The sequence below is a fragment of the Pseudonocardia sp. ICBG162 genome, assembly GCF_020496225.1.
In the GTDB taxonomy this organism is placed as follows: domain Bacteria; phylum Actinomycetota; class Actinomycetes; order Mycobacteriales; family Pseudonocardiaceae; genus Pseudonocardia; species Pseudonocardia alni.
The window spans coordinates 729,829-785,536 of record NZ_JAHLJD010000017.1; the positions used below are offsets into that span (position 1 = coordinate 729,829).

At 74.8% G+C, this 55,708-nt stretch carries 54 protein-coding genes (2 of these 54 running past the window's edge); 22 read left to right on the top strand and 32 right to left on the bottom strand.

Going from position 1 to position 55,708, the window contains the following annotated elements; genetic code table 11:
• A protein-coding gene (locus KPL60_RS17565) for a hypothetical protein (protein ID WP_226366493.1) crosses the window boundary here: on the top strand, window positions 1-696 show its 3' portion. It extends 192 nt beyond the left edge of the window; the window shows 696 of its 888 coding nt (coding positions 193-888); its start codon lies beyond the left edge, outside the window; it ends in the stop codon at window positions 694-696.
• Window position 697: 1 nt separating this feature from the next.
• On the opposite strand, the gene KPL60_RS17570 is transcribed toward KPL60_RS17565, so the two are convergent.
• The 4 genes from KPL60_RS17570 to KPL60_RS17585 form a co-directional block, all read right to left on the bottom strand.
• Entirely contained in the window at window positions 698-1,462 is a 765-nt protein-coding gene (locus KPL60_RS17570) for a MerR family transcriptional regulator (RefSeq protein ID WP_226366494.1), read from the bottom strand.
• Window positions 1,463-1,503: 41 nt separating this feature from the next.
• Window positions 1,504-2,772: a DUF222 domain-containing protein gene (locus KPL60_RS17575; protein ID WP_226366495.1), complete on the bottom strand. Its 1,269-nt coding sequence runs from the start codon at window positions 2,770-2,772 to the stop codon at window positions 1,504-1,506.
• Window positions 2,773-2,989: 217 nt separating this feature from the next.
• Complete coding sequence (locus tag KPL60_RS17580) at window positions 2,990-3,556, bottom strand: DUF305 domain-containing protein (RefSeq protein ID WP_226366496.1); 567 nt, start codon at window positions 3,554-3,556, stop codon at window positions 2,990-2,992.
• Window positions 3,557-3,619: 63 nt separating this feature from the next.
• Window positions 3,620-4,006: a DUF6153 family protein gene (locus tag KPL60_RS17585; RefSeq protein WP_226366497.1), complete on the bottom strand. Its 387-nt coding sequence runs from the start codon at window positions 4,004-4,006 to the stop codon at window positions 3,620-3,622.
• A 76-nt stretch (window positions 4,007-4,082) separates the two neighbouring features.
• On the opposite strand from KPL60_RS17585, the gene KPL60_RS17590 reads away from it, so the two are divergent.
• From KPL60_RS17590 to KPL60_RS17600, 3 genes are all read left to right on the top strand, one after another.
• A complete protein-coding gene (locus tag KPL60_RS17590; RefSeq protein WP_226350647.1) occupies window positions 4,083-4,364 on the top strand; it encodes a metal-sensitive transcriptional regulator in 282 nt (93 codons plus the stop codon).
• A 22-nt stretch (window positions 4,365-4,386) separates the two neighbouring features.
• Window positions 4,387-4,590 (top strand): heavy-metal-associated domain-containing protein, encoded by a 204-nt coding sequence (locus KPL60_RS17595; RefSeq protein WP_208821024.1) that lies wholly within the window; start codon window positions 4,387-4,389, stop codon window positions 4,588-4,590.
• 194 nt (window positions 4,591-4,784) lie between these two features.
• Window positions 4,785-6,977, top strand: coding sequence for a cation-translocating P-type ATPase (locus tag KPL60_RS17600; protein ID WP_226350646.1), 2,193 nt, complete (start codon window positions 4,785-4,787; stop codon window positions 6,975-6,977).
• Here the strand turns inward: KPL60_RS17600 and KPL60_RS17605 are convergent.
• Both KPL60_RS17605 and KPL60_RS17610 read right to left on the bottom strand, forming a co-directional pair.
• Window positions 6,934-7,734 carry a GAF and ANTAR domain-containing protein gene (locus KPL60_RS17605; RefSeq protein WP_226366498.1) on the bottom strand — a complete coding sequence of 267 codons (801 nt, stop codon included), beginning with the start codon at window positions 7,732-7,734 and terminating at the stop codon, window positions 6,934-6,936. The two genes, KPL60_RS17600 and KPL60_RS17605, sit on opposite strands and share 44 nt — an antisense overlap.
• 153 nt (window positions 7,735-7,887) lie before the next feature.
• The gene (locus tag KPL60_RS17610) at window positions 7,888-9,027 is read right to left on the bottom strand and encodes an FUSC family protein (RefSeq protein ID WP_226366499.1); all 1,140 of its coding nucleotides are present in this window, start codon (window positions 9,025-9,027) and stop codon (window positions 7,888-7,890) included.
• Between the two features lie 116 nt (window positions 9,028-9,143).
• Between KPL60_RS17610 and KPL60_RS17615 the strand changes: the two genes are divergently transcribed.
• The gene (locus KPL60_RS17615) at window positions 9,144-9,830 is read left to right on the top strand and encodes a gamma-glutamyl-gamma-aminobutyrate hydrolase family protein (RefSeq protein ID WP_226350445.1); all 687 of its coding nucleotides are present in this window, start codon (window positions 9,144-9,146) and stop codon (window positions 9,828-9,830) included.
• Here the strand turns inward: KPL60_RS17615 and KPL60_RS17620 are convergent.
• The 4 genes from KPL60_RS17620 to KPL60_RS17635 form a co-directional block, all read right to left on the bottom strand.
• A complete protein-coding gene (locus KPL60_RS17620; RefSeq protein ID WP_226366500.1) occupies window positions 9,802-11,916 on the bottom strand; it encodes a xanthine dehydrogenase family protein molybdopterin-binding subunit in 2,115 nt (704 codons plus the stop codon). The two genes, KPL60_RS17615 and KPL60_RS17620, sit on opposite strands and share 29 nt — an antisense overlap.
• A complete protein-coding gene (locus KPL60_RS17625) occupies window positions 11,913-12,929 on the bottom strand; it encodes a xanthine dehydrogenase family protein subunit M (protein WP_226366501.1) in 1,017 nt (338 codons plus the stop codon). Before KPL60_RS17625 ends, KPL60_RS17620 begins: the two co-directional genes overlap by 4 nt.
• Complete coding sequence (locus KPL60_RS17630; protein WP_062396781.1) at window positions 12,926-13,474, bottom strand: 2Fe-2S iron-sulfur cluster-binding protein; 549 nt, start codon at window positions 13,472-13,474, stop codon at window positions 12,926-12,928. The genes KPL60_RS17625 and KPL60_RS17630 overlap by 4 nt, the downstream gene beginning before the upstream one ends.
• A gap of 78 nt (window positions 13,475-13,552) precedes the next feature.
• A complete protein-coding gene (locus tag KPL60_RS17635; RefSeq protein ID WP_226350442.1) occupies window positions 13,553-14,119 on the bottom strand; it encodes a TetR/AcrR family transcriptional regulator in 567 nt (188 codons plus the stop codon).
• Between the two features lie 117 nt (window positions 14,120-14,236).
• On the opposite strand from KPL60_RS17635, the gene KPL60_RS17640 reads away from it, so the two are divergent.
• Window positions 14,237-15,061: an LLM class flavin-dependent oxidoreductase gene (locus KPL60_RS17640; protein ID WP_255656158.1), complete on the top strand. Its 825-nt coding sequence runs from the start codon at window positions 14,237-14,239 to the stop codon at window positions 15,059-15,061.
• A 30-nt stretch (window positions 15,062-15,091) separates the two neighbouring features.
• Window positions 15,092-16,345 carry an FAD-dependent monooxygenase gene (locus tag KPL60_RS17645; protein ID WP_226366502.1) on the top strand — a complete coding sequence of 418 codons (1,254 nt, stop codon included), beginning with the start codon at window positions 15,092-15,094 and terminating at the stop codon, window positions 16,343-16,345.
• Here the strand turns inward: KPL60_RS17645 and KPL60_RS17650 are convergent.
• Window positions 16,297-16,752, bottom strand: coding sequence for a MarR family winged helix-turn-helix transcriptional regulator (locus KPL60_RS17650; RefSeq protein ID WP_226350440.1), 456 nt, complete (start codon window positions 16,750-16,752; stop codon window positions 16,297-16,299). The two genes, KPL60_RS17645 and KPL60_RS17650, sit on opposite strands and share 49 nt — an antisense overlap.
• A 284-nt stretch (window positions 16,753-17,036) precedes the next feature.
• Here KPL60_RS17650 and KPL60_RS17655 point away from each other — a divergent pair, with 284 nt between their 5' ends.
• The 3 genes from KPL60_RS17655 to KPL60_RS17665 are packed head-to-tail and all read left to right on the top strand — an operon-like array spanning window position 17,037 to window position 20,595.
• Window positions 17,037-17,705, top strand: a complete 669-nt coding sequence (locus tag KPL60_RS17655; RefSeq protein ID WP_226366503.1) for an ABC transporter ATP-binding protein — start codon at window positions 17,037-17,039, stop codon at window positions 17,703-17,705.
• Window positions 17,702-18,922, top strand: coding sequence for an ABC transporter permease (locus KPL60_RS17660; RefSeq protein ID WP_161151480.1), 1,221 nt, complete (start codon window positions 17,702-17,704; stop codon window positions 18,920-18,922). The genes KPL60_RS17655 and KPL60_RS17660 overlap by 4 nt, the downstream gene beginning before the upstream one ends.
• Before the next feature lie 20 nt (window positions 18,923-18,942).
• A complete protein-coding gene (locus KPL60_RS17665; protein WP_226366504.1) occupies window positions 18,943-20,595 on the top strand; it encodes an HlyD family efflux transporter periplasmic adaptor subunit in 1,653 nt (550 codons plus the stop codon).
• Between the two features lie 14 nt (window positions 20,596-20,609).
• Here KPL60_RS17665 and KPL60_RS17670 read toward each other — a convergent pair whose 3' ends face one another.
• Window positions 20,610-21,590, bottom strand: a complete 981-nt coding sequence (locus KPL60_RS17670) for a helix-turn-helix domain-containing protein (protein WP_226366505.1) — start codon at window positions 21,588-21,590, stop codon at window positions 20,610-20,612.
• 335 nt (window positions 21,591-21,925) lie between these two features.
• Between KPL60_RS17670 and KPL60_RS17675 the strand changes: the two genes are divergently transcribed.
• Together KPL60_RS17675 and KPL60_RS17680 are read left to right on the top strand one after the other, a co-directional pair.
• Window positions 21,926-23,347, top strand: coding sequence for an APC family permease (locus KPL60_RS17675; RefSeq protein WP_226366506.1), 1,422 nt, complete (start codon window positions 21,926-21,928; stop codon window positions 23,345-23,347).
• 42 nt (window positions 23,348-23,389) lie between these two features.
• Window positions 23,390-25,033 (top strand): amidohydrolase, encoded by a 1,644-nt coding sequence (locus KPL60_RS17680; RefSeq protein WP_226366507.1) that lies wholly within the window; start codon window positions 23,390-23,392, stop codon window positions 25,031-25,033.
• A 10-nt stretch (window positions 25,034-25,043) separates the two neighbouring features.
• Here the strand turns inward: KPL60_RS17680 and KPL60_RS17685 are convergent, their stop codons facing one another.
• Genes KPL60_RS17685 through KPL60_RS17710 form a run of 6 tightly spaced genes read right to left on the bottom strand, consistent with a single transcriptional unit; the run spans window position 25,044 to window position 30,182 of the window.
• A complete protein-coding gene (locus KPL60_RS17685; protein WP_226366508.1) occupies window positions 25,044-25,994 on the bottom strand; it encodes a PDR/VanB family oxidoreductase in 951 nt (316 codons plus the stop codon).
• Between the two features lie 44 nt (window positions 25,995-26,038).
• Complete coding sequence (locus KPL60_RS17690; protein ID WP_308016773.1) at window positions 26,039-26,800, bottom strand: SDR family oxidoreductase; 762 nt, start codon at window positions 26,798-26,800, stop codon at window positions 26,039-26,041.
• Window positions 26,797-27,333 (bottom strand): aromatic-ring-hydroxylating dioxygenase subunit beta, encoded by a 537-nt coding sequence (locus KPL60_RS17695; protein ID WP_226366509.1) that lies wholly within the window; start codon window positions 27,331-27,333, stop codon window positions 26,797-26,799. The genes KPL60_RS17690 and KPL60_RS17695 overlap by 4 nt, the downstream gene beginning before the upstream one ends.
• Window positions 27,326-28,603, bottom strand: a complete 1,278-nt coding sequence (locus tag KPL60_RS17700) for a Rieske 2Fe-2S domain-containing protein (RefSeq protein ID WP_226366510.1) — start codon at window positions 28,601-28,603, stop codon at window positions 27,326-27,328. The genes KPL60_RS17695 and KPL60_RS17700 overlap by 8 nt, the downstream gene beginning before the upstream one ends.
• Window positions 28,600-28,995 carry a hypothetical protein gene (locus KPL60_RS17705; protein WP_226366511.1) on the bottom strand — a complete coding sequence of 132 codons (396 nt, stop codon included), beginning with the start codon at window positions 28,993-28,995 and terminating at the stop codon, window positions 28,600-28,602. The genes KPL60_RS17700 and KPL60_RS17705 overlap by 4 nt, the downstream gene beginning before the upstream one ends.
• A 29-nt stretch (window positions 28,996-29,024) precedes the next feature.
• Complete coding sequence (locus KPL60_RS17710; protein ID WP_226366512.1) at window positions 29,025-30,182, bottom strand: acyl-CoA dehydrogenase family protein; 1,158 nt, start codon at window positions 30,180-30,182, stop codon at window positions 29,025-29,027.
• Window positions 30,183-30,343: 161 nt separating this feature from the next.
• Here KPL60_RS17710 and KPL60_RS17715 point away from each other — a divergent pair, with 161 nt between their 5' ends.
• The 4 genes from KPL60_RS17715 to KPL60_RS17730 all read left to right on the top strand — a co-directional run bounded on the left by KPL60_RS17715 (window position 30,344) and on the right by KPL60_RS17730 (window position 33,992).
• On the top strand, window positions 30,344-31,891 hold the full coding sequence (locus tag KPL60_RS17715) for an ATP-binding protein (protein WP_226366513.1): 1,548 nt from the start codon (window positions 30,344-30,346) through the stop codon (window positions 31,889-31,891).
• A 121-nt stretch (window positions 31,892-32,012) separates the two neighbouring features.
• Complete coding sequence (locus tag KPL60_RS17720) at window positions 32,013-32,483, top strand: flavin reductase (protein WP_226366514.1); 471 nt, start codon at window positions 32,013-32,015, stop codon at window positions 32,481-32,483.
• Window positions 32,484-32,502: 19 nt separating this feature from the next.
• Window positions 32,503-32,769, top strand: a complete 267-nt coding sequence (locus KPL60_RS17725) for a hypothetical protein (RefSeq protein WP_226366515.1) — start codon at window positions 32,503-32,505, stop codon at window positions 32,767-32,769.
• Complete coding sequence (locus KPL60_RS17730; protein ID WP_226366516.1) at window positions 32,766-33,992, top strand: amidase; 1,227 nt, start codon at window positions 32,766-32,768, stop codon at window positions 33,990-33,992. The genes KPL60_RS17725 and KPL60_RS17730 overlap by 4 nt, the downstream gene beginning before the upstream one ends.
• On the opposite strand, the gene KPL60_RS17735 is transcribed toward KPL60_RS17730, so the two are convergent.
• The 5 genes from KPL60_RS17735 to KPL60_RS17755 are packed head-to-tail and all read right to left on the bottom strand — an operon-like array spanning window position 33,970 to window position 39,998.
• On the bottom strand, window positions 33,970-34,623 hold the full coding sequence (locus KPL60_RS17735; RefSeq protein WP_226366517.1) for a response regulator transcription factor: 654 nt from the start codon (window positions 34,621-34,623) through the stop codon (window positions 33,970-33,972). The two genes, KPL60_RS17730 and KPL60_RS17735, sit on opposite strands and share 23 nt — an antisense overlap.
• Entirely contained in the window at window positions 34,620-35,195 is a 576-nt protein-coding gene (locus KPL60_RS17740; protein WP_226366518.1) for a nuclear transport factor 2 family protein, read from the bottom strand. Before KPL60_RS17740 ends, KPL60_RS17735 begins: the two co-directional genes overlap by 4 nt.
• Window positions 35,196-35,206: 11 nt before the next feature.
• Complete coding sequence (locus tag KPL60_RS17745; RefSeq protein WP_226366519.1) at window positions 35,207-36,658, bottom strand: aldehyde dehydrogenase family protein; 1,452 nt, start codon at window positions 36,656-36,658, stop codon at window positions 35,207-35,209.
• Complete coding sequence (locus KPL60_RS17750; protein WP_226366520.1) at window positions 36,655-38,622, bottom strand: primary-amine oxidase; 1,968 nt, start codon at window positions 38,620-38,622, stop codon at window positions 36,655-36,657. Before KPL60_RS17750 ends, KPL60_RS17745 begins: the two co-directional genes overlap by 4 nt.
• 29 nt (window positions 38,623-38,651) lie before the next feature.
• Window positions 38,652-39,998 carry an MFS transporter gene (locus tag KPL60_RS17755; protein ID WP_226366521.1) on the bottom strand — a complete coding sequence of 449 codons (1,347 nt, stop codon included), beginning with the start codon at window positions 39,996-39,998 and terminating at the stop codon, window positions 38,652-38,654.
• A gap of 248 nt (window positions 39,999-40,246) precedes the next feature.
• Between KPL60_RS17755 and KPL60_RS17760 the strand changes: the two genes are divergently transcribed.
• Window positions 40,247-41,128, top strand: coding sequence for a dioxygenase (locus KPL60_RS17760; protein ID WP_226366522.1), 882 nt, complete (start codon window positions 40,247-40,249; stop codon window positions 41,126-41,128).
• Here the strand turns inward: KPL60_RS17760 and KPL60_RS17765 are convergent, their stop codons facing one another.
• Window positions 41,129-42,691, bottom strand: a complete 1,563-nt coding sequence (locus KPL60_RS17765; RefSeq protein ID WP_226366523.1) for an MFS transporter — start codon at window positions 42,689-42,691, stop codon at window positions 41,129-41,131. It lies immediately after the preceding gene.
• 78 nt (window positions 42,692-42,769) lie between these two features.
• On the opposite strand from KPL60_RS17765, the gene KPL60_RS17770 reads away from it, so the two are divergent.
• From KPL60_RS17770 to eutC, 5 genes are all read left to right on the top strand, one after another.
• Window positions 42,770-43,333, top strand: coding sequence for a TetR/AcrR family transcriptional regulator (locus KPL60_RS17770; RefSeq protein ID WP_226366524.1), 564 nt, complete (start codon window positions 42,770-42,772; stop codon window positions 43,331-43,333).
• Window positions 43,334-43,474: 141 nt separating this feature from the next.
• Window positions 43,475-43,681 carry a hypothetical protein gene (locus tag KPL60_RS17775; protein ID WP_226366525.1) on the top strand — a complete coding sequence of 69 codons (207 nt, stop codon included), beginning with the start codon at window positions 43,475-43,477 and terminating at the stop codon, window positions 43,679-43,681.
• Window positions 43,682-43,856: 175 nt separating this feature from the next.
• The gene (eat, locus tag KPL60_RS17780; protein ID WP_226350434.1) at window positions 43,857-45,251 is read left to right on the top strand and encodes an ethanolamine permease; all 1,395 of its coding nucleotides are present in this window, start codon (window positions 43,857-43,859) and stop codon (window positions 45,249-45,251) included.
• Window positions 45,248-46,624: an ethanolamine ammonia-lyase subunit EutB gene (locus KPL60_RS17785; protein WP_226350433.1), complete on the top strand. Its 1,377-nt coding sequence runs from the start codon at window positions 45,248-45,250 to the stop codon at window positions 46,622-46,624. Before eat ends, KPL60_RS17785 begins: the two co-directional genes overlap by 4 nt.
• On the top strand, window positions 46,621-47,358 hold the full coding sequence (eutC, locus tag KPL60_RS17790) for an ethanolamine ammonia-lyase subunit EutC (RefSeq protein WP_226366526.1): 738 nt from the start codon (window positions 46,621-46,623) through the stop codon (window positions 47,356-47,358). The genes KPL60_RS17785 and eutC overlap by 4 nt, the downstream gene beginning before the upstream one ends.
• On the opposite strand, the gene KPL60_RS17795 is transcribed toward eutC, so the two are convergent.
• From KPL60_RS17795 to aceA, 8 genes are all read right to left on the bottom strand, one after another.
• Window positions 47,315-48,124, bottom strand: a complete 810-nt coding sequence (locus tag KPL60_RS17795) for an enoyl-CoA hydratase (RefSeq protein WP_226366527.1) — start codon at window positions 48,122-48,124, stop codon at window positions 47,315-47,317. The genes eutC and KPL60_RS17795 overlap by 44 nt on opposite strands.
• Window positions 48,121-49,005 (bottom strand): 3-hydroxyisobutyrate dehydrogenase, encoded by an 885-nt coding sequence (gene mmsB / locus KPL60_RS17800; RefSeq protein ID WP_226366528.1) that lies wholly within the window; start codon window positions 49,003-49,005, stop codon window positions 48,121-48,123. The genes KPL60_RS17795 and mmsB overlap by 4 nt, the downstream gene beginning before the upstream one ends.
• Entirely contained in the window at window positions 49,002-50,081 is a 1,080-nt protein-coding gene (locus tag KPL60_RS17805) for an enoyl-CoA hydratase/isomerase family protein (RefSeq protein ID WP_226366529.1), read from the bottom strand. Before KPL60_RS17805 ends, mmsB begins: the two co-directional genes overlap by 4 nt.
• Window positions 50,078-51,235, bottom strand: a complete 1,158-nt coding sequence (locus tag KPL60_RS17810; protein ID WP_226350428.1) for an acyl-CoA dehydrogenase family protein — start codon at window positions 51,233-51,235, stop codon at window positions 50,078-50,080. Before KPL60_RS17810 ends, KPL60_RS17805 begins: the two co-directional genes overlap by 4 nt.
• Complete coding sequence (locus KPL60_RS17815) at window positions 51,232-52,734, bottom strand: CoA-acylating methylmalonate-semialdehyde dehydrogenase (RefSeq protein ID WP_226366530.1); 1,503 nt, start codon at window positions 52,732-52,734, stop codon at window positions 51,232-51,234. The genes KPL60_RS17810 and KPL60_RS17815 overlap by 4 nt, the downstream gene beginning before the upstream one ends.
• A 212-nt stretch (window positions 52,735-52,946) precedes the next feature.
• Window positions 52,947-54,080, bottom strand: coding sequence for a bifunctional 2-methylcitrate synthase/citrate synthase (locus KPL60_RS17820; RefSeq protein WP_226366531.1), 1,134 nt, complete (start codon window positions 54,078-54,080; stop codon window positions 52,947-52,949).
• The gene (locus KPL60_RS17825; RefSeq protein WP_226366532.1) at window positions 54,077-54,901 is read right to left on the bottom strand and encodes an isocitrate lyase/phosphoenolpyruvate mutase family protein; all 825 of its coding nucleotides are present in this window, start codon (window positions 54,899-54,901) and stop codon (window positions 54,077-54,079) included. Before KPL60_RS17825 ends, KPL60_RS17820 begins: the two co-directional genes overlap by 4 nt.
• Before the next feature lie 12 nt (window positions 54,902-54,913).
• A protein-coding gene (gene aceA, locus KPL60_RS17830) for an isocitrate lyase (RefSeq protein WP_226366533.1) crosses the window boundary here: on the bottom strand, window positions 54,914-55,708 show its 3' portion. Its footprint extends 510 nt past the window's final position; the window shows 795 of its 1,305 coding nt (coding positions 511-1,305); its start codon lies off the right edge, out of view; it ends in the stop codon at window positions 54,914-54,916.

Genomic DNA, 55,708 nt, shown 5'->3' on the forward strand with positions numbered 1-55,708 from the left:
GCCGCGCACGCCGCGACGGGCGGTGGGCTCCCCCGGGTCGACGACCTCGTTTTGCAGGCGTTCAGCACCCCGGCCGCGGACGCCTCGCTCACCGAGGCGGCGTTGGCCACGCCGTCGGCGCACGCCGGCGCGGCCCGGTCGCTGGCCGAGCCGCCGCCCCCGGTCGACGTCGACGCGATCGTCGGCGCCGCGGACGGTGCGGTCGGCTCCGCGGTGAAGGCCCGCGACGAGGCGCGCGAGCGCGCCCGCGCCGCCGCCCGCGAGGCCCGGGAGGCGGCCGCGCGCGCCGCCGACTCCGCGCGGTCCTCGGCCGGGACCTCCGGCGCCCCCTCGGGCGGCGGTCCGACCGGGTCCACCACGTGCGCCCTGGGCACCGCGGGCATGGAGGGCGTCGCCGCGAACGTGGCGACGGCCGGGGAGAAGCTGCGCTGCCTGTTCGGCGTCGACTCCGTGCTGGGCATCGGCAGCCGCGGGAACGCCTCCGACCACCCCAGCGGCAAGGCTCTGGACTTCATGGTCGACAAGGCGACGGGCGACCGGCTCGCCGCCTACGCCAAGCAGAACTGGGACGACCTCGGGATCTCCTACATCATCTGGCAGCAGCGCATCGACACCGGCAGCGGCTGGAAGGCCCAGGAGGACCGGGGCGGGGCGACGGCGAACCACATGGACCACGTGCACATCTCGTTCACCTGAGTCACGGCTGCTCCAGGCGCTCCGCCGCGTACACGGCGATCGCGTCGCGCAGGTAGCCGCTCAGCCCGGCGCCGTGCGCGTCGATCTGGCCGGCGAAGCGCGGGTCGTCGGCGTAGAGCTCGCCGAGCCCGGTGTAGGCCTCGCGAGCCGGCACCCAGAACCGGCTCACCCAGCGATGGTGGTCGGCGACGATCTCCTGCACCGACGGCGCGTCGACCGGGTCCCCGGCGGAGCGTGCCGTGGCGAGCCGGCGCAGGACCGACTCCCAGTCCGCGGTCAGCTCCGTTGCGTCGGCGCGTGTCCAGTCGGCGACGCGTTCCTGGACGGCGACGGCGTCGGCGCCCCAGCGGTCCCGGGCCTCGGCCCCGTGCGGGTCGTCCCGGAATGCCTCGAACATCTCCTCGGCGGTCATCTCGCCTCTCCCCTCTCGTTCTCCGATGGATCGTGCGACGGTGTCGGCGAGCCGGCGCAGGCGCGCGATCTCGTCGAGGAGCCGCCCGTGGTGGACACGCAAGGCGTCCACCTCCGCGGCGTCCGACCCGGTGTCGAGCACCGCGGCGATCTGCGGCAGGCCGAGTCCGAGCTCCCGTAGCAACAGCACGTGCTGCAGCCGACGCAGCTGCGTCCGGCCGTAGAGGCGCCGTCCGCCCGGGCCGGTCCCGGCCGGGGGCACGAGTCCGATGTGGTCGTAGTGGCGCAGGGTGCGTGAGCTGACCCCGGCCAGGCGGACCACGTCGTCGGTGCTCCAGCAGGGCTCGTCCGTCATGGGAGCGACGGTAGAAGTTGACGTAGCGTCAACCGCAAGTGTCAGTCCGGTCCGCGGTAGGTGTGCCCGGTCGGAGTGGTGGTGACGACGGCCCCGTCGGGGGCACGGGCCACGTGCCAGCCGGGTTGTTCACGGACGTGGTTGTGGAACTCGCAGACTCCGCGTCCGTTGTCCAGTTCGGTGTGTCCGCCGTCGGCGTCGCGCTGGATGTGGTCGACGTGGCGGACGGGAGCGTCGCAGTAGGGCTCGGTGCACCGGTTCTGCGCGCGGGCTTTCACGAGGGTGGCGAGGAGTCCGGTGAAGGTGCGCCTGCGGGAGTCGCCGCCGATGACGATGCCCTGGTCGGTGAGCAGTCTGCGCAGGGACTTGGCGCCCTCGGAGGTGGCGAGCAGGTCGGCCGGAACGGGCCCCAGGCCGGGGATCTCCGCGGGCAGCGGGGACCTTGGGTCGAGCAGGGCCTGGACCGGGACGGTGACCTGCACTTCCAGGTTCACCGCCGTCGCGGTGGCCTGCCCGGTGACCCGCTCCACGAGGGTGTCGGCCAGAACCTGCCCACGGGTACGGGTCAGCGGCGCCGGGTCGACCTGAACCTCGACGAACGCCCTCTGGAGCGCGGCGAGGCAGGCGGCGCCCTGTTCGACCGGGACGTAGGCGGTCAGGTAGCTCATCGCATCCGGCGCGGGCCGCAGAGTGACCCGGCGCTCGGCCTTGGCGGCGTGGACCCGGGCGCGGAACCGGTCGGGGGCGATCTCGGCGACCAGACGCCGGGTCATCGCCCGCAGCCGGCCGATGCCGTACCGGGTCAGGTCCCGGTTGGTGGCAAGCCGGGCGTCGACCCGCGCCCGCTGAGCTGTGTTGAGGTCGCGGCACTCGACGGCGATCGCCGTGACCTTGGCGGCGTTGAGCTGACCGGCCTCGTGGAGACACCGCACGTCGTCGAACCCGGAATGCAGGTCGCGGGCGTTGGCGACGCGGGTGCGGGCCTCGGTGGTGGAGACCCGGCAGGCGAGCTGGATCTGGGCGACGACGCTGCGGTGGAGCTTGTCGAAGTCGCTCCGGTCATCGACACGCCGGTTCTCGACATGGGCCTGGGCGAAGCCCCGGATCCGGTCCGCCTGAAGGGCGGCCAGGGAGGCCTGGAGGGTCTCGATCTCCTGGATCTGGTCGATCAACTCCGACTCGGACCACGCGCAGGTGTCGGCGCCGAGGGCTTGTTCGACGTGGAACCGGAGCAGGGTGAGGTCACCGGAGGGGAACCCGTCGCCGTGCACGCCGGTGGCGTGGGCGGGTGGTTCCTGGGTGGCGGTCACACCATCGAGAGTACTCGAACGTGTGTTCGATCGCTAGTTTACGTTCGCTATTGCGAATCGCTGAGCTGGGACAACGGTGGGCCGTACGGACGAGGCTCGGGGAGCGCGGCGAGCGCGGCGCGGCGCCGCCCGGACGACGGCGGGGCGCGGTCGACCGAACCGACCCCGCCCCGCCGATGCAGCCCACGGCCCGAGCCGTGCGGCGGCCGTGCCCACCTCAGCCCAGCAGCGCCCGCATCTCCGCGATCTCCGCCTGCTGCGCGTCGACGATCCGCTGCGCCAGCTCCCGGGCCCGCGGGTCCACCCCGGCGTCGAGCTCCGCGCGGGCCATGGTCACCGCCCCCTCGTGGTGGGCGATCATCATCTCGAGGAACGACCGGTCGAACGCGGCGCCGGACGCGCGTCCCAGACCGGCCATCTGCTCGTCGGACATCATCCCGGCCATCCCGGCCATCCCGGCCATGTCGCCGTGACCGCCGTGGTCGTCCGCGGCGGGCGCGGCGCCCCAGTCGGCCAGGAACCCCTGGAGCCGGGCGATCTCCGGGCCCTGGGCCGCCTCGATCCGGGCAGCGAGGTCGCGCACCCGGGCTCCGGCGCGGCCGTCGGCGAGCCGCGCCATCGCGACCGCCTGCTCGTGGTGCGGGATCATGCCCTGGGCGAAGGCGACGTCGGCGCTGCTCGACGAGGCCGAGGGCGGGGCGGACGCTCCCCCGCCGGCACAGCCGGTCAGGACGAGGGCAGCGGCCAGTGCCGTGGCGGCGAGCGCCACGTTCGTGCGTGTCATGTGTCGGTACTCCCGTGTCGTGGGTGCTCGGCGGCTCCGGCGCTCTCCCGCGCCGGAGGCCGGTCACGTCCGCGACACGCAGAGCAGCGCGAGCCGCCGTGGGACCGGGGGCGGGCGGGCCGTCGGTGCGGTCCGCGGACGTCCCGGACCGGCCGGCCGGCGCGACGACGGCAGCGGCGCGAACCCGGACAGCAGCACCGCCGCGGCCAGGACGACCCCGGCCGCGAGCACGGCCAGGCACAGGTGCAGCAGGTGCGACGCCCCGTCGTGGGACATGCCGTGCGGGGCGGGAGGCGACGACCCCTCCACCCCGTGCGGGACCGAGGGTGCGGCGACCGCGGGAGCGTGGTGTACACCGGAGGGCGCGGGTGGCGCCGCGAGCGCGTGCATCCCCAGCAGCCCGAGCAGCACCGGCAGCACGAGCACGAGCAGCCGGGTCCGGTCCGTCACACCCCGGACGCTACAGCCCGGGTGGATACCGTTACCCCCTAGGGGTATGGTGACGGTGGACCCTGAGGAGGACGCGATGCCCGGCTACGCCGACACCAAGGACGCGCACGTCAAGCGGATGCGGCGGATCGAGGGCCAGGTCCGCGGCATCACCAGGATGATCGAGTCCGACAAGTACTGCATCGACGTGCTGACCCAGGTCGCCGCGGTCAACAAGGCCCTCGAGGCCGTCGCGCTGGGTCTGCTCGACGAACACCTGAAGCACTGCGTCGCCGACGCCGCCACCGAGGGTGGCCCCGTCGCCGAGGAGAAGATCCGGGAGGCCAGCGCGGCGATCGCCCGGCTGGTCCGATCCTGACATCCGAACGGGAGAGAGCACGATGAGCACCGCCAGCTACACCGTCACCGGCATGACCTGCCAGCACTGCGTCGCCTCGGTCACCGAGGAGATCAGCGAGATCGCCGGCGTCACCGACGTGGCCGTCGACCTGCCGACCGGCGCCGTCACCGTCACCAGCGACGACGAGATCTCCCCCGACGCCGTCCGTGACGCCGTGCACGAGGCGGGCTACCAGCTCGTCTGAGCACCCCTGACCACCCACCCGGCGCGGGTCGCCACCGCCACCCGCGCCGGGTCACCCCCGGAGGACCGACCATGAGCGACACGTCCCCGGCCCACGGACCCGTCACCGCCCTGCCCCGCGCAGCCGCGACCGGGACCGTCGCCGAGAACGGCGCGGGCAGCACCGTCACCGAGATCGAGCTCGCCGTCGGCGGCATGACCTGTGCGTCCTGCGCCAACCGCATCGAGCGCAAGCTCAACAAGCTCGACGGCGTCACCGCCACCGTCAACTACGCCACCGAGAAGGCCCGGGTCAGCGCGCCCGGTGGGATCGGCATCGACACGCTCGTCGGGACCGTCGAGGCGGCCGGCTACACCGCCACCCCGCCGAGCGCGGAGGCCGACGAGGACCCCGAGCGCGACCTGCGCGACCTGCGGAACCGGCTCATCGGAGCCGCCGTGCTGTCGGTGCCGGTCGTCGTCGTCGCGATGACGCCCGCATGGCAGTTCGTCGGCTGGCAGTGGGTCTCGCTGCTGCTGACACTGCCGGTCTGGGGCTGGGCGGGCGCGCCGTTCCACCGCGCCGCCTGGACCAACCTGCGCCACGGCGCCGCCACGATGGACACCCTCGTCTCGATGGGGACGACGGCCGCGCTCGCCTGGTCGCTCTACGCGCTGTTCCTCGGCACCGCCGGGATGCCCGGCATGGTGCACCCCTTCGAGCTGACGATCTCGCGCACCGACGGCAGCGGGAACATCTACCTGGAGGTCGTCGCCGCGGTCGTCACGTTCGTGCTGGCCGGGCGCTACGTCGAGCTCCGCTCCCGCCGCCGGGCCGGTGCCGCGCTGCGCGCGCTGCTGCAGATGGGCGCGAAGGACGTGACGGTGCTCCGCGACGGCGCCGAGGTGCGCGTCGCCGTCGACGAGCTCGCCGTGGGCGAGGAGTTCGTCGTGCGCCCCGGGGAGAAGGTCGCCACCGACGGCGAGGTCGTCGACGGCCGCTCGGCGGTCGACGTCTCGATGCTGACCGGCGAGTCGGTGCCGGTCGAGGTCCGGGCCGGGGACACCGTCGTCGGCGGGTGCGTGAACTCCGGCGGGCGGCTCGTCGTGCGGGCCACCCGGGTCGGCTCGGACACCGCGCTCGCGCAGATGGCGCGGCTGGTCGAGGAGGCGCAGAACGGCAAGGCCGAGGTGCAGCGCCTCGCCGACCGGATCTCCGCGGTGTTCGTGCCCGTCGTCGCCGTGATCGCCGCCGCGACGCTGCTGGTCTGGATCCTCACCGGCGCCGTCGCCTCGACCGCGTTCACCGCGGCCGTCGCCGTGCTGATCATCGCGTGCCCGTGCGCGCTCGGGCTGGCCACGCCGACCGCGCTGCTCGTCGGCACCGGGCGCGGCGCCCAGACCGGCATCCTGATCAAGGGGCCGGAGATCCTGGAGTCCACGCGCCGGGTCGACACCGTCGTGCTCGACAAGACCGGCACCGTCACCACCGGCACCATGGCGCTGACCGGCGTGCACACCGGCGACGGGACCGACGAGGCGACCGTGCTGCGCCTCGCCGGGGCGCTGGAGCGCGCCTCGGAGCACCCGGTCGCCGCCGCGATCGCCGGGGCGGCGGCCGAGCGGGTCGGTGACCTGCCCGCCGTCACGGACTTCACCAACCACGAGGGCCTCGGCGTGCAGGGCGTCGTCGACGGCCACGCCGTGCTCGTCGGCCGTCCGCGGCTGCTCGAGCAGTGGTCGGTCCCGCTGTCCGACGACCTCGCCGCGGTCGCCGCGGACGAGGCCGCGCGGGGCCGTACGACGGTCGCCGTCGCGTGGGACGGGGCCGCGCGTGCCGTGCTCGTCGTCGCCGACACCGTCAAGCCGACCTCGGCCGAGGCGATCGCGGAGTTCCGCAGGCTCGGGTTGCGTCCGGTGCTGCTCACCGGGGACAACCGGGCCGTCGCCGAGACCGTCGCCCGTGAGGTCGGCATCGAGCCCGGCCCGGACACCGTCATCGCCGACGTGCTGCCCGCGGACAAGCTCGCCGTGGTGGAGCGGCTGCAGGAGCAGGGCCGGGTCGTCGCGATGGTCGGCGACGGCGTGAACGACGCGGCCGCGCTCGCCCGGGCCGACCTGGGCCTGGCCATGGGTACCGGCACCGACGTGGCGATCGAGGCGTCGGACATCACCCTGGTCCGGGGTGACCTGCGGGCCGCGGCCGACGCCGTCCGGCTGTCCCGGCGCACCCTGGGCACGATCCGGGGCAACCTGTTCTGGGCGTTCGCCTACAACACGGCCGCGATCCCGCTGGCCGCGTTCGGGCTGCTCAACCCGATGATCGCCGGAGCGGCGATGGCGTTCAGCTCGGTGTGCGTGGTGCTCAACAGCCTGCGGCTGCGCCGGTTCCGCCCGCTGGCGGACTGACCCCCTCCGCCGTCGGGTCGCGGCTCAGGTGCTCGGCGATCGCGCGGAGCTTGATGTTGAGGTGCTGCGAGGCACGGGTGAGCCGGTCGAACGCCTGCTCCGAGGAGATCCCGTAGCGCTCCCGCAGGATGCCGATCGCCTCGCCGATCACCTGCCTGCTGCGGACCGCCTCCTGCAGGTTCTCCCGCGTACGCACCGCGTCGATCGCGACGGCGGCGTGCGCGGCCAGCACCGCGATCCGGTCCTGGGCGGCGGTGTCGAACGCGCCGGCGGCGCCGAAGACGTTCAGGGCGCCGGTGGTGCGCTCGTCGGTGAACAGCCGGGAGGCCACCACCGAGCCGATGCCGCGGCGCGCCGCGGCCGGGCCGAACCGGGGCCAGCGCCCGTCGTGCCCCAGGTCGGCCGACACGACGTTGCGGTCCGCGCTGATCGCCTGGAGGCAGGGGCCCTCGCCCAGCTCACGCTGCAGATCGTCGACGGTCCGGGCGCCCGGACCGGTGCACGCCGGGGTGGCGACCTTTCCGCCGGAGGTCAGCGTGAGCGTGGCGTGGGTGCAGCCCTCGACGAGCGCGGTGCACGCCTCGAGCACACGGTCGCACGCGTCGGCCGCGTCACGGGCCGCGTAGAGGTGACGCGACAGTCCGGCCATCGTCCGGGCCAGCTCCTCGGGCGCGCGCCCGGCGTCGTCGTCGGCGCGGAACTCCGACGACGCCCCCTCGGACAGGTCCTCGGTCCAGGAGGTCCGGCGTCCCGGCATCAGGCGCTCCTCGTCCGTTCGCGGTGATCGAGGTGAGGTTCGGGGCGGCCCCGCCGGCTGCAGGATCTCAACCGACAGGACCTGGGCCGGCGTACGCCCCGGGTACGAGTGCCGACATGGACCTGACGTACCCCGTCGGCGGCCGCCCACACGTCACCGGTCCGCCGGATGCAGATCCGGGCTGCGGTCGGCCGGTCCGGCGTGCAGGTGGTCCAGGCAACGCCGCAGGTGCAGCACGATCCCCGACGCGGCGAGGCTGTCCTCCCAGCCCGCGCGCTGGGAGTCGAGCCGGTCGGTGACCCGGTCCAGCGCCTCCCGGGCGGCGGCCAGGTGGCGGCGGTGCCCGTCGAGCCCGGCGGGTGCGGGGCCGCGGGTGAGGTGCGCCAGCTCCGCCGACCGGATCGCGGTGGCCAGGTCACGCATCGCCTCCGCGACCGGGGTGCGCAGCTCCGGGTCCAGGACGAGCACGGTGCGCTCGGCCCACGCCGTCTGGGCCAGGACCGTGCTGATGTCGCGGACGAGCACCGCGAGCTGTTCCAGGGTCTGCGCGGCCTCGTAGAGCTGCTGGCCGCGGGCCCGGTAGGCACGCGCCCGCAGGTTGGCCCGCCGGCCGGCGTCGGCGGAGCGGACCGCCTCCCGGGTCGCGTCGATCAGCGGCTCGAAGTCGTGGCGGTGGCGGGTCCACTCCTCGCGCTCCGGCGGCCACCGCTCGGCCAGGACCTCCGCCATCTCCTGCAGGTGGTCGGCGATGCCGTCGCGCAGCCGCGCCACCACTCGGTGCGCGCGGGCGTTCTGCGGCGGAGGCGGCAGGGCCAGGGTGACCGCGACCCCGACGAGCACGCCGAGCAGGGTCTGGCCGAGGTAGCCCGCCATGAAGCCGGACGGGTCCGTCGCACCGATGAGGATCGTGAACAGCGCCGCGGTGGGGACGAGGTCGCGGGCCGCGGAGAGGATCGGGACGGCACCCACCGCGATGCCGGCGAGGACGGCCGCGGCCACCGCCCACCACTGCGCGCCGCCCAGGTGCAGGGCGGCGGCACCGAGGCCGACGCCGAGGCCGGTCGCGAGCACCGCGTACAGGCTCTGGCGCAGCGAGTCGAAGACGGTCGGGTAGCAGACGAGCAGGGCACCGAGCGGTGCGTAGTAGGGGTACTGGCCGAGGACACCGGGGACGAGGGTGGCGAGATACCAGGCGGCGCCGGCCGCGGCGCCGGCGCGCCAGGCCAGCCGCATGCGGTGGCGCAGTCCCTCGGTGAACGGGGAGGCCGGGGAGTTCGGGTGGTGCGGGATCAACGACGGCTCCGTCGGTCGTGCAGGTGGTGCGGGAGCGGGGCCGGCTGTTCGACCGCGAAGGGCGCGCACTACCCGCGACCGCGCGGGACAAACCCGGGTGGTGGCAGGGTGTGCCGGTGCGCGCCATCGTGATCGGCCACGACCACGTCGCCGGGCTCGGGCTGCTCGGCCGTGCCCTGGAACGACGCGGGATCCGTCCGGAGTGGACGACGGTGGTGCCCGCGGACCGGTACGACACCCCGGACGTCGACGCCGGGTTCCCCGACCCCACCGGGGCCGGCCTGGTGGTCACGCTCGGCGCGCCGTGGCCGAGGGAGCGGATCGCAGGGTGGGCGGCCCGTGAGGTCGCCTTCCTGCGCCGGACGCACGACGCCGGGGTGCCGGTGCTGGCGGTCTGCTTCGGCGCCCAGCTCCTCGCCGAGGCCCTCGGCGGCTCCCGGACGACGCTGCCGGCCGCGCGGATCGGATGGCACCCGGTCGACCCGGTCGACGGCCGCCTCCCGGCCGGGCCGTGGTTCTGCTGGAACGCCGAGCAGCTCGTCGCGCCGCCCGGGGCGGAGCTGCTCGCCACCAGCGGGGCCGGGCACGAGGCGTTCGTGGCCGGTCGCAGCGTGGGCGTGCAGTTCCACCCCGAGATGACCGTGGACCTGCTGGAGCGCTGGTACTCCCTCGGCGTGCCGGACGGTCTCGACGCCCACGCGCTCCGGGCGGCGACGGCGGCGCAGGACCCGCAGCGGCTCGCCGAGCGGGCCGAGCGGGTCCTGGCGCTCGCGCTCAGGCCCCCAGGAAGTGCTCCAGGGTGATCGGCAGCGACCGGACCCGCACGCCGGTGGCGTGGTGGGCGGCGTTCGCGACGGCCGCGGCCACCCCGACGATCCCGATCTCCCCGATCCCCTTGGCGCCCACCGGGTTGACGTGCGGGTCGTCCTCGTCGACCCACTCGGCGTCGATGTCGCCGACGTCGGCGTTCGCCGCCACGTGGTAGCCGGCGAGGTCGTGGTTGACGACGTGCCCGCGGGCCGGGTCGACGACGCCCTCCTCGTGCAGCGCCATCGACAGCCCCCACACCATCCCGCCGAGGAACTGCGAGCGCGCGGTCAGCGGGTTGAGGATGCGGCCCGCGGCGAACACCCCCAGCATCCGCGGCACCCGGATCTCCCCGGTGTCGGCGTGCACCGCGACCTCGACGAAGTGCGCCCCGTGCGCGCCCATCGCGTACTCGGCCATCGCCGGGTTGTGCCCGGCGACGCCGTCGGCCTCCGCCGCGTCCTCGGGGTCGGTGCCCCACTTGTCGCGGAACCGGTCGGCGGCGTCGACGATCGCCGTCGCCCAGGACGCGGTGCCCGCGGAGCCGCCGGCCACGGTCGCGTGCGGCAGACCGGTGTCGCCCAGGTTCAGGTCGACCTGCGCGGGTGGCACCCCGAGCGCCTCGGCGGAGATCTGGGTGAGCACCGTGCGGGCGCCCTGCCCGATGTCGGCCGCGGCGATGTCCACCCGGTAGCGGCCGGGCGCACCGGCACCGCCGGCGTCGAACCGGATCGCGGCGGCGGAGCCGGGCATCGCGAAGGACGGGAAGAACGCGGCGGCCACGCCGGTGCCGTGCCACCAGCCGTCGACGAGCCGGGTGCGCGGGCGCGGGTCCCGGTCGGCCCAGCCGAACCGCTCGGCGCCGCGCCGCAGGCAGGCCACGAGGTTGCGGCTGGAGAACGGCCTGCCGGTGTCGGGGTCGACGTCGGGCTCGTTGAGGATCCGCAGCTCGACCGGGTCGATCCCGAGGGCGACGGCGAGTTCGTCGAGCGCGGACTCCGCGCCGAAGCTGCCGGGCGCCTCGCCGGGTGCGCGCATGAACGTCGGCGTGGACAGGTCCAGCGGCACGACCCGGTGCGAGGTCCGCCGGTGCGGCGACGCGTACAGGTGCCTGCTGATCACCGCGGTCGGCTCGCCGAACTCGGCCATCCGCGCCCCGGACTCGACGACGTCGTGGCCGAGCGAGTGCAGCCGCCCGTCGGTCCCGGCGCCGAGCCGGAGGCGCTGCACCGTCGCCGGGCGGTACCCGGTGGTGTCGGTCATCTCGCGGCGGGTCAGCGACAGCTTCACCGACCGGCCGGGGACCGCGCGCGCGGCGAGCACCGCCAGGACCGACCCCGCGTGCAGCGCCCCCTTGGTGCCGAACCCGCCGCCGACGTGCGGCGAGACGACGGTGACGGCGTCGTCGCCGATCCCGAACAGGGCCGCGACCTGGCGTCGCGCGTCCCAGACGGCCTGCGAGGACTCGAACAGCGTGAGGTGCCCGCCGTCCCACCGCGCGACGGTGGAGTGCGGCTCCATCGGGTGGTGGTACTCGATCGGCGTCGTGTAGGTGGCGTCGACCTGCACGGGGGCCTCGTCGAACGCCGTCTCCGGGTCGCCGGTGCGGGTGTCCGGCGGGAACGCGACGACGACCTCGGGGGTGTAGGCCTCGGCCGACCCCGGGTCGAACGCGGTGGTGGCGGGCTCCGCGTCGTAGTCGACGACGACGAGGTCGGCCGCCTCCCGGGCCGCCTCGGCGGTCTCGGCGAGCACCGCGGCGACGTACTGGCCGCGGTGGTGCACGGCGCCGGTCTGCAGGACGGCCTGCTCGGTGTTCGCGCCGTCGTCGAGGCGGGGCGCGGTGTCCGGGGTCAGGACGGCGACCACCCCGGGGACCGCGGCCGCGGCGGTGGTGTCGACCGAGCGGACCCGGCCGCGGGCGATCGTCGCCCCGACGCCGCGCAGGTGCAGCGGTGCGGCGGCGTCCTGCTCGTAGGCGTAGACGGCGTTGCCGGTGACCTTGGCGGGGCCCTCGATCCGGGTGTGCGACGTGCCTGCGGCGCCGTCGGTCGTGGTGCCGGGGGTGACGGTGCTGGTCATGCGGCCTCCGTCCGGTGCGCGGCGAGGCCGCGCAGGGTGGCGGTGACCGTGCCGGCCACCAGCGGGATCTTGAAGGCGTTGCCGCCGACGGCGGTGTCGACGGCGCGGGCGTCGGCGGTCTCGGCCGCCGCGGCGGCGCGGAACGCCTCGTCGGTGGCGGGCCCGCCGAGCAGCGCCTGCTCGGCGCGGTGCGCCCGCCACGGCCGGTGCGCGACCCCGCCGAGGGCGATCCGCACGTCGCGGACGGTGCCGTCGTCGGCGACGTCGAGGGCCGCGGCGACCGACACCAGCGCGAACGCGTACGAGGCGCGGTCGCGGACCTTGCGGTAGGTGGAGTGCGCGGCGACCGGCAGCGCGGGCAGCTCGACCGAGGTGATCAGCTCCCCGTGCTCCAGCACGGTGTCGCGGCCCGGGTCGTCGCCGGGCAGCCGGTGCAGCTCGGTGGCGGCGACGGTGCGCTCCCCGTCCGGGCCGAGGACGTGCACGCGGGCGTCGAACGCGGCCAGCGCGACCGCCATGTCCGACGGGTGGGTCGCGATGCAGCCGCCCTCGGGTGCGCCGAGGATCGCGTGGTGGCGGGCCCAGCCGTGCTGCGCGGAGCAGCCCTGCCCGGGGTCGCGCTTGGTGCAGGGCGCGGTGAGGTCGGCGAAGTAGGAGCAGCGGGTGCGCTGCAACAGGTTCCCGCCGGTCGTCGCCATGTTGCGCAGCTGCCCCGAGGCCCCGGCGAGCAGCGCCGCGGACAGCGCCGGGTAGTCGCGTCGGACCCGCGGGTCCACGGCGACGTCGGTGTTGCGGGCGCCCGCGCCGATGGACAGGCCGCCGTCGGCGGTCGGGGTGATCCCGGTGGGCAGCAGGCCGGTGACGTCGACGAGCGTGCCCGGCTCGACCAGGCCCAGCTTGAGGTGGTCGACGAGGTTGGTCCCGCCGGCCAGGTAGGCGGCGGACGGGTCGGCGGAGACCGCGGCGACCGCGGCCGCGGCGTCGCCGGGACGGGTGTAGGCGAACGGCTTCACCGCGACGCCCCCGTCCCGGTGCCCACGGCACCGACGGCGTCGACGATGCCGGAGTAGGCGGCGCAGCGGCACAGGTTCCCGGACAGGCGCTCGGCGATCTCGGCGCGGTCCAGCACGGCCGGTCCGTCGCCGGACAGGTCGGCGGTGACCGCGCTGGGGTGCCCGGCGCGGGCCTCGTCCAGCATCCCGACGGCCGAGCAGATCTGGCCGGGGGTGCAGTAGCCGCACTGGTAGGCGTCGTGGGCGACGAAGGCCTCGGCGAGCGGGTGCAGGTCCGCACCGGTGCCGAGGCCGTCGGCGGTGGTGACCGCGGCGTCGTCGTGGGCGACGGCGAGCGAGAGGCAGGACAGCACGCGGCGGCCCGGCCCCTGTTCGCCGGGTGCGGCCAGCAGGACGGTGCACGCACCGCACTGGCCGTGGTCGCAGCCCTTCTTGGCGCTGGTCACGCCGAGCCGGTCACGCAGCGCGTCGAGGACGGTGGTCCGGGTGTCGACCGTCAGCTCGTGGCGACGGCCGTCGACGGTGAGGGAGATCGTGGAGTCCACGATGGTGCGCTCCTTCGGGAGACGGAGTGGAGACCTTGAAACGGAGCCTCCTCCGGAAATATAGGAACGGTGTTCCGGTTACGCAACCCGGAGGCCCGCGAGGAAGAAGCCGACGGCGCGGCGGGCGTCGTAGGCGGGATCGGCCTCGGCGCCGAAGCACAGGTTGCCGATCCCCCGCAGCACCTCGTAGGCGGTGACGTCGGACGGCAGCTGCCCGGCCTCCCGTGCCGCCCGGACGATCTCCTCCCCCGCCGGCAGCAGCCGCTCCAGGAACAGCTCGTGCAGCGCGGCGGAGCGGCCGTCGTCGTGGACGAGCATCGCGACCAGCCCGTGCTTGGTGACGAGCAGGTCGACGAACTCCCCGACCCAGGCCGTGAGGGCGTCGAACGGCGTCGGACCGGCGTCGAGGCAGGTCCGTGCGGCCGCCGCGCACCCCTCGACCTGGTGCCGGTAGACGGCGACGACCAGGTCGGGCCGGGTCGGGAAGTGCCGGTAGACCGTCCCCACGCCGACACCGGCACGGGCGGCGATCGCCCGGACCGGCGCGTCGACGCCCGCGGTCACGAACTCGGCCGCGGCGGCCTCGAGCAGGGCGGCACGGCTGCGCCGGGCGTCGGACCGGACCGGTTCCCGCTGCACACCCACCGCACACTCCCTTGCCGACCGGAACACTGTTCCGTATCGTACCCGGAACATTGTTCCGTTTCATCTCCCGCAGGAGCCCCCGTGCCCCGAGCGTCCATCGGCATCATGACCGCCCAGATGCAGACCACCTACGACGACCTGCTGCGCGTCTGGCTCGAGGCCGACGAGCTGCCCGGCATCGAGCACGCCTGGCTGTTCGACCACCTCATGCCGATCGGCGGCGACCCGCTGGGGCCGGCCCTCGACGGCTGGACCACCCTGTCCGCGCTGGCCGCACGGACCCGACGGCTGCGTCTGGGCCTGCTGGTCACCAGCAACCGGTTCCGCCCGCCCGCGGTGCTGGCCAAGATCGCGACGACGGTCGACGTCGTCTCCGGCGGGCGGCTCGACCTGGGCATCGGCGTCGGGTCCCGCCCGGACCACCCGCTCGCCCGCCGCGAGTACGAGGCGCACGGCCTGCCCTTCGCCGCCACCGCCGACGCCGTCACCGCGCTCGACGAGGCCTGCACGGTGATCCGGCGGCTGTGGACCGAGACCGAGCCGTTCGACGTCGACGGCGAGCAGGTGCGGCTCACCGGCGCGTTCGGCAGCCCGAAACCGGTGCAGGCCCACCCGCCGATCGTGATCGGCGGGCGGGCCAGGGCGACGCTGCGGATCGCGGCACGGCACGCCGACGTCTGGAACATCCCCGGCGGCGACCTCGACGACGCCGTCGCCCGCAGCGCGATGCTCGACGGGCTGTGCGCCGACATCGGCCGGGACCCGGCGGAGATCACCCGGTCGATCCACCTGGGCGTCTCCTACGACGACCCGCAGGACGCCCGCGAGCGGGTCTCCGCCGCCGTCGCCGCGGGGTTCGGGCACGTGGTCCTCGGACTGCCCGCGCCGTTCCCCGACGGCGCCGCCCGCTGGGTGGCCGACGAGATCGTCGCGCAGGTTTAGCCGACCGGGTAGTTCGGTCATCTAACTACCATGACCTCCTCCCGGCACGCCCTGATCTCCGGCGCCGGCATCGCCGGCTCCGCGCTCGCCCTGCGCCTGGCCGCGTACGGCTGGCGGACGACCGTCCTGGAGCGCGCGCCGCGGCAGCGCGACGAGGGGCACAACATCGACGTCCGCGGCACCGCCCGCGAGGTCCTGCGCCGCATGGGCCTGGAGGACGCCGTGCGGGCCGCCGGCACCCAGGAGGTCGGCTTCCGTGTCATCGGCGACGACGGGCGCCCGGTCGCCGAGATCCCGATGGACCCGACCGGGTCGACCGACGGTCCGACCGCCGAGCTGGAGATCCTGCGCGGCGAGCTGGCCCGGGTGCTGATCGAGGCCGCGCCGGGGTCCACGACGTTCCGGTTCGGGACCCGGATCACCGGCGTCGAGGACCGGGGCACCGGCGACGGCCCGGCCCGGGTCGCCCTCGACGACGGCACGACCGTCACCGCCGACCTCGTCGTGGTCGCCGAGGGACTGCGGTCGCGCACCCGCGACCTGGTGTTCGACGACGTCACCGTCCGCGAGACCGGTCTGTACGGCGCCTACCTGACGATCCCCCGCACCGCCGACGACGACGCCTGGTGGAACTGGTTCCACGAGACCGGCTCGCGCGGGGTGCACCTGCGCCCGGACAACCTGGGCACCACCCGCGCCATGCTGACCTTCCTGTCCGGGGTGCGCGGCCTGGAGACCCTCGGCGACGCCGACGTCCGCACCGTCCTGCGGCAGACCTTCGCCGACGCGGGCTGGGTCGCCCCGCGGATCCTGCGCGAGCTCGGCGACGGGCCGGACGGAGCGCCGATGTACTTCGACGCCGTCGGGCAGGTCATGGCCCCGCACTGGAGCTCGGGACGGGTGGTGCTGCTCGGCGACGCCGCGTACTGCCCGTCGCCACTGGGCGGCGGGGGCACGAGCCTGGCCCTGATCGGTGCCTACGTGCTGGCCGGGGAGCTGGCCTCGCGCCCCGGCGACACCGCGGGTGCGCTGCGCCGCTACGAGGAGCTGCTGCGGCCCGCGACCGAGCAGGCGCAGAAGCTGCCGCCGCTGACGCTGGCCAACCCGCGGACCCGGGCCGGGATCCGGACGCTGCGCACCGCGTTCCGGGCCGTCGCGAGCCCGGTCGGGAAGCGGGTCACCGGACTGCTCGGGGCCACGCCGACCGGCGCGGTCGACGCGTTCCGGCTCCCGGACTATCCGGCGCCGAGCTCGTCGAGCGTGGCGACGACCGCGCGCAGGTAGCGCTCGACGACCGCGCCCTCGTCGTCGGAGAGGCGGCGGGCGACGTCGTCGAGGGCCCGCACGACCGGCTCCCACTGCGCGAGCCGCGCGCGGAAGGACTCCTCCCGCGAGCGCACGGTGACCCGGCGGCGGTCGTGCGGGTCGGGCACCCGCTCGAGGTGGCCGGCCGCCTCGAGCCGGTCGATCAGCGCGGTGGTGGAGGCCGGCCGCAGGTCCAGCCGCCGGGCCAGCTCGGTCGGCCCGAGCGAGCCGTGGACGTCGAGCAGCCGCAGCGCCCACAGGTCGGTCGGGTGCAGCCCCGCCCGCCGGGCCTGCCTGCCGGTGAACTCGTGGGTCGCCCGGTTCACCGCCTCCAGCGCGACGGTCGGGCCGGCGAGCCCCTCCAGCAGGTGTCGTCGCTCGCCCATGCGGCCTCCCGGCGTCGGTCCACGGCACCGTATCCGGACGGGCCCGGCCGCATCCGCGACGGGACCGGTCACGAGGTGGTCACGAATTCGCGACGCCGACCCGGGGACGACTCCCCGCTCGCCACCGCGGAATGGGGATGATTCCGCGTTAACTGATCGACGACCCGCAGGTGACGGCCCTGCGCGACCATCCACCCGATCGGGTGACGACGCATTTCTGCGCACCATTCCCGACGACGACCCGACGATTTCCCGGAACCGCACCGTGCGTAATCTCCGGAATCGTGATCGAGCTGGAGGGGGTCTCCAAGGTCTACCGGACCGGAGCCCTCGAGCTGCGCGCACTCGACGCCGTGGACCTGCACGTCGACGACGGCGACCTCGTCGCGATCATGGGTCCCTCCGGCTCGGGCAAGTCCACGATGATGAACATCCTCGGCTGCCTCGACGTGCCGAGCTCCGGCGCCTACCGGCTCGACGGCATCGACGTCGGCCGGATGTCGGACAACCGGCTCGCCGACGTCCGGCTGCAGAAGATCGGTTTCGTCTTCCAGTCGTTCAACCTGCTGCCGCGCACCTCGGCGCTGGCCAACGTGGAGCTGCCGCTGGTCTACGCCGGTGGGCGCGACCGCCGGGGCCGGGCGCGGCGCGCGCTGGAGCGGGTCGGGCTCGGCGACCACGGCGACCACCGGCCCAACGAGCTCTCCGGCGGCCAGCAGCAGCGCGTCGCGGTGGCCCGTGCCCTGGTCACCGACCCGTCGATGATCCTGGCCGACGAGCCGACGGGGAACCTCGACACCGCCTCGACCACCGACGTCATGAACCTGTTCGTGGAGCTGAACGAGAGCGGCCGCACCGTCGTGCTGATCACCCACGAGCCCGAGGTCGCGGAGTTCGCCAAGCGGGTCGTGACCCTGCGCGACGGCCGGATCGTGGGTGACGAGCGCCGATGACGATCTGGGAGTCCGCGCGGATCGCGGTACGGGGCCTGCGGGCCGGGCCGCTGCGGTCGCTGCTGACGATGCTCGGGATCATCATCGGGGTCGCCGCGGTGATCGTGCTGGTCGCGTTCGGCAACGGTCTGCAGCGCTTCGTCGCCGACGCGTTCGGCCCGCTCGCCAACCAGATCCAGATCACCCCGGACCGCGGTGGCATCAGCGGCAGCGGCACCCCGCGCGACCTCACCGACGCCGACGTGCGCGCCCTGCGCGACCGGGCCTCCGCACCCGCGGTCGCCTCGGTCAGCCCGACGGTGACCGGCTCGGCGCAGCTGCAGCTGGCCGGTGGCGGGAGCGTCCGCAGCGGCGTGACCGGCGCCGACGCCGACTACCTCGACATCACCAACCGGGAGCTCGTCGTCGGGTCGTTCTTCGACGACCGGCAGGCCACGACCCGGGCGAAGGTCGTCGTGCTCGGCCCCAACCCGGTGGCGACGCTGTTCGGCGGCCGCGCCGGCGACGCGCTGGGCTCGGAGGTGCGGATCGGCCGTACCTCGTTCCGGGTGATCGGCGTGCTCGCCGCCAACGGCCAGCAGGACGACATCGCCGTCATGCCGCTGGGCGCCGCGCGCGCCTACCTGACCGGTGGCGGCGACGTCGTCGACCAGATCACCGTGCGCGCGGTGTCCACCGACGCGGTGCCGCAGGCGGTCGAGCAGGTCACGACGGTCCTCGACGACCGGCACCGCATCGACGACCCGCAGGACCGCGACTACACCGTCACCGCGCTGCAGAGCCTGCTCGACCAGTCCTCGCAGGTCCTGAGCTTCGTGACGATCTTCGTCGCGGCGGTCGCGGGCATCTCGCTGCTGGTCGGGAGCATCGGCGTCGCCAACATCATGCTGGTCACGGTGACCGAGCGGACCCGCGAGATCGGCATCCGCAAGGCCATCGGCGCGCGCCGCCGCGCGATCCTGCAGCAGTTCCTCATCGAGGCGATGGTGCTGACCGGCATCGGCGGGGTCATCGGGATCCTGGTCGGCGTCGGCGTGTCCGTGCTGGCCGGGATCGTCCTGCCCCGCCTCGTACCCGATTTCCCCGCCCCGACGGTGTCGGCCGGATCGGTGGTGCTCGCCTTCGGGGTGAGCCTGCTGATCGGGCTGCTCGCGGGCGGTTTCCCCGCCAACCGGGCCGCACGGATGCGGCCCATCGACGCCCTGCGGCACCAGTGACAGCAGCTGAGGAGCACTTCATGACCCGACTGCGGCTCGCGGGCAGCCTGCTGCTCGCCGGACTCGTCGGCCTCACGGCCTGCACCGGAGGGGACCAGCCGCCGCCGGCGGCCGTCGTCGACCGGGGTGTGGTCTCCACCGGGGTGTCGGCGTCGGGGTCGCTGGTGTCGATCACCCAGCAGAACCTCGGGTTCACCGACGGCGGCCGGATCACCGAGCTGCTGGTCGAGGTCGGCGAGACCGTCGCGGCGGGGCAGCCGCTGGCCCGGCTCGACGACGCCGAGGCCCGGTCGAAGGTCGCCTCCGCGCAGGCCGGGCTGGACCAGCAGCAGGCGTCGCTGGGCAAGCTGACCGGCGCGAACACCGTCGAGGCCGCGCAGGCGTCGCTGGCCTCGGCCGAGTCGGTGCTGGCCGCGACCCGGGACCAGGTCGGCGCGCAGAACGCGGCCAACGACACCGCCGTCGAGCGGGCGAAGGTCCAGCTCGCCTTCGACCGCAAGCAGCTCGCCGCGGCCCAGCAGCAGCTGGAGACCGACCGGCGGGCCTGCAAGCGCTCCGGTGGCAGCACCGCGACCGCCACCCCCGAGCCCACTGCCGACCCGTCCGGCGGCGGACTGCTCGGCGGCCTGTCCGGCGGGTCCGGCGCGTCGGGCGGGTCCGGCCTCGGCGCGGCCACGACCGACCCGGCCTGCACCGCCGTCGCCGCCGACGAGCAGGCCGTGACGACGGCGAAGGGCCAGGTCATCACCTCGCAGACGGCGCTGTCGCAGGCCGAGGGCAGCCGCGACACCGGTGCCGCCTCCGGCCGGGTGTCGATCGCGAACGCCGAGAGCGCGGTGTCCGACGCCCGCTCCCAGCTCACCGGGGCGAACAACGACGCACCGGCCGACGTCGCGGTGCAGGACGCCGTGGTCGCCGACGCCCGCAACACCCTCGCCGACGCCCAGCGCGCCCTCGACGACACCCTGCTGCGCGCCCCGGTCGCCGGCACCGTGTCCGCGATCAACGGCGCGGTGGGCGACGTCGTGCCCGCCGCGAACGCCGCGACCGCGCTCGCCCCCGGCACCGACGCCCGGATCCCGCAGGCCGTCGGGTCGGCCTCGGCGGCCTCGGGCGGCGCGGGAGCCACCGGGGGCGGCGCGTCCGCGGCCGGCGGGGCACCGTTCCTCACCCTCAACGACCTGCAGACCTACCAGCTGGTCGTCCCGTTCGAGGAGAGCGACGCCGCCCGGGTCGCCCCGAACCAGACCGTCGACGTCACCGTCGACGCGCTGCCCGGGGTGAGCCTGCCGGCGACCGTGGTGGCCGTCGCGCCGACCGCGACGCAGCTGTCGGGCGTCGTGAGCTACTACGCGACCGTCGTGCTGAACCGCACCGACCCGCAGCTGCGCGACGGCCAGACCGCGCAGGCCGACGTGCGCACCGAGGCCCGCAACGGGGTGCTGCGGGTGCCGAACACCGCCGTCCGGCAGGAGGGCGGCCGCTCGGTCGTCGACGTGCCCGGCGACGACGGCGCCGCGGTGACCCGGCAGTTCGTCCCCGGCCTGGTCGGCGACCAGTTCACCGAGGTCCGGTCCGGCCTCGACGACGGCCAGCAGGTCCTGCTGCCGCAGGCCACCGTCGAGGCGACGCCGGGCCGCCCCGGCGGCGGGGGCGGCGCGGGCGGGAACTGACCCGCCGGTGCGGGTCAGCCGCTCATGCCGCCGTCGATCGCGGAGGTCGAGGACGTGACCATCGCCGCGGGACCCGGCGTCGACCGCACCTGCCGGGGCGCCACCCCGTAGCGGGCGCGGAAGGTCCGGGAGAAGTGCGCCGGGTCGGCGAACCCCCAGCGCCGCCCGGTCGACCCGACCGGCTCGCCCGCCAGCAGCGGGTCCCGCAGGTCGCGCAGGCAGCGCTCCAGACGGCGGGCGCGCACCCAGCACGACACCGACGTGCCCTCGGCCCGGAACAGCTCCTGCAGCCGCCGGGTCGACATGTAGTGCGCCGCGGCGACCCGGCCGGGTGAGAGGTCGTCGTCGGCGAGGTGGTCGTCGAGCCAGTCCAGGACCGGGGCGAGCGGCCCGGCCGGGTGCCCGTCGCGACGCCGCTCGGCGACGGCCGCGGCCAGCAGGTCGGTCAGGACCCGGCGGACCCGGGGCGCCCGGGCCCCGGTGAGCAGCTCCTCGGCGCCCGCGAGCTGGCGCAGCATCGGCCCGAGGAGCAGGCCGAGGCCGTCGCGGTCGGACATCCGCACCCCGCTGCCCTCCCCCGGGCCGCCGTCCAGGCCCAGGTCGGCGCGCGGCAGCATCAGCACCAGGCTGCGGAACCCCGCCTCGTTGTCCACGGCGTAGGGCAGGTCGACGTCGTAGACGACCATGTCGCCCGGCCGCAGCACCGTGCGGTGCCCGGCCTGGGTGACCACCGAGCGTCCCGCGAGCTGGTAGGACACCTTGCACAGGCCGAGGCGCTCGCCGCCCGGGACGCGCCGCACCGTGTGCGCGGTACCCGCGGCCAGATCCCCCAGCACCAGCGGCCCGGACCGCCGGACGACGCCGTGCCCGGTGAACCGGTCGACGGCGCCGTGCGCGGTCAGCCGCAGCGGCGGGAAGTGGTCGCCCACCGTACGCGACCAGGCGCGGAGGTCGCGGGACGCGGGCGGGGCGGGCCACGTGGCGGTGTCGGTCATCGGTGCCTCCGGGGTGACGGGTGGTGGGCGGCTTGGACCTGGGCGCGGTGCGCCTTGACCGTCGGCGCACGGGTGGGCGGGCGGGACCGGTGGCCGGCGTCGCCGTCGCCGGGACCGCGGCGGGGCCGGATCCGCAGGTCGGCGGCCGGATCGCCGGTGCGGGCCGACGGGCGTGGCCCGTGCGGCGGGGGCGCGGCGGCCCGGCGCGGGGGCCTTGTCGGGGGCACGGGCGCGGACCAGCCTTCTCCCACCCAGGACCGAGGAGAACCCGATGACACCGCGCCCGTCCCGCACCGCGAACCGTCCCGGCACCGCGACCGACCGCGGGGTGCGCCGTGGCTGACCCCGGGCACTCGCTGCGCGGCTCCATCGGCGTCGCGGGGATCGTCTTCCTGGTGGTCGCCGCCGCGGCCCCGCTGACCACCGTCGGTGGCGCGCTGCCCGTGATGCTCGCCGGGTCCAACGGGGCCGGTGTGCCGCTGGCCTACGCGCTGGTCGCGGTGGTGCTGCTGCTGTTCAGCGTCGGCTACGCGGCGATGAGCCACTTCGTCGTCGACGCCGGCGCCTTCTACGCCTACGTCAGCCACGGGCTCGGCGCCCGGCTCGGGCTCGGCGCGGGCGGCCTCGCGCTGCTCGCCTACACCGCGATCCAGGCGGCCGTCTACGGCCTCGCCGCGGTGACGCTGCGCGGGATCGTCGTGCAGTTCGGCGGCCCGGAGCTGCCGTGGTGGCTGCTCGCCGCGCTGCTCGTCGCCGTCGTGGCGCTGCTCGGCTACCGGAGCATCGACGTCGGCGCCAAGGTGCTGGGCACGCTGCTGGTCGTCGAGATCGCGGTGGTCACGGCGCTGGTCGCCGGGATCCTGGTGACCGGCGGCCCGGAGGGCTGGTCGGCCACCTCGTTCGCCCCCTCGACGTTCCTGTCCGGGGCGCCCGGGATCGCGGTCATGTTCGCGGTCGCGTCCTTCGTCGGGTTCGAGGCGACGGCCATCTACGCCGAGGAGGCCCGCGAGCCGCGCCGCACGGTGCCGATCGCGACCTACGTGGCAGTGCTGTTCATCGGCGCGTTCTACACCGTGGCCAGCTGGGCGGTCGTCGTCGCGTTCGGACCGAGCCGGGTCGAGGCCGCCGCACAGGCCGACCCGACCGGGCTGGTGTTCGCCGCGGCCGCCACCTACGTGGGCCCGTGGTTCGCCGACGTGCTGCCGGTCCTGCTGCTGACCAGCCTGTTCGCCGCGCTGCTGGCCTTCCACAACGCCGTCGCCCGGTACCTGTTCTCCCTGGGCCGCCGCGGGGCGCTGCCCACGGTGCTGTCGCGGACCCATCCCCGCCACGGCTCCCCGCACGTCGGCTCGCTGGTGCAGACCGTGTCCGCGGTGCTCGTGCTGGCGCTGTTCGCCGTCGCCGGCGGTGACCCGGTCACCACGCTGTTCCCCTGGATGTCCGGGCTGGCGACGGTCGCGGTGCTCGTCCTGATGCTGCTCACCGCGGTCGCCGTGCTGGTGTTCTTCGCCCGCACCCGGGCCGACACCCGCACCTGGAACACCCGGGTCGCGCCGACGCTGGGGCTGCTCGGCATCGCCGGGATCCTCTCCCTGGTGCTGGTCAACTTCACCACGCTGATCGGCGGGTCGGCGGGCCTGGCCGGCGTCCTGCTCGCCCTGGTCGTGGTGGTGCTCGTCGGGGGCGTCGTCCTCGGCGGGGCACGGCGCACGGCCGTCGCACCGGAACCGGCACGCGACGACCCCGCCCTGCACTGACCCGTCCCGCTCCCCCGCATACCGACCAGGAGGGACCCGCCCGTGACCGGGATCGACACCGTCCACCGCGCCGCCCGCGTCCACACCCCCGACGGCTCTCCCGCCACCGTCCTCGCGACGACCGGCGCGACGATCGTCGCCGTCGGCGGTGACGAGCTGCTCGACGCCGCCCCGGCCGGGGCCCGCCGGGTCGACCACGGCGACGCCGTGCTGGTCCCGGGCCTGGTCGACGTGCACAACCACGTGCTCGTCGCCGGCCGGGCGGAGCTCGCCGAGCTGCGCCTGGCCGGCGACGCCGGGGTCGGCGCCCTGCTCGACGCCGTCGCCCGGCGCGCGGCCGGGCTCCCGGAGGGTGCCTGGCTGGTCGGCGGCGGCTGGGACTGCGGGCTGCTCGACGCGCTCGCCGCGCCGGGGGTGCTGGCCCGCCTCGACACCGCCGCGGGACACCGGCCGGTGCTGCTGCGCGACGACAGCTGCCACAACCGCTGGGTCAGCTCCGCGGCGCTGGACCGGGCCGGGATCTCCGCGGACACCCCGGACCCGGCGGGCGGGCGGATCCTGCGCGACGCCGACGGCCGCAGCCCGGCGGGGGTGCTCGTCGAGGCCGCCGCGGTCGCCGTCGAACGGGTCTGCGCCGCCGACGGCGACGGGGTGGACGACGCCGAGGCGGTCCGGCACGCGGTGGGGATCCTGCACTCCCACGGCGTCACCGGGTTCCAGGACGCGGCGTCGTCGCTGCCGCTGCTGCGGGCGCTGCACCGGCTCGACGCCGAGGACCGGCTCGACGCCTGGGCGGTCACCTCGATGCCGGTGCTCGACCCGGTGTTCGGGTCCGCACCGGTCGGCGCCGAGCTGGTCGAGCGGGCGCTGCCGCTGGCCGGGCGGCGGCACCGGCCGACGTTCGTGAAGGTCTTCCTCGACGGCATCCCGCCCTCGCGCACCGCGGCGTTCCTCGACCCCTACCTGCCCGACGACACCCACGGCGACGACTGGCGCGGACACACCGCGATGACCACCGAGGAGCTCACCGGGCACCTGCTGGGCTTCGCGGCGATGGGGATCGGGGCCAAGGTGCACTGCACCGGCGACCGGTCGGTCCGGGTGTTCCTCGACGCCGTCGCCGCGGTGCGGGCCGCGGGGCACACCGGCACCCGCTTCCACCTGGCGCACGGGCAGTACGTCGCCGACGCCGACCTGGGCAGGCTCGCCGCGCTGGGTGTCGTCGCGGACCTGTCCCCGGCGCTGTGGTTCCCCTCGCCGGTGGTCGACGCGATCTGCGCCTGCGTGCCGCGGGAGCGGGCGCGGCGCATCCACCCCAACCGGGACCTGCTGCGGTCGGGGGTGCTGCTCGCCGTCGGCTCGGACTGGCCGGTCGTCGGGTCGCCGGACCCGTGGCCGGGCCTGCAGGGGCTGGTCACCCGGGCCGACCCGACCGGCACCGCGCCGGGACGGCTGTGGCCCGAGCAGGCGCTGACCCCGGACGAGGCGCTGCACGCGGCCACCCTCGGCGCGGCCCGGGCCGCCGGGATCGACGACGTCACCGGCGCGCTCACCCCGGGCCGCTCGGCCGACCTGGCCGTGCTCGACGCCGACCCGCTGACCGTGCCGCACGACGAGATCGCCGGGACCCGGGTCCTGGCGACCTGGTTCGCCGGTCGTGAGGTGTTCCGCCGGGAGCACGGGTGAGGCCGCCGGGTCAGTACAGCTCGACGACGAGCCGCGGGGTGCGGGCGCGCGACACGCACAGCGCGATCTGGTCGCCCGCGGCCCGGTCCGCGGCGGACAGGCAGCTGTCGCGGTGCTCGGGCACGCCCTCCACGACGCCGGACACGCAGGAGCCGCAGACGCCCTCCTCGCAGGACCGGAAGACCTCGATCCCGTTGTCGGTGAGCACCTCGAGGATCGACCGGTCCGCGGGGACCTCGAACTCCTCCCCGGTGTCGAGCGCGACGGTGAACGCGGTGTCGCCGGTGGTGTCGACCTCGGTGGCGGTGAACCGCTCGACGTGCACCCGGTCGTCGCCGACCACCGGGGCGAACACGGCGCGCACGCCGTCCATGAAGCCCTCCGGCCCGCAGGTGTAGACGGCCGCACCGGGACCGAGCCCGGCCGCGACCGGACCGAGGACGGCGGCGTGCCCGGCGCGCGGGACGCCCAGGTGCAGGCGTACCCGCCCGGCGAAACCGGTCTCCAGCAGGTCGGCGAAGGCCGCCTCGGACCGGGACCGGGCGAAGTAGTGCAGGGTGAAGTCGGCGCCGGCGCGGTGCAGCGCGTGCGCCATGCCGAGCAGCGGGGTGACCCCGATGCCCCCGGCGACGAGCACGTGCCGGTCGGCCTCGGGGTCGACGCCGAGCAGGTTGCGGGGCGCGCCGATGTGCAGCTCGTCGCCGGGGGCGACCTCGTGCAGCGCCGCCGACCCGCCGCGGGAGGACCGCTCGCGCTTGACCGCGATCAGCAGCGACGCGGCGTCGTCGGGCGGGCCGCACAGCGAGTACTGGCGCAGCACCCCGGTCGGGCCGACGACGTCGACGTGCGCGCCCGCCCGGTGCGGCCCGAACGGCAGCCCGTCCGGGCGCACCAGGCGCAGGCTGCGGATGCCCTCCGCCTCGTCGACGACGTCGGCGACCCGGACCGGGATCGTGGTCATGGCAGGACTCCTCTCGTTCGGTGGCGCGCACGGCGGCGACGCCCTCAGCGCAGGTACAGGCCCCCGTTGGCGTCCCAGCAGGCGCCGGTGACCGAGGCGGCGGCGGGGTCGGCGAGCAGCGCGACCATCCGGGCGACGAACGCCGGGTCGCCGAGCCGCCCGACCGGGACCGACGCGGTGTAGTCGGCGAGCCGGTCCTCCCCGACGATCGCCCGGACGACCGGGCCGTCCTGCGGACCGGGCGAGACCGCGTTGACCGTGACGCCGCAGGCCGCGAGGTCGCGGGCGAACACCTTGGTCAGCGACAGGACCGCGCCCTTGGACGCGGCGTAGTGCCCGCCGGTGGCGGTGCCGCCGTTCTGGCCGGCCAGCGACGCCATGTTGACGATCCGGCCGTAGCCGGCCTCGGCGAGGTGGCGGCCGAACACCTGGCAGGCCCGGAAGGTGCCGTTCACGTTCACCCCGACGACGTCGGCGAGCTCGTCCGCGGTGATCTCCAGCAGCGGGGTGGCGCGGGTGAGCGCCGCGTTGTTGACCAGCACCTGGACCGAGCCGAACGCGTCGAGCACCGCGGCGAGGAGCTCCTCCGCGGCGGCCGGGGCGGCGATGTCGGCGGTGATGCCGACGGCCGTCGCCCCGGACGGGTCGAGCCGCCCGGCCACCGTGCGGGCGGCGTCGCCGTCGAGGTCGGCGACGGCGACCCGGTGGCCGTCGGCGTGCAGCCGCTCGACGACCGCCCGGCCGAGCCCGTTGGCGCCGCCGGTGACGACGGCGACCGGCGCGCTCACGGCGTGCACAGCGCTCACAGCAGGAACCCCGCGGCCGGGACGGCGCTCTCGCTGTTCACCAGCCGGACCACCTTCTGCACGATGCGGTCGCCCGCGGGCCCGTCGGGGGCGAGCCGGATCCGGTGGCGCAGGTCGGCGGCCCAGAGGTCGTGGCGGTCGCGCTTGAACGCGACCAGCACCTGCGCGGAGCGGAGGACGACCTCGGTGCCGCCCGCGGAGCCGGTGACCGACTCGGGCACGAACCGGGACACCGTGCGCACGGTGCGGGCGGCGTCGACGGCAGCGATGGCGTAGCCCTCGGTCATCCGCACGACGCGCATCTGCCGCATCCGGGCGTCGTCGTAGACCATGTTGAGGGTGCCGTCGAAGTCCTCGGTGTCGGGGTCGATCGGCACGACGTAGGTGGCGTCGTCGGCGTAGAGGCTCTCCCACCGCAGGTAGGCGGCCCGGTCGAGCAGCTCGGCCTCACGCCAGACGAGCTCGATCGCGCGGACCACGGCGGGGTCGGTCGTCGGGACCGGCGCCGGGACCCTCTCGGGTGCCTCAGTCATCGCCCATCATCTCCTTCCAGCGCCCGTAGGCGGCGCGCATGCCGGTCTCGTCGGTGACGTGCGCGGTGGGGTGTCCGTCGGCGTCGGCCTTCTCCCGGGCCGAGCCGCGGTTGATCAGGATCGGCATGTCGGGGGCGGCGGCCGCGCCGCGCTGCACCCGGTCCCAGCCCTCGGCGTCGTCGGGGGTGCCGAACCCGAACGGGCCCTGGAAGTGCTCGTGGATGCGCAGCCGGGCGCGGTTGACGGCGTCGAGCTCGGGCGGGCCGTCCGGGCCGATGGCGACGTGCTCGATGACGGTCTCGTCCACCGCGACCGGGCGCAGCACCCGGAAGAACGCCGCGGACAGCGACACGTTCGGGAACAGGTTCAGGTTGAACCCGGTGCCGTGCATCGCGCGCACGACCTTGCGGACCGCGGCCGGGTCCAGGGTGGCCGACAGCTCCTCGACCAGGCCGTCGAAGCGGGCCTGCAGGGGCTCGCTGCCGTCGTCGGCGTCGAGGTCGGAGTGGGCGGGCACCATCTGCATGACGCTGTGCCCGTGGCCGAGGTCGTGGGTGACCGCCGTCGGGTCGGTCATGAACGACATCATGTCGGCGGTCTCCGCGTCGACCGAGGCCATCCACGACCGGTGCACGATCGGGAAGTGGTAGCCGTCGGTGGTGTTCTCCAGCTGGATCTTCCAGTTGCCGCGGAAGGTGAACCGGTGCCTGCCCAGCACCTTGACCGGGTAGCCGCCGCCCTGCTTCATGAAGCGGTCGATCCACAGCCGGGCGTCGCCGAGGAAGGTCTCCAGCGGCTCGGCGTCCGGGTCGAGGGTCGCGAAGACCATGCCGCCGTAGGACTCGGTGCGCAGCCGGCGCAGCGACAGGTCCCGCTTCTCCAGCACGCCCTCGTAGCCGTCGGGGTAGGGGACGCCGCGCAGCGCGCCGTCCAGGCCGTAGGACCAGGCGTGGTACGGGCAGGTGAAGCCGTTGGCCCTGCCCTGCGGCTTCTCGCAGACGCTGGCACCGCGGTGCCGGCACCGGTTGAGCAGGGTGCGGATCTCGCCCTTGCGGTCCCGGGTGACGATCACCGGTTGGCGGCCGACATGGGTGGACTTGAAGGTCCCCGGCCCGGGCAGCTCGCTGGTGTGGGCGACCCACACCCAGGCCCGCTCGAAGATGCGGGTCATCTCCAGCTCGAACAGCTCCGGGTCGGTGTAGAGGCGCCCGGCGACGCGGTCGGTGCGGACGAGGTCGGCGGCCGTGGCGCCGGTGACGTCGGTGGTCATCGGGCGTCCCCTCGGGTGGGCGGCGCGACGTCGTCGCGGACGGTCAGGGCGCGCCCGATGCGGGCCTCGACCTTCGCGAAGCGCCAGAGCTTCGCGTCGCCGTCGCCGACCGCGGTGGTGCGGAACAGGTTGCAGGCGGCCTTGACGGTGTCGGCGGTGTCGACGTCGGCCAGCAGGTAGCAGGTCCACGGCCAGCCGTCGGACGGGCCGACCATGTGTGAGTCGTCGTCGATGTCGCCGATGAAGCCGACCCCGGGCAGCGCCTTGATGCCGTCCATCATGGACACGAACGCGGCCCAGACGTCGCCGGTGGTGATGCCGTCGGTGGGCAGGTCGAAGAAGTTCTGGTTGATGCCGATGCAGAACAGCACCCGCAGCGGTGGGGCGGCCATGGCGGTCTCCTCGGGGTGGTGGCGGTCGGTCAGCGGAAGCCGGGGGTGGTGGCCGGCAGGCCCATGAGGACGGCTCCGGCGGCGTCGAACACCGCGGGGCCGAGGAAGGCGTGCTGCTTGGGCACCAGCGCGTCGCCCGCGAGGTCCTGCAGCGGGTGCGCGGTGTGGATCGGCGCGGTGCCCGAGACCTCGATCAGGCGGGCGACGACCTCGGAGGAGGTCCGGGCCAGGTGCGCCGAGGCCAGCCGCAGCTCGGCGTTCTGCCGGTCGGTGGCCGGGTCCCCGGCCAGCACGGTGTCCCACACCTGCCCGGTGGCCTCGTAGAACCAGGCCCGTGCCGAGCGCAGCTCCGCCTCGGCGCGGGCGACGGCGTCGCGGTAGTACGCCCGGTCCGCCAGCTTGGGCGCGCCGGTGACCCCGGCGTAGCCGCCGCCGACGCGCACGGCGTGGTCGAGCGCGGCCCGCGCGACACCCGCCCCGACGACGGCGAGCACCTGCGCGGCGTAGGCGATGGTCGGGTAGCGGTAGAGCGGCTCGTCGACGGTCGGGGTGCCGCCGCGCACGAACGTCCACTCCCGCGGCACCTCCACCCCGCGCACGACCAGGTCGAACGACCCGGTGCCGCGCATCCCGACGACGTCCCACTCGGGGACGATCTCGGCCTGGTCGGGCCGCAGGACCGCGGTGCGGGGCTTGCCGTCGGAGTCGGCGTCGCCGGGCATCCCGACGCCGAGCACGTCGGCCCCGGAGCAGCCGCTGGCGAAGCGCCAGCGGCCGTCGAGGCGGTAGCCGCGGGCGGTGGGCTCGCCGGCCTGCGGCGGGAACAGGGCACCGGCGAACGCGACGTCCGGGCCGTCGGCGTAGAGCTGCGCCTGGGTCTCGTAGGGCAGCGCGGCGAGGTAGACCAGCGCGGAGCCGAAGCTCGCGACCCAGCCGGTGGAGCCGTCGACGGCCGAGATCCGCTCGATGCGGTCCAGGAACGCCGCGGGCGGCTGCGGCTCGCCGCCGAACACGGCGGGGGTGGCCGAGCGGTAGATCCCGGCCCGCTTCAGGGTCGCGACGAAGTCCCGCGGGACGTGGCGCTGCTCGCGGAACTCGGTACGGCGCACCGCGAGCTCGGCGAGCATCGCGTCGAACGCCGCCTCCGACGCGATCGCCGGTGTGGCCGCGGCCAATTGTGCGCTCACCATCGCACCTCCTTCTCGATTCGCTTTCCGGCATCGAGAGTAGGAATTCCGGCCACCGTCCAGGAATCGGCAACGGCCCCCGCACGAATAGGGGGCCTCCGCAGTGGCACTAGGGGATTCCTTCAGCGCGGCCCGGGGTGGTCCCCGCCTAGGCTGGGTCGATGGACCAGGTCGAGCCGCAGGCCCCGGAGCTCGTCACCGGCGACTTCGTCGCGATGATGCGGGCGACCACGACGTGCGTGCTGCTGCACGACGCGGCGACCAAGAACATCCTGTGGGCCAACCCGTCGGCCTGCCGGCTGCTCGGCTGGAGCCTCGCCGAGCTGCGCCCGCTCAAGGCCAACCACATGTCGAGCACGGCGCCGCAGTACCACCGGGTGCTCGGCCGGGCCTGGCTGCACGAGGCCGTCGAGCGGGGCAGCAACCGCATCGAGTGGCACTACCGGACCCGCACCGGCCGGGTGGTGCCGACCGACGCCGTCGCGGTGCGGGTGGAGCTCGCACAGGGGCCCGCGATCCTGGTGCAGTTCCGCGACATCGAGCACGAGCAGGGCCTGGAACGCGAGCTGCGGCGCACCACGTCGTCGATCGACGCGCTGGCCCGCCACACCTCGACGATCGCGCTCACCCTCGACACGTCGGGCGCGATCCGGTTCGCCACCGACACCGCGCTGGAGCTGTTCGGGATGGACCCGGGCTCCCCGCTCGGGCACCTCGACCGCTACGGGCGGCTGCGCCGCGACGGCCGCCCGGCGGCGCTGGACGAGCTGGTCGGGCTGGCCGACCCGACGGTGCCGGTGCAGCTGGAGGTGCCCGGCCCCCGGGGCGGGCCGGTGTGGCTGGAGGGAACCCTGGAGCGGCTGGCCGAGTCCTCCGACGACGGGACCGACCCCGCGTCCGGGCTGCTCATGATCCTGCACGACGTGTCGGGGCGGGTGCTGGCCGAGGCGGCCCGCGAGCGCGCGGCGCACCGGGAGAACTACCTGGCCCGCTACACCGCGATGGGCGACATGGCGATGGCGATCGCGCACGAGCTGGGCCAGCCGCTGGCCGCCGCGGGCAACTTCCTCGACGGCACCCGCCGGCACACCGACGAGCTCGTGCGGGGCGGTGCGCTGTCCGCGGCCGACGCCGACCGGATCGGCTACGGCCTGGGCAGCGCGCTGCGCCAGATGGGCCGGGCGAGCGCGATCGTGGCGGCTGTGCGGGCGTTCGTCGGGCACCTGGAGCACACCGAGCAGGTCCTCGACCTGCACGACGTCCTCGACGACTGCCTCTGGTTCGTCGGGCTGCGCGCCGACCCGGCCGGGGTCCGGGTGCGGGTGGAGCGCCACCCGGGTCCGCTGCGGGCGCGCTGCGAGCGGGTCCTGACCGGGCAGGTGCTGCTGAACCTGTGCTTCAACGCGGTCGAGGAGACGGCCGACCTCCCCCCGGAGCGTCGCGAGCTGGTCGTGACCACCGCCGTCGACGGCGACGAGGCCGTGGTCACCGTGGCCGACCGCGGACGCGGGATCGACCGGGACCCGTTCGCGGAGTCGTTCTCCTCCAAGGAGCACGGCAGCGGCATCGGGCTGGCGCTGAGCTACCGGATCATCACCCGCCAGCACGGCCGGATCTGGGCCGCACCGCGCGCCGGGGGTGGCACCCGGTTCGGGTTCGCGCTGCCACTCGTCCGGGACGAAGGGAATTCCCTAGACGGTTCCGGGTGACTATCGATATCGGCCTGATGCGTTCCGCGCGTACGTTCGCAATGGTCGAGAAACGCCCGACACCCCACCGGAGGAAATCGTGTCCGAGCCGACCCCGTCCCCGTCCGATTTCCGTTCCGCGATGGCGAACCTGTCCGCCGCGGTCAACGTGATCACCACCGACGGCCCGCGGGGCCGGGCCGGGATGACCGTGAGCGCGGCCTGCTCGGTGACCGACACCCCGCCGACCGTGCTGGTGTGTGTCAACCGGTCCAGCCGGTCGCACGCGGTGCTCGTCGGCAACGGCCGGATCTGCGTGAACGTGCTCGGCGACGACCACGCCGACCTGGCCCTGCACTTCGCCGGCGCGACCCGGGTGCCGACCGCGGAGCGGTTCGCGACCGGCTCCTGGGACCACGACACCCACGGGGTCCCGGTGCTGCGCGACGCGGCGGCCTCGCTCGTCGGCACCGTGCGCAGCGCGCGGGACCAGGGCACCCACACCGTGCTGTTCGTCGAGATCGAGCACGTGAGCACCCGCGACGGCGGTGGTGGGCTCGTGTACTTCCAGCGGTCCTTCCACCCCGTCGGCACGTCCCGCCTGAGCGCCTGACCCACTCCGAGGAGCGTCCGTGAGCCCGTCCGCACCGCCGACCCGGCTGACCTTGACCTGCTACGTCGACACCCACGGCCACGGCTGGCGGCACGTCGACCTGTTCGAGCACGACACGGACGGGCGCGAGCTGGGCTGGGTGCACTGGCAGGTCGGGGCCGACGGCCCGGACGCGGCCACCGCACGGACGGAGCCGCAGCTGCGTCGCACCACCCCGTGGCGGCACCGGGTCGGGCCGAGCGGCACCGACTTCTGGGAGGCCGACGCCGAGTGGGTGCGGTCGTGACGCCGTGGTCGCTGCGGGCGGCCGTGCGCGACGGGGCGACCGGCGCCGTGGACGCCGCGCACCGCGCGATCACCGCGACCGAGCCGGAGGTCCGCGCCTGGGTCGAGCTCGTCCCCGATCCGGCGGCCGCTGCCGTCACGGGGCCGCTCGGGGGGATCCCCCTCGGGGTGAAGGACATCGTCGACGTCGCCGGGCTCCCCACCCGCTGCGGCTCGGTGCTGCGCGCCGGTGCCGTCCCCGCCGCCGGCGACGCCGCGATCGTCACCGCGTGGCGCCGCGCCGGTGCCGTCCCGGTCGGCAAGACCGTCACCACCGAGTTCGCGTACTTCTCCCCCGGGCCGACCGCCAACCCGGCCGCCCCGGGCCACACCCCGGGCGGATCGTCCAGCGGGTCGGCCGCCGCGGTCGCCGCCGGGCACGTCCCGCTGGCACTGGGGTCGCAGACCGCCGGGTCGGTGACCCGCCCGGCCGCCTACTGCGGGATCGCCGCGCTGGTCATGAGCCGGGGCCGGTTCCCCGTCGACGGCGTCACCGGGCTGGCCCCCAGTCTGGACGCGCACGGCGTGCTGGCCGCCGGGGTCGACGACCTCGCGTGTGCCTGGGCCGCGCTGACCGGCGAGCCCGACCCGGCCGCGCGGGCACCGCGGGCGCTCCGGCTGCTGCTGTGCACGGCCGGGCCGCTGGAGCCGTCGATGCGGGCCGCGCTGGACGGCGCCGCCGAGCGGCTGCGGGCCGCCGGGGTGGTCGTCGACCCGCTGGACGGGGTCGACGTCGACGACCTCACCGCCGCGCACCCGGTCGTCATGGCGTTCGAGGCGGCCCGCGAGCGCGCCGCGGAGCTGGTCCACGCCGGGTCGCTGAGCGTCCCGCTGGCCGAGCTGCTGGTGCGCGGCGCGGCGATGCCGGAGGCGGAGTACCGCGCCGCCCGCGACCGGGTCGCCCGGCACGGCGACGCGCTCGCCGCGGCCGTCGACGGCTACGACGCGGTGCTCGCCGCCGCCGCGCCGGGACCTGCCCCGTTCGGGCTGGGCGCCACCGGGGACCCGGTGTGCAGCCGTCCGTGGCAGGCGCTCGGGCTGCCCGCGGTCACCGTGCCCGGCCTGCGCGACGACGCCGGGCTCCCGCTGGGGGTCCAGCTCGTCGGCCGCGCCGGACAGGACGGCGACCTGCTCGCCACCGGCTGCCGGGTCGCCGGCGCGCTCAGACCTCGACCCGGTGGGTGAGGATGTCGCGGACCAGCGTGCCGAGGCTCTCGGCCCCGGTCTTGGCCTTGATCCGGGCCCGGTGCACGTCCACGGTCTTGACGCTGGTGCCCAGCCGGTGCGCGACCGCCTGGCTGGCCATCCCCTCGATGACCAGCGCCAGCACCTCGCGTTCGCGCGGGGTGAGCGTCTCCACCCGCTCCCGGACCGCGGCGCGGGCCGCGTGCGCGGCGAACAGCTCACGCGCGCGGCCCTGCTGATGCTGGACGACCTCGAGGATGCGCTGGGTGTCGTAGGGCTTCTCCAGGAAGTCCACCGCTCCCCCGCGCAGCGCGCGCACCGACATCGGGATGTCGCCGTGCGCGGAGCAGAACACCACCGGGCCCGGGTACTCGCGGGCGAGGAGCTCCTCCTGGAGCTGGAACCCGCTCATCCCCGGCATCCGCACGTCGACGACGACCACCGCCGGCTCGGCCGGGTCGAACTCGGCGAGGAAGGTGGTCGCGTCGGGGTAGTCCAGCGCCTGGATGCCGACGCTGCCGAGCAGGAAGCGCAGCGACTGGCGCAGGTCGTCGTCGTCGTCGACGACGTGGACCACGGGGTCGACCGGGCCCGCGGTGCCGGCCCGGTCGGTGTCCCGTCCCGACGTCACGGCCGCATCAGGACCGACGCCGACGGGTGGTCGCTCGCGAAGCCCGCCGGCAGCGGCGCCACGAAGACGTTCTCGGTCCGGGTACGCGAGATCAGCCATCGGCCGTCGACCTTCCGGAAGGCGTTGTTGAGCCGGCTCGACCGCAGCAGCGCGGTGCCGTCGGAGAACAGCCAGGGCTGCATGTGGATCCACTGGCCGTCGGCGGTGTCACCGTGCACGTGGATCTGCTCGGAGGTGAGGTAGTGGGCGTTGAGCAGCAGCGCGGGATCCCGCTTCTCACCCCAGAAGGACCGGAAGTGCGCCCGCACGGCGTCCGCTCCCTCCGCCCGTCCGAACTGGCCGTCGTAGTACTCGCCCACACCTTCCCAGACGGCGTCGTCGGTGTAGAGGCTCATGACGAGCTCGATCCGCTCCTCGTCGCCGGTCACGCCGTACTCGGGGATCGGGGTGTCGCAGAGCCACATGTAGCGGGCCTGCAGGCGCCGGATGTCGGCCTCGGCCTCCAGCACCTCGACCCGGTGGGCCAGTGCCTCCAGCGTGATGGCCCCGGTGGTCGTGTCGGTCGCGGTCATGGACGTGCTCCTCACAGGACGACGGTGACGGTCTTGGTCTCGGTGTTCGCGAGGATCCCCTCGTGGCCGAGCTCGCGGCCCAGGCCGCTGGCCTTCACCCCGCCCCAGGGCAGCTGCGGGGCCAGCGGCGACCAGCCGTTGACGCCGACGGCGCCGGCCTCCAGCTGCGCGGCGACGGTGTGCGCGCGGCCGACGTCGCGGGTCCAGACGGTAGCGGCGAGGCCGTAGGCGGAGTCGTTGGCCAGGTCGACGGCCGCGGCGTCGTCGTCGAAGCCGATGACGGTGCCGACCGGGCCGAAGATCTCCTCGCGGGCGACGGTGAGGTCGTTGGTGCCGGCGAACACCGTCGGTGCGACGAAGAAGCCGGGTCCCGGCGGGACCTCGCCACCGGCGACCAGGGTGGCGCCCTCGGCGCGGCCCGCGCCGACGTAGCCGAGCACGCGGTCGCGCTGCGCGGCGCTGACCAGCGGGCCCATCGTCGTCGCCGGGTCCAGGGGGTCCCCGAGGACCTGGGCGCGGGCGGCCTCGGCGAGGCCGGCGACGACGTCGTCGTACACCGAGCGGTGGACCAGCACGCGGGTGCCCGCCGCGCAGACCTGTCCCTGGTTGGTGAACAGGCCCGCGGCGATCCCGGCGACGGCGCCGGTGAGGTCGGCGTCGCCGAACACGATCTGCGGGGACTTGCCGCCCAGCTCGAGGGTGGTTCGGGTCAGATGGATGGCGGAGTGGCGCAGGATCCGGCGGCCGACCGCGGTGGACCCGGTGAAGCTGACCTTCGCGACGCCGGGGTGGCACACCAGCGCCTCGCCGACGACGCCGCCCGGTCCGGGCAGCACCTGCACCGTCCCGGGCGGGAACCCGGCCTCGCCGACCAGTCCGGCCAGGTGCAGCACCGCCAGCGACGCGTCCTCGGCCGGCTTCACGATCACCGTGTTGCCGCAGGCCAACGCGGGTGCGAGCTTCCAGCCGAGGATCATCAGTGGCGCGTTCCACGGCACGATCGCGGCGATCACGCCGAGCGGCTCGCGACGGGTGTAGGACAGGGTGCGGGCACCGAAGTACCCGTCGGTCGGCAGCACCTCCCCGGTGATCTTGTCGGCCCAGCCGGCGTAGTACCGCAGCGTCGCGACCAGATTCGGCACGAACAGTCCCGCCGCGACGCCGAGCGGGGCGCCCATCTCGCGCGACTCCAGGCGGGCGAGCTCGTCGGCGTCGCGCTCGACGAGGTCGGCCAACCGGGTCAGCAGCGCCCCCTTCCCCGACGGCGGGACGGCCGCCCACTCCCCGCGGACCGCGCGGCCCGCGGCGGCCACCGCGGTGTCGACGTCGGCGGTGTCGGCGGCCGCGACGTGGGCGAGGACCTCCCCGGTCGCCGGGTTCACGGTCGGGAACGTCCCGCCGCCGCCCGGGCGGCGGGCGCCGTCGAGCAGGAGGTCGGCGGTCGGGGTGAGCGTGCCGGTCATGCGGGGCTCCCGGTGGTGGTGCCGTCGGTGGCGCAGCACCCGTCTGCCGGGCGGCCGTGCGCGCCGAGGTCGGGTACGTCGAGGGTGGGGTTGCGGTCGAAGAAGCCGTCCGGCTTGAGGCGGAACCCGGCGTGGTCGACCGGCATGACCGGCCAGTCCTCGGGGCGGACGAAGTGGGTGAGGCCGAAGGTGTGCCACAACACGACGTCCTCGCCGTCGACGGACCGGTCGCCCGCGGTGTAGGCGGGCAGCCCGTCGCCGCCGGGGTTCTGGTTGACGGTGTAGCCGGCGGGCCAGAGCTGGTCGCGGTCGTAGCGGCTGACCCACAGGTGATGGCGGGCGAACGCGGCGCGCGCGGCGATCGGGGACGCGGGGTCGGCCAGCAGCGTCGGGTACCCCTGCGGGAGCAGCGCGTACGCGGTCGGGGCGCCGAACCGGTTGGTGCGCTCGGTGCTGCAGATCCGCCAGACCCGGTTGCGGTCGTTCGCGGCGTCGCGGCGGGCCGTGCCCTCGGTGCGCAGCCGGGTGCGGCGGCGGGCGATGGCGTTGCCCCACGGGTTGGCCCCGCCCATCGGCACGCCGACGGCCTCCTGCTCCTCGACGGCGTTGCGGACGCCGTCGACGGTCATGTCCAGCCGGGCGGAGAACAGGTGCTGGTGCACCGGGGCGCCGAGGCCGGGGCCGACCGGGTCGAAGTGCGGGTCCTCCCCGTCCCAGCCGGACGGGAACGGGATACCGGTGGCCTTGGCCTCCAGCTCGATCGTGCCGTCGAGGTAGAGGTACCAGTAGAAGCCGTAGTCGTAGTTGCCGACGGTGCCGAAGAACGACACGACCATCCGGCGCTGGCGCCTGGTGTGGGTCTGCCCGGTGAAGATGTCGTTGTGCTTCCAGAGGATGCCGGTGTCCTCCTCGTGCAGGCAGATCGCGTTGCGGATGGTCCGCGGGCGGCAGTGGTCGTCGACGACGACGGTGTCGACGTAGGTGATGTCGCCCAGGCAGTCGCAGCCCAGCTCCAGGGAGTTCGCGAGCCGGCCGAACTGGTACTCGCCGAGGTCGAAGTAGTTCTGCCAGCCGTGGGTGGGGCCGGGGTCGCCGTAGTTGACGACCATCTCCGCGATCGACGCGCGGTAGGCGACCGGGCGGCCGACGAAGGACAGCTGGTGCAGCGTGAGTCCCTCGCGGCCGTTGAACCCGAGCCGGACGGTCCAGTTCTGCCAGCTCAGCACGCCGTCGTCGGTGAGGGTGAACGAGACGCCCTCGGGCTGGGTGATCGAGATCGGCTTCAGGTCGGTGCGCTCCGGGCCGCGGACGGCCGGGTCGGCCCAGTCGCCGGACTCCTGGGGCACGTGCTCGACGTGGGTCTCCACCACGCGCAGGACCCGCCGGGCGTCGACGTCGACGTGCGCGACCACGCCGCCGACCGGGTGCGCCCACGGCGGGGTGGACGGGTCGGGCTGGACGAACGACAGCACCCGGTAGACCCGGCGGCCGACCTCGTCGTCGTAGCCGAACACCCCGGCCGACAGCGGCACCGGGCGGACGGTGGAGACGTCGGTGACCCCGCGCCGGGCGAGCGCGGCGAGCCAGCCCTCGTCGGCCTTCACGATGGCGTCGACCAGCGCGTAGTCCTCGTCCAGGCACGGCCCGACGCCGACCTGCGCCGGGTCCAGCGCCACGTCGGACACGACCCGGCCGCCACCCAGCTCGACGACGACCGAGTGCAGCGCGAGCGGTTCCAGCCGGGTCAGCAGCAGCGACACCTCACGCGGCAGCGGGGTGACGCCGTCCCAGGCCAGGACGTCGGCCTTGTCCGGCTCGCGCGGCATCACGTAGGAGAAGCGGGTGTCGGGGGTGAGCAGGCCCGCGTCGTCGACGATCTCCCGCGCGCGGTCGACCTCGGCGGCGGTGAGCATCGACAGCGGGTGGGCGGCGACGGTGGTCTGCGGCGGGGCGTCGACGGACATGGGGGTCCCTTCGCGTCGGTGGGAGGGGGTCAGACGGAGGCGGGCGACGGCTGTGCGCCGGCCCGTGCGGCGAGACGGCGCGGTGCGGTCTCGGGCAGTGCGGCGAGGCAGACCATCGACAGCACCAGCGCGCAGGCCAGGTAGTAGCCGATGTTCACGGCGTCGCCGGTCCAGGCGAGGATCCGGTTCGCGACCAGCGGGGAGATCCCGCCGCCCAGCACGGCGCCGACGTGGAAGGCGATGCCCATCCCGGTCTGGCGCTGCTCGTGCGGGAACAGCTCGCCGAAGTAGACGTACATCGGTCCGAACAGGATCCCGGTGGCGGCGAAGCCCAGGCACATGGCGAGGGTGACCGCGCCGACGGTGCCCTGCGCGGACAGCGGGAAGATCGACAACGCGGCGACGGCCGAGAGCACCGCGCCGGACATCATCACCGGGCGGCGGCCGAACCGGTCCGAGGCGAGCGCGCCGACGACGTTGAACACCCCGTGCAGGACCAGCGCGAGGATGGCGCCGTTGACGATCGGCTGGCGCGGCAGGCCGAGCCCCTCCGGGGCGGCGGCGGTCGCGTAGGACAGCATGAAGATCGACAGGGCGAACGTCGTGGAGTTGAGCCCGATGTTGACCCCGGCGGCCAGCAGCACCCGCCGCCACCGCGAGCGCAGCACCTCGACGACCGGCGCGCGCCGGGCCTCCAGCGCTCCCGACGCGTGCAGCGCCCGGAACTCCGGGCTCTCCCGGACCCCGCGGCGCACCCAGATGCCCAGTGCCAGCACGACCCCGCCGAACAGGAACGGCAGCCGCCAGCCCCAGTCCGCGACGTCCTGGGCGGGCAGGAACAGCACGAACATGAACGCGACGTTGGCCAGGATCGTCCCGACCGGGGAGCCGAGCGCGGTGAACACGCCCCACAGCGCGCGTCGCTCCGGTGGGGCGTGCTCCATCGCCAGCGTCGCGGCGCCGCCGGTCTCGCCGCCGCGGCACAGCCCGTGCACCAGGCGCAGGCAGACCAGCAGCACGGGCGCGGCGACGCCGATGGTCGCGTAGCTCGGCAGCAGCCCCATCAGGACGGTCGCGGCCCCCATGCCGAGGAAGGTCATCATCAGCGCGGTGCGCCGGCCGCGGCGGTCGCCGACCCAGCCGAACAGGACTGCGCCGAGCGGGGCCATGAGGAACCCGGTGCCGAAGGTCGCCAGACCCATGAACGTGCTGAACCACGGATCGCCGGTGCGGAAGAACGTATCGGTGAACACGAGCGCGGTCGCGGTGCCGTAGATCGCGAAATCGTAGAATTCGAGCGAGGTGCCGACACCACTGGCGACGGCGACGCGGAGCAGGCTGGAACGGGGCGGCGCAGGGTCCGGTGCGGTGGTCATCGAGCGGGTCCCCCGGTTCGGGTCGGCGGATCGGCGGGGTGGACGCGCAGCTCAGCGGGGTCGCTGTGCGACGCGGCACACGGTCCACCGAGACAACACCGGCACCGGCGGGCGCTCCATCGGAAGTTGGGCCAACCCGGCTGAAGATTTCCCCCATGCCGCCCGAGGGAATCGACACTGGCCCGCCGGGAATCGCGCGCCCTAGCGTCGGCGTGCGATTCACACCGACGGTTCCGGGAGGATTTCCGATGCGTTTCCCGCACGAGACGGCCCCGGCCCCCGCCGACGCGCTCGTCGACCGGGTGACCCGGTCGTTCGACGCCTGCCCCGACCCGCGGCTGCGCGAGGTGCTGGTGTCGCTGGTGACCCACCTGCACGCCGTCGTGCGCGAGGTGCGGCTCACCGAGGACGAGTGGGCGGCCGCGGTCGCGTTCCTCACCCGCTGCGGGGAGGTCACCGACGAGCACCGCCAGGAGTTCGTGCTGCTCTCCGACGTGCTCGGCCTGTCGATGCAGACGATCACGGTGAACGACCGCGCCGAGGGCGGGGTCACCGAGGCCACGGTGTTCGGCCCCTTCTTCGTCGAGGGCTCCCCCGAGGTCCCGCTCGGCGGCGACGTCGGCGGCGGCGCCCGCGGCGAGCCGTGCCTGGTCGAGGGCACCGTCACCGACGACGCGGGCCGTCCCGTCCCGGGCGCCCGGATCGAGGTGTGGGAGGCCGACGACGACGGCCGCTACGACGTCCAGTACGACGACGGCCGGGTCGCGGGCCGTGCGCACCTGTTCAGCGACGCCGAGGGCCGCTACCGGTTCTGGGGTGTCACCCCGACCCCGTACCCGATCCCGCACGACGGCCCGGTCGGCGCGCTGCTCGCGGCCGCGGGCCGGTCCCCGATGCGGGCGGCCCACCTGCACTTCCTGGTCACCGCGCCGGGTCGGCGCCGGCTGGTGACCCACATCTTCGTGCGCGGCGACGCGCTGCTGGACCACGACGCCGTGTTCGGGGTGCGGGACTCGCTGGTCACGACGTTCGAGCGCCGCCCGGCCGGGACGCCGGCACCGGACGGCCGGGTCCCGGACGGGACGTGGACCCGGGCCCGGTTCGACATCGTGCTCGGGACCGCGGACTGATCACCGGGTCCGGTCGGCGGCCGCGCGCTCGCCGGTGCCGGTGCCGGTTCCGCTGCCGGTGTCGCCCCCGGCCGTCGCCGGGATGGTCCGCCAGGCGACGACCGCGGCGGCCAGGGTGACGGCCGCGGCGATCAGCGAGGTCGTCTGCATCGCCGTGGTGAACGCCGCGCGGGCGCCGTCGAGGACCGGCGAGGCCGGGTCGAGGGCGTGGGTGCCCGCGGCGAGCGAGTCGGTCACCGCGGCCCGAGCCGCCGGGTCGAGCCCGTCGGGCAGCGCCAGCCCGGCGCGGTACACCAGCGACACCACCGACCCCAGCACCGCGACGCCCATCGCCACCCCCAGCTCGAGCGCCGTCTCGGAGATGGCCGAGGCGGCACCGGCCTTGCGGGGCGGCACCGACGAGACCACCGCGTCGGTGGTGAGCGTCTGGGCCAGCCCGACCCCGAGACCGAGCGGCACCAGCGCGAGGGCGAGCCAGACGTAGCCGGCGAGGCCCTCGGTGACCGCGACGGCGACCAGGCCACCGGTGACCAGCGCCAGGCTGACCGCGATCGCGCGGCCCAGCCCGAGCCGGCGGGAGAACCGCCCCACGACCGCCACGACGGCGATCGCCGACAGCGTGGTGGGCAGCTCGCCGAGCCCGGCCTGCAGGGGCGAGAACCCGCGCACGAGCTGCAGGTACTGGGAGAAGAAGAACAGCGTCCCGATCAGGGCGAACACCGCCATGAACCCGGCGAACACCGATCCGGCGAAGGCGGGGCGGGCGAACAGCGACACGTCGATCAGCGGGACCGGCAGGCGTCGCTGACGGCGGACGAACAGCACACCGGCACCGGCACCGGCGGCGAGCGCGGCGACCCCGGCGACGTCGACCCCGGCGGCGACGGTGTGCTTGACCGCCCACACCACCGGCACGATCGCGGCCATCGACAGCAGCGCCGAGAGCAGGTCGAACGGGCCCGGCGCGGGGTCGCGGGACTCGGGCAGCAGCCACGCACCGGCCACGACCAGCACGACCATGATCGGCACGTTGATCAGGAACACCGAGCCCCAGGAGAAGTGCTCCAGCAGCGCGCCGCCGACCAGCGGCCCGACCGCGGCGCCGCCGCTCGCCGCGGCCGCCCAGGCCGCGATCGCCCGGGCCCGCTCGGCCGGGTCGGTGAACACGGTGCGGATCAGCGACAGTGTCGAGGGCATCAGCGTCGCCCCGGCGACGCCGAGCAGCAGCCTGGCCGCGATCAGCGTGGCGGGGCTGGTGGACAGCGCCGCGAACAGCGACGCCGCACCGAACGCCGCGGCACCGACGAGCAGCAGCCGCTTGCGCCCGACGCGGTCGGCCAGCGAACCCATCACGACGAGCAGCCCGGCCAGGGCGAGGGAGTAGACGTCGCCGATCCAGAGGACCTCGTTCGCCGTCGGCGACAGGTCCGCGGTCAGCGAGGGCACCGCGAGGTAGAGCACGGTGTTGTCGATCGCCAGGACCAGGACGGCGATCGACAGCACCGCGAGGGCCGCCCAGCGGCGGCGGGGCGTGAGCTCCCGGGGAGCGACGACGTCGGACATGCGTGAAACTATACCGACTGGTCGGTGAAGTTTCGACGTAGTGTCCGCCTCGTCCCCCCGGGACGGGAGGATGGACCGATGGGTCGCACGTCCGGACGGTCCCCCGAGGACACCCGCAGGCTGGTGCTCGACGCCGCGGGCTCCGCCATCCGCCGCGGCGGCGTCGGTGCGACCCTCGACCTCGTCGCGCGCGAGGCGGGGGTCTCCAAGGGCGGGCTCGTGTACCACTTCCCCAGCAAGACCGCGCTGCTCGTCGCGCTGGCCCAGGTGGAGCTCGACACCTTCCGCGACGCCGTCCACGCCCACCTCGACCGCCCCGAGGGGACACCGGGCCGGCTCGTGCGCGCCTACGTGCGGGCGAGCCTGGCCCCGGTCGACGAGGGCGAGGCGCTGGAGCGGTTCACGCTGATCGCGCAGCTGCTGGCGGTGCCGGAGGTCCTCGACCTGGCCCGGGTCGACGACGAGCGCTGGCAGGCCGCGCTCGCCGCGGACGGGGTGCCGGAGGCGACGCGCACGCTGGTCCTCGCCGCCGCCGACGGGATCGGCGGCCGCCCGCTGTGGGCGGCGGATCTGGCCCCGCCGGCGCGGGCCCGGCTGGAGGCGGACCTGCTCGGGATGGTGGACGCGGCGCTGGAGCACTGAGCGGCCGTCACGTTCGTCGGACCACCCGACCCGTTCGCCGAGACGCCGGTGGCGATCGTTCCACCGTGCACCGATCGCTGCCAGGGTGAATCCCGCCAACCGTCCGACGCGGCCGTGGGGCCGCAGTGAGAAGGGACCACCGTGGGCGACATCGCCGGCAAGGTCGACAAGGCGTACGAGGACAAGAGCGTGGCCGAGCTGGCCGACGCCCCCGTGGACGTGCTCAAGGGCGTCTCCGAGGGCGACGCGAAGCTCCTCAAGGAGGCGTTCAACATCACGACCGTCCGTGACCTGGGCACCAACAAGTTCTTCCTCTGGGCGCAGGCGATCAGCAAGCTCGCGGACTGAGCACCCCGGTGCGGGGCGGTGCGGGCGCCACCGCCGCACCGCCCCGCACCCCGCGGCGGACACACACTCTTCACACGGTTACCCCGCGCGGGCCTACCCCGGTCCGGCCCGTACTCCCTAGCTTGTCCCCACACCCGGCGGTCCCCGCCGGTGCGGACGCGCCCAGGAGGACGACATGGCCCAGGACCCGTCGGACTACCTGGAGCGACGCCGGCTGCGGACCGGGGCGGCGGGCTGGGTCCTGCTCGCCGGGCTCGGCGTCAGCTACGTCATCTCCGGCGACTACTCGGGCTGGAACTTCGGCCTCGCCCAGGGCGGGTTCGGCGGGCTGCTGATCGCCGGCGTCGTCATCGCGGGCATGTACTTCGCGATGGTGCTGGGCATGGCCGAGCTGTCCTCGGCGCTGCCCGCCGCGGGCGGCGGCTACACCTTCGCCCGCCGCGCGCTGGGCCCGTGGGGCGGGTTCGCCACCGGCACCGCGATCCTCATCGAGTACGCCATCGCCCCCGCGGCGATCGCCACCTTCATCGGCGCCTACGTCGAGTCGCTGGGCCTGTTCGGGATCACCGACGGGTGGTGGGTCTACCTCGCCGCCTACCTGCTGTTCATCGGCATCCACATCGCCGGTGTCGGCGAGGCGCTCAAGGTCATGTTCGTGATCACCACGGTCGCCGTGCTGGGACTGGTGGTGTTCGCCGTCGCCGCGGTGCCGCTGTTCGACACCGCGAACCTCGTCGACATCGCGCCGACCGCGGCCGCCGGAGCGTCGCCGTTCCTGCCGTTCGGCTACCTGGGGATCTGGGCGGCGGTGCCGTTCGCGATCTGGTTCTTCCTCGCGCTGGAGGGCGTCCCGCTGGCTGCGGAGGAGGCACGCGACCCCGAGCGGAACGTGCCCCGCGGGATCGTCGCCGCGATGCTGGTCCTGCTCGTCACCGGGGCGCTGGTGCTGGTGCTCGCGACCGGCGCGCTCGGCGCGCAGGCGCTGTCGGAGTCGGGCAACCCGCTGGTCGAGGCGCTCGGCGGGTCGACCGCGGGGGTCGTGGTCAACTACGTCGGGCTGGCCGGGCTCGTCGCGAGCTTCTTCTCGATCATCTACGCCTACTCCCGCCAGACCTTCGCGCTGTCACGCGCCGGGTACCTGCCGCGGGTGCTGTCGGTGACCAACGGCCGCAAGGCCCCCACGCTCGCCCTGATCGTCCCCGGCGCGATCGGCTTCCTGCTCTCGCTCACCGGGCAGGGCGCGGTGCTGCTCAACATGGCGGTGTTCGGCGCGGCCCTGTCCTACGTGCTGATGATGGTCAGCCACATCGTGCTGCGCCGGACCGCGCCGGAGATGCCGCGGCCCTACCGGACCCCCGGCGGCGTCGTCACGACCGGGTTCGCGCTGGTCGTCGCCGTGCTCGCGGTCATCGCGACGTTCCTCGTCGACCCGGTCGCGGCGGGCGCGACCCTCGGCGCCTTCGCCCTGTTCATGCTGTACTTCGCGCTCTACTCCCGACACCACCTGGTCGCCGCGGCCCCCGACGAGGAGTTCGCGGCGCTGGCACAGGCGGAGGCCGAGCTCACGTGACGACCCGCAGGGCCTCCGTCGGGGGGCACACCCACGAGTTCGCGGACCTGCGGGCGCTGCTGGCCGCGGCCACCCCGGAACGCTCCGGGGACGTGCTGGCCGGTGTCGCCGCCCGCTCGGAGTCCGAGCGCGTGGCCGCCCAGACGGTGCTCGCCGACCTGCCGCTCGCGACGTTCCTGGAGGAGCAGGTCGTCCCCTACGACGACGACGAGGTGACCCGGCTGATCGTCGACTCGCACGACCGCGCGGCGTTCGCCCCGGTCGCGTCGATGACCGTCGGCGGGTTCCGCGAGCACCTGCTGGACCCGTCCACCGACACCACCGCGCTCGCGCCCGGCCTGACCCCGGAGATGGTCGCGGCGACGGCCAAGCTGATGCGGCTGCAGGACCTGATCGCCGTCGCGCGGCGCACCCCGGTCGTCACCGCGTTCCGCTCGACGGTCGGGCTGCCCGGCACGATGGCGACCCGGCTGCAGCCCAACCACCCCACCGACGACCCGGCCGGGGTGACCGCGTCCATCGTCGACGGGCTGCTGCTCGGCTGCGGCGACGCCGTCATCGGCATCAACCCGGCGACCGACTCGCCGCAGCGCACCACCGACCTGCTGCACCTGATCGACGAGGTGCGCACCCGCTACGACATCCCCACCCAGTCCTGCGTGCTCGCCCACGTCACGACCTCCATCGAGATCATGGAGCGCGGCGCCCCGGTGGACCTGGTGTTCCAGTCCGTCGCCGGCACCGAGGCGGCGAACACCGGGTTCGGGGTGACCCTGGCGATGCTGCGCGAGGCGCACGACGCGGCGCTGTCGCTGGGCCGGGGCACCGTCGGCACGAACTGCATGTACTTCGAGACCGGGCAGGGCTCCGCGCTGTCGGCCGACGCCCACCACGGCGTCGACCAGCAGACGCTGGAGGCGCGGGCCTACGCCGTGGCCCGCGCATTCGACCCGCTGCTGGTCAACACCGTCGTCGGGTTCATCGGGCCGGAGTACCTCTACGACGGCAAGCAGATCACCCGCGCCGGGCTGGAGGACCACCTGTGCGGGAAGCTGCTGGGTGTCCCGATGGGTGTCGACGTCTGCTACACCAACCACGCCGAGGCCGACGCCGACGACACCGACGCCCTGCTCACGCTGCTCGGCGCGGCGGGCTGCTCGTTCGTCATCTGCGTGCCCGGCGGCGACGACGTGATGCTGCACTACCAGTCGCTGTCCTTCCACGACGCGCTCTACGCCCGGCAGGTGCTGGGTCTGCGCCCGGCGCCCGAGTTCGGGACGTGGCTGTCCACGATGGACATGCTGGCGCCGGACGGGCGACTCAAGGAGCTCGCGCCGTCCGCGGTCCGGGCGCTCACGGCGGGTGTGCGGTGAGCGGGTCCGACCCGCTGGAGCTGCTGCGGGCCTCCACCCGGGCGCGGGTCGCGCTCGGCCGGGCCGGGGACGCGCTGCCGACCGCGCGGCTGCTGGAGCTGCGGGCGGCGCACGCCGCGGCTCGCGACGCCGTGCACACCCCGCTCGACGTCGACGCGCTCGCCGACCGGATCGCCGCGCTCGGGGTGGACACGCTGCGCGCCGCCGGGGCCCCGGCCGACCGCACCGAGTACCTGACCCGGCCCGACCTGGGCCGCCGCCTCGCCGACGGCACGGACCTGCCGCGCGGGGAGCACGACGTGGTGCTCGTCGTCGCCGACGGGCTCTCGCCCCGCGCGGTCGCCGAGCACGCCCCCGGGATGCTGGCCGAGATCCTCGACCGGCTCGACGGGTGGCGGGTGGCGCCGGTCGTCGTCGCCACCCAGGCCCGGGTCGCGCTCGGCGACGAGATCGCGACCGCGGTCGGGGCGCGGCACGTCGTCGTGCTCGTCGGGGAGCGGCCGGGGATGAGCTCGGTCGACTCGCTCGGGCTGTACTTCACCTACGACGCCCACCGGGGCCGCCGCGACTCCGAGCGCAACTGCATCTCCAACGTCCGCCCGCCGCACGGCACCGGCTACGCCGCCGCCGCGACCACCCTCGCCCTGCTGATGAGCGAGGCCCGGCGGCTGAAGCTGTCCGGGGTCGCGCTCAAGGCCGATCCGGCGCTGCCCCCGGGCGCTCCGGACGGCTGAACACCGCAGGCCGCTTCTCCAGGAAGGCCGCCATCCCCTCCGCCCGGTCCGGCGTGGCGAACAGCGCGTGGAAGGTCCGGCGCTCGAACCGCAGCCCCTCGGCCAGCGAGGTCTCCAGCGCGACGGCCACGGCCTCCTTCGCCGCGGCGGTGGCCGTCCGCGACATCCCCGCGATCGTGGACGCGACGGCGAGGGCCTCGTCGAGCAGGGTGTCCGCCGGGACCACCCGGCTGACCAGGCCGGACCGCTCGGCCTCCGCGGCGTCCATGGTGCGCCCGGTGAGGCACAGGTCCATCGCCTTGGCCCGGCCCACCGCGCGGGTGAGCCGTTGCGAGCCGCCGATCCCGGGGATGACCCCGAGCCGGATCTCGGGCTGCCCGAACCGGGCGGTGTCGGCGGCGACCAGCACGTCGCACAGCATCGCGAGCTCGCAGCCGCCGCCGAGTGCGTGCCCGGAGACGGCCGCGACGAGCGGGGTGCGCAGCCCGGTCAGGCCGTCCCAGCCGGCGAACAGGTCGGTCGCGACGACCTCGGCGTGCGACAGCCCGGCCATCTCGGCGATGTCGGCCCCGGCGGCGAACGCCCGGTCCGAGCCGGTGATCACCACCGCACCGACGGCCGGGTCGGCGTCGAAGGCCCGCACGGCGGTGATCACCTCGTGCATGAGCTCCTGGTTCAGCGCGTTGAGCGCCTTCGGCCGGTCCAGCCGGACCAGCCCGACCCCCTCGGCCGGGGTGCTGACGACGATGGTGGTGTACCCGGTCACGACTGGTCCCTCCGGATGTCGGTGATGATCGCCGAGAAGTCCTGGGTGCGCGGGTCGCGCGCGGTGAACTCGGCGTAGCGCTCGGTGGCGCGCCTGCCGACCGCGGTGTCGACGCCGGCCTCGGCGGCCGCGGCGTCGGCGAGCCGCAGGTCCTTGAGCATGAGCTGGGCGGCGAACCCGCCGGTGAAGTCCCGGTTGGCCGGGCTGGTGGGCACCGGACCGGGCACGGGGCAGTTGGTGTCGACCGCCCAGCACCGGCCGGACGAGGTGGACAGGACGTCGTAGAGGGCCTGCGGTTCCAGCCCGAGGCGCTCGGCCAGCACGAACGCCTCGGCGACCACCACCATCGACGCGCCGAGCACCATGTTGTTGCACATCTTCGCGACCTGGCCCGCGCTCGGCCCTCCGCAGTGGACGGTGCGCTTCCCGAGCACGGCGAGGACCGGCCCCGCCGCGTCGACGGCGGCCTGCTCGCCGCCCACCATGAAGGTGAGCGTCCCGGCCTCCGCACCCACGACGCCGCCCGAGACGGGGGCGTCGACCGACGGGTGCCCGGTCGCGGCGGCCCGCGCGTGGGCCGCCCGGGCGGAGGCGACGTCGATGGTCGAGCAGTCCACGAACAGCGCACCGTCCGGTGCGGCCGGGAGCAGCTCGTCGTGGACGGCCAGCACGTGCCCGCCGGTGGGCAGCATGGTGATCACCACCTCGGCGTCGCGGACGGCGTCGGGGCCGGTGGGGTGCACCGTCACCCCGGCGGCGGCCGCGGTGTCGCGGGCCGCCGGGGCCGGGTCGTACCCGGTGACCTCGTGCCCGGCGGCGACCAGGTTGGCGGCCATCGGGCCGCCCATGTTCCCCAGTCCGACGACGGCGATCCGGCTCATCGGTCCTCCCCCAGTCCCAGCTCGTCGGTGTCGGTGAGCGGCGCGAAATAGCCGTCCACCAGGGTGTCGTCGACCTGTTCGAGCACCGGTGGGTTCCAGCGCGGGTTGCGGTCCTTGTCGACGACCTGCGCGCGGATCCCCTCGACCATGTCCGGTTCGGTGAGGCAGCGCAGCGACACCCGGAACTCCTGGTCGAGCGCGTGCTCCAGCGACGGGAGCCGGCGCGCCCGGCGGACCGACTCCAGCGCGACCTTCACGCACGACGGCGAGCGCTGCCCGATCGTCTTGGCGGTGTCCTCGGCGTCGGGCACGCCGGACGCCGAGAGCCGGGCGACGATCTGCTCGGCGGTGCCGTCGGCGTAGCAGCGGTCGATCCACCAGCGCGACGCGCCGAGCCCGGCCTCGGGCTCGGGGGCGGCGAGGTGCTGGAGCAGGTGCCCGAGGTGCTCGTCGAACGCGGTGCCGGTCACCCGGACGTCGCCGAGCGCGGCGAGCAGCGCCGGGACGGTGTCGGTCGGCAGGTACCAGTCGGCCAGGCCCATGGCCAGGGCGTCGCCCGGGCCGAGCCGGCACCCGGTCAGCGCGGCGTGCGTGCCGAGCTCACCGGAGGCACGGCCGAGCAGCCAGGTGCCCCCGACGTCCGGGACGAACCCGATCCCGGTCTCGGGCATGGCGATCTGCGTGCGTTCGGTGACGATCCGGTGGCTCGCGTGGGCCGAGACCCCGACCCCGCCGCCCATGACGAGCCCGTCCATGACCGCCACGAACGGCCGCGGGTAGCGGGCGATCCGGGCGTTCAGCCGGTACTCGTCGCGCCAGAAGTCCCGGGTCGCGGTGCCGCCGGCCCGCGCGTCGTCGTGGATGGCGCGGATGTCGCCGCCCGCGCACAGGCCGCGCTCGCCCGCGCCGGTCAGCAGCACGGCGCCGATCCCGTCGTCGTGCTCCCAGTCGTCGAGGGCCGCGGCGATCGCGCGGACCATGTCGTGGGTCAGGGCGTTGATCGCCCGGGGCCGGTCGAGCTCGATGTGCCCGATCCGGCCGGTGCGGGTGAGGCGCACGTCGCCGCAGGTGGTCACTGGTCCGCTCCCATCAGTCCGCGGGAGACGATCACGCGCATCACCTCGTTGGTGCCTTCGAGGATCCGGTGCACGCGCAGGTCCCGCACGATCTTCTCGATGCCGTACTCGGCGAGGTAGCCGTAGCCGCCGTGCAGCTGCAGGGCGGTGTCGGCGACGTCGTGGCCGGTGTCGGTGGCCAGCCGCTTGGCCATGGCGCAGAGCCGGGTCGCCCCGGGTTCGTCCGCGTCGAGGGCCCGGGCCGCGCGGTGCAGCAGCAGCCGGGCCGCGGTGAGCTCGGTGTGGGCGTCGGCGACCCGGAACCGCAGCCCCTGGCGCCGCGCGAGCGGCGCCCCGAACGCGGTGCGGTCGGTGAGGTGGGCGACGGCCCGGTCCAGCGCGGCGCGAGCCCCGCCGAGCGAGCAGGCGCCGATGTTGAGCCGGCCGCCGTCGAGCCCGCCCATCGCGATCCGGAAGCCCTCGCCCTCGGCCCCGAGCCGGTCGTCGTCGGACACCCGCACCCCGCGCAGCACGACCTGCCGGGTGGGCTGGGCGTTCCACCCCATCTTGGGCTCGTCCGGGCCGAACGCGAGCAGGTCGCGGGCGACGAGGAACGCGCTGATGCCGGCGGCGCCGGGCCCGCCGGTGCGGGCGAACACCAGGTAGCGGTCGGAGGTGCCCGCACCGGAGATGAACTGCTTGACGCCGTCGAGGACCCAGTCGTCGCCGTCGCGGACGGCGGTGGTGCGCAGGGCCGCGGCGTCGGAGCCGGCGTCGGGTTCGGTGAGGCAGTAGGAGGCGAGCTCGTCCATCGCGCACAGCGCGGGCAGGTACCGCTCGCGCTGGGCGGCGGTGCCGTGCCGGTCGACCATGCCGGTGACCATGTTGTGGATCGACAGGTACCCGGCCAGCGACGGGCAGCCGGTGGCCAGCGCCTCGAACACCAGCGCGGCGTCCAGCCGGGACAGTCCCGTCCCGCCGTGGTCCTCCGCGACGTACAGCGCGGCCATGCCCAGCTTCGCGGCCTCGCGGAGCACGTCGACCGGGAAGTGCTTGTCGCGGTCCCACGCCACCGCGTGCGGCGCGAGGCGCTCGGCGGCGAAGGTCTCGGCCGTGGCGACGAGGTCCCGCTGGAGGTCGGTCAGCTCGGCGGTCTCGGCGTACCGGGCGGTCACGACATCGTCGGGATCACGAAGGAGGCGCCGTCCTTGATCCCGGAGGGCCAGCGCGAGGTGACGGTCTTGGTGCGGGTGTAGAAGCGGAACGCGTCCGGGCCGTGCTGGTTGAGGTCGCCGAATCCGGAGGCCTTCCAGCCACCGAAGGTGTGGTAGGCGATCGGGACCGGGATCGGCACGTTGACGCCGACCATGCCGGTCTCGACCTTCGCCGCGAAGTCGCGGGCGGCGTCGCCGTCGCGGGTGAAGATCGCGACGCCGTTGCCGTACTCGTGGGAGTTCGCGATCCGCAGCGCCTCGGCGTAGTCGGCAGCCCGGACCACCGACAGCACCGGGCCGAAGATCTCGTCGCGGTAGAGGCCCATGTCGGTGGTGACCCGGTCGAACAGCGTCCCGCCGACGAACCAGCCGCCCTCGGCGCCCTCCGGTGCGGGCACCCCGCGCCCGTCGACGACGAGCTCCGCGCCCTCGTCGACGCCCGCGTCGATCGCGCCGGTGACCCGCTCGACCGCGTCGGCCCCGACCAGCGGCCCGAGGTCCGCGGTCTCGGAGTCCGAGCGGCCCAGGACCAGGCCACGGGCACGCTCGGCGAGCTTGGCGACGAGCCGGTCGGCGGTCTCCTCCCCCACCGGGACCGCCACCGAGATCGCCATGCAGCGCTGCCCGGCCGAGCCGAACGCGGCGCCGGACAGCGCGTCGGCGGCCTGGTCGAGGTCGGCGTCGGGCAGCACGACGAGGTGGTTCTTCGCCCCGCCGAAGCACTGCGCGCGCTTGCCGTGCGCGGTGGCGGTCGCGTACACGTGCCGGGCGATCGGGGTGGATCCGACGAACCCGACGGCGGCGACGTCGGGGTGCACCAGCAGGGCGTCGACGGCCTCGCGGTCACCGTGCACGACGTTGAGCACGCCCGGGGGAAGCCCGGCCTCGGCGAAGAGCTCGGCGATCCGGACCGGCACCGACGGGTCGCGCTCGGACGGCTTGAGGATCACCGCGTTGCCGCAGGCCAGCGCGGGTGCCGCCTTCCACAGCGGGATCATGGCGGGGAAGTTGAACGGCGTGATCGCCGCGACCACGCCGAGCGGCTGGCGCATCGAGTAGACGTCGATGCCCGGTCCGGCGTCGGTGGAGTACTCCCCCTTGAGCAGGTGCGGGGCCCCGGCGGCGAACTCGACGACCTCGAGCCCGCGCTGCAGGTCGCCGCGGGCGTCGGGGAGCGTCTTGCCGTGCTCGGAGGACAGGAGCGCGGCCAGCTCGTCGGCGTGGGCGTTCGCCAGCGCCAGGAAGCGGAGCAGGACCCGCGCCCGGCGCTGGGGGTTCCACGCCGCCCACTCCCGCTGCGCGGCCACCGCGGTGCGCACGACGTCGTCGACGTCGCCCGCACCGGCGAGCCGGACCCGGCTACGGACGGTTCCGTGGTTGGGGTCGAAGACGTCGGAGAATCGCGCGGACGCACCCGTCCACGGTTTTCCGGAAACGAAATGGTCGATGACCTCGGACATGGGAGTGCCCCGTTCGACGAGATGGAAAAGGAGCCGGAACGGCGTCCGCGACAGCGTCCGCCTTGGCCCCACGACCATAAAGTCGGACGTCCATCTATGTCCACCACCTGCGTGGATGTGTTCCGGAACACCATCTTTCGTCGAACTCCAGGCATGCCGAGAACCGGACTGGGCATCGGACCCGTCCGGTTCTCTGACGCGTATTCAGGGTGTCATCGAATGGCGTCCACCTCCCGCCGGGACTTCCCGTCGTACTGCGCGACGGGACGGATCAGGACGTTGTGTGCGGCCTGTTCGATCACGTGCGCGGTCCAGCCGCTGATCCGCGACATCGCGAACAGCGCGGTGAACAGCGGGGTGTCGAACCCCATGAGGTGGAACAGCGGACCCGCCGCGTAGTCGAGGTTGGGGCGCAGCCCCTTCTCGCGGAGCATCGCGCCGGCGAGGACCTCGTAGTGCGCCATCAGGTCCCGGCCGCCGCGCATCTCCGCGACCCGTCGCATCTGCGCGTGCAGCGCGGGCACCCGCGAGTCGCCGCGCTTGTAGACCCGGTGCCCGAAGCCCATCACCCGCTCGCCGGCCTCGAGCCGGGCGGCCAGCCAGTCGTCGACGTGGTCGGGGTCGCCGATCTCGGCGAACTGGGTCATCACGGCCTCGTTCGCCCCGCCGTGCAGCTCGCCCTTGAGCGCTCCGAGCGCGGCGACGACCGCGCTGTAGAGGTCCGACCGGGTGGAGGTGACGGTCCGGGCGGCGAAGGTGGAGGCGCTGAAGCCGTGGTCGGCGTAGAGGATCATGGCGATCTCGAACGCCCGCACGACCTCCGGTTCGGGGACCTCCCCGAAGGTCATGTGGAACACGTTCTCGGCGTGGCCGAGGCCGGGGTCCGGTGGGATGGGGTCCAGGCCGCGGCGACGCCGCTGGTCCAGCGCGACGACCGTCGGCAGCACCGCGAGCAGCTCCACGGCCTTGTCCGCACTCGCGTCGGTGGAGCGGTCCGCCGTCGCGGGGTCGGCGGCGCCGATCCGGCTCACGGCGGTGCGCAGCACGTCCATCGGGTGGCAGTCGGTCGGCAGCGACAGCAGCATCGCCTCGCACGCGGGGTCCAGCGCCCGCAGCGACCGTTCGCGACGCTCCAGCGCGGCGAGCTCCGCCGCGTCCGGCAGCTCGCCGGTCCACAGCAGGTGCGCCACGTCGAGGAAGGTGTGGCGCTCGGTCAGCCCGGGCGCCGGGTAGCCGCGGTAGAGCAGCACGTTGCGGCAGGGGTCGACGTCGGAGATCGACGTCGTGTCGGCGACGACCCCCACCAGGCCGCGCCGGACGTGGGTGTCCCTCGGGTTCTCGGTCATCGGTGTCCTCCTCCGGCGGGAGCCGCGGCGCGGTCCCGGGTGCGGTCGCCGCCGTGGGCTCCGGGCGGGAGCGCGCCGGCGGGACCTCGTGGTGTTCCTGCGTCGCGCGGGTCCCGGCGGCCACGGTCGGTGGCGGCCGGGGCCCGCGGGCCGGTGACGGGGTGGATCACGACGTCCATGCCGAGGGCGGCGAGCTGCGTGACGGTGGGCAGCAGGACGGGGGTCGGGTCGCCGCCGGTGACCGTGGTCGCGGTCACGAGCAGCGGGACGGCGAGGGCCTCGCGCAGGACCGTGTACGCGGTCCGCGACACGGGCGCCTCGACGACGATCACGTCCGCACCGGCGCCGACACAGGCGCGGGCACGGTCGATGGTCTCGATCAGGCCGCCGGCGGCGCCGGCGGTGGTGCGGACCCCGATCAGGAGGTCCGGGTCGTGGCGGACCCGCACGGCGGCGCGGACCCGGGCCGCGACGTCGTCGGCCGCGTGGTCGGCGGGATCGGTGTCGTCGAGGTGCACACCGGACGCGCCGGCGGACTCGAACCGGGCGACGTCGTCGGCGTCGCCGTCACCGCCCAGGTCCACGAGGACCGGCAGCGGGGTGGCCCGCACGATCCGCGCGGTCAGCGCGACCGGCTCCTCCATGCCCGCGGTCGCCGCCGTCACGTGGACGCCGTCGAGGCCGAGTGCGGCGACCTGACGCGCGGCCGCGGTGGTGGTGACGGTCTGGAAGCGCAGCGGTCGCGCCCCCGGCCGGGCACGGCCGAGCGCCGCGCGCAGCCCGGTCCGCCTGCGGACCGGGGGGACGTCGGTCTGCAGCATCAGCGCACCCGTTCAGCCGTGGAACTGCTCGGACTCGGTGGACCCGGCCAGCGCCGTCGTCGACGACTCCGGGTTGACCGCGGTGGAGACCGCGTCGAACCAGCCGGTGCCGACCTCGCGCTGGTGCTTGATCGCGGTGTAGCCGTCGGCCTCGGCGGCGAACTCACGCTCCTGCAGCGCCACGTAGGAGGTCATGCCGTTCGCGGCGTAGCCCTTGGCCAGGTCGAACATCGAGTGGTTGAGCGCGTGGAAGCCGGCGAGGGTGATGAACTGGAACGCGTAGCCCATCGCGCCCAGCTCACGCTGGAAGCGGGCGATCGTGTCGTCGTCGAGGTGCTTGCGCCAGTTGAACGACGGCGAGCAGTTGTAGGCGAGCAGCTGGTCCGGGAACTGGCCCTTGATCGCCTCGGCGTACTTGCGCGCCAGCTCCAGGTCCGGCACCGAGGTCTCCATCCACAGCAGGTCGGAGTACGGCGCGTAGGCCAGACCGCGGGTGATGCAGGGCTCGATGCCGCCGGTGACCCGGTGGAAGCCCTCCGCGGTGCGCTCGCCGGTGAGGTAGGGCCGGTCACGCTCATCGACGTCGGAGGTGATCAGGTTGGCGGCCTGGGCGTCGGTCCGGGCGACGATCACCGACGGCACGTCGGCGATGTCGGCCGCGAGCCGCGCCGCGTTCAGCGTGCGGACGTGCTGCGAGGTCGGGACCAGCACCTTCCCGCCCAGGTGCCCGCACTTCTTCTCCGACGCGAGCTGGTCCTCCAAGTGCACGCCCGCCGCCCCGGCGGCGATCATGGCCCGCATCAGCTC

Coding starts and splice junctions, on each gene's coding strand:
- KPL60_RS17570 (WP_226366494.1), bottom strand. CDS start 1,462: ATGACGGACGAGCCCTGCTGGAGCACCGACGACGTGGTCCGCCTGGCC.
- KPL60_RS17580 (WP_226366496.1), bottom strand. CDS start 3,556: ATGACACGCACGAACGTGGCGCTCGCCGCCACGGCACTGGCCGCTGCC.
- KPL60_RS17590 (WP_226350647.1), top strand. CDS start 4,083: ATGCCCGGCTACGCCGACACCAAGGACGCGCACGTCAAGCGGATGCGG.
- KPL60_RS17595 (WP_208821024.1), top strand. CDS start 4,387: ATGAGCACCGCCAGCTACACCGTCACCGGCATGACCTGCCAGCACTGC.
- KPL60_RS17600 (WP_226350646.1), top strand. CDS start 4,785: ATGACCTGTGCGTCCTGCGCCAACCGCATCGAGCGCAAGCTCAACAAG.
- KPL60_RS17605 (WP_226366498.1), bottom strand. CDS start 7,734: ATGCCGGGACGCCGGACCTCCTGGACCGAGGACCTGTCCGAGGGGGCG.
- KPL60_RS17620 (WP_226366500.1), bottom strand. CDS start 11,916: ATGACCAGCACCGTCACCCCCGGCACCACGACCGACGGCGCCGCAGGC.
- KPL60_RS17640 (WP_255656158.1), top strand. CDS start 14,237: ATGCAGACCACCTACGACGACCTGCTGCGCGTCTGGCTCGAGGCCGAC.
- KPL60_RS17645 (WP_226366502.1), top strand. CDS start 15,092: ATGACCTCCTCCCGGCACGCCCTGATCTCCGGCGCCGGCATCGCCGGC.
- KPL60_RS17650 (WP_226350440.1), bottom strand. CDS start 16,752: ATGGGCGAGCGACGACACCTGCTGGAGGGGCTCGCCGGCCCGACCGTC.
- KPL60_RS17660 (WP_161151480.1), top strand. CDS start 17,702: ATGACGATCTGGGAGTCCGCGCGGATCGCGGTACGGGGCCTGCGGGCC.
- KPL60_RS17665 (WP_226366504.1), top strand. CDS start 18,943: ATGACCCGACTGCGGCTCGCGGGCAGCCTGCTGCTCGCCGGACTCGTC.
- KPL60_RS17670 (WP_226366505.1), bottom strand. CDS start 21,590: ATGACCGACACCGCCACGTGGCCCGCCCCGCCCGCGTCCCGCGACCTC.
- KPL60_RS17685 (WP_226366508.1), bottom strand. CDS start 25,994: ATGACCACGATCCCGGTCCGGGTCGCCGACGTCGTCGACGAGGCGGAG.
- KPL60_RS17695 (WP_226366509.1), bottom strand. CDS start 27,333: ATGACTGAGGCACCCGAGAGGGTCCCGGCGCCGGTCCCGACGACCGAC.
- KPL60_RS17700 (WP_226366510.1), bottom strand. CDS start 28,603: ATGACCACCGACGTCACCGGCGCCACGGCCGCCGACCTCGTCCGCACC.
- KPL60_RS17705 (WP_226366511.1), bottom strand. CDS start 28,995: ATGGCCGCCCCACCGCTGCGGGTGCTGTTCTGCATCGGCATCAACCAG.
- KPL60_RS17715 (WP_226366513.1), top strand. CDS start 30,344: ATGGACCAGGTCGAGCCGCAGGCCCCGGAGCTCGTCACCGGCGACTTC.
- KPL60_RS17720 (WP_226366514.1), top strand. CDS start 32,013: ATGGCGAACCTGTCCGCCGCGGTCAACGTGATCACCACCGACGGCCCG.
- KPL60_RS17740 (WP_226366518.1), bottom strand. CDS start 35,195: ATGACCGCGACCGACACGACCACCGGGGCCATCACGCTGGAGGCACTG.
- KPL60_RS17745 (WP_226366519.1), bottom strand. CDS start 36,658: ATGACCGGCACGCTCACCCCGACCGCCGACCTCCTGCTCGACGGCGCC.
- KPL60_RS17750 (WP_226366520.1), bottom strand. CDS start 38,622: ATGTCCGTCGACGCCCCGCCGCAGACCACCGTCGCCGCCCACCCGCTG.
- KPL60_RS17755 (WP_226366521.1), bottom strand. CDS start 39,998: ATGACCACCGCACCGGACCCTGCGCCGCCCCGTTCCAGCCTGCTCCGC.
- KPL60_RS17760 (WP_226366522.1), top strand. CDS start 40,247: ATGCGTTTCCCGCACGAGACGGCCCCGGCCCCCGCCGACGCGCTCGTC.
- KPL60_RS17765 (WP_226366523.1), bottom strand. CDS start 42,691: ATGTCCGACGTCGTCGCTCCCCGGGAGCTCACGCCCCGCCGCCGCTGG.
- KPL60_RS17770 (WP_226366524.1), top strand. CDS start 42,770: ATGGGTCGCACGTCCGGACGGTCCCCCGAGGACACCCGCAGGCTGGTG.
- eat (WP_226350434.1), top strand. CDS start 43,857: ATGGCCCAGGACCCGTCGGACTACCTGGAGCGACGCCGGCTGCGGACC.
- mmsB (WP_226366528.1), bottom strand. CDS start 49,005: ATGAGCCGGATCGCCGTCGTCGGACTGGGGAACATGGGCGGCCCGATG.
- KPL60_RS17815 (WP_226366530.1), bottom strand. CDS start 52,734: ATGTCCGAGGTCATCGACCATTTCGTTTCCGGAAAACCGTGGACGGGT.
- KPL60_RS17820 (WP_226366531.1), bottom strand. CDS start 54,080: ATGACCGAGAACCCGAGGGACACCCACGTCCGGCGCGGCCTGGTGGGG.
- KPL60_RS17825 (WP_226366532.1), bottom strand. CDS start 54,901: ATGCTGCAGACCGACGTCCCCCCGGTCCGCAGGCGGACCGGGCTGCGC.